Consider the following 56,293-nt stretch of genomic DNA (forward strand, 5'->3'; position numbering starts at 1 on the left):
GGATTCCGTGTTTGTCCAATCTCTCCAGTTCTTTCCGGAAATACGTCTGAGCTCGCAGGCTTCTCGAATCTCCGTCATATATATCACCTGCAATAACGACGAAGTCCACCTTCTCTTTTATTGCAAGGTTTACCGCATGGGTAAAGGAACGGAAGGTGCTGTTTTGAATACGTTCAAATATCGGTTTGGGCAGATATTTCAATCCTTTGAAAGGGCTGTCCAAATGAAGGTCAGCACAATGCAAAAACTTCAACACCCATCTCTCCTTTTTCTTACACATTCTATCCTTTATTTTACCATATATACGAAAGCACGTTCTCGTATTTGGGAAAATACCCATAATTGTCGCAGCTGTTTCGATAAGTGAAGGAAAGCATAAAAAAAAGCAGGAAATTTGGCGAATAACAAGAAATATAATTTAAGAATCTTGAAGGGAGTTTTCACACCATGAACAAGTATTTTCTTACGGTATATGATAAGTCCGGCGAAAAATTACTAGACGAAACCATACAGGCCAAAGACGATCACGAAGCGAAAGCAATTGGTGAAGAACGATTAAAGGAGAAAGAGTTCAGCGAGCGCACACATCGTCTTACTACTCCAGCTGGTGCCCTGCTTCTTTTTCACCGCTGATCACTGTTTCTGGCCGATCTGACAGTATGTAAACAGACATCTCTGTATATCCATTTCCTGATTTTCCTATCTTACAAAAAAAGAGGTGCGAAGATGAGTGAAATTTTCATTCGGAGGGGGACGATTGAGGATAGCCTGTCTCTCTCTTATTTAATGGGCGATCTCGGCTATCCTACCACTGAGGAAGAAATGCGTGACCGATTAACGTATATTCTTCAGGATCCATCCTACATTTGCTTTGTCGCTTGCTATAATGAGGCTGTCATTGGAATGATCGGTCTTGTAAAGGGCTATTATTTTGAGAAGAACGGGACGTATCTGAGGATTATTGCCCTTGTCGTAAGTGAGGAATATCAAGGGAATGGCTTTGGCAAAGCATTAGTACGCCATGCTGAAGAATGGGCTGAGGAACAAGGATGTACATCAATCGTCCTGCACAGCGGAAAACACCGTACCGATACCCACGAATTCTACCGTAACCTTGACTATGATGATACCGGACTCCGCTTTATAAAAGTCATGATTTAAAGCTAAGAGAAGCGCCTGGCTTACATCAGACAAGCATCCGAACCAGGCATTTCTTCTCTGCATAAAAAAAGCCCGGCTGCTGGATCTGGCAGCCGGGCTTTTCGTTTCCGTTCAGTTATTGACCCCTTAATCATATTGCTTTTATTTTAAGTTCACCCACACACTTTTTACTTCAGTGTAGTTATTTAATGCATAAGAGCCCATCTCACGGCCCATACCTGACTGCTTGTATCCGCCGAACGGAGAAGCTGCATCAAATGCATTGTAGCAGTTAATCCAGACTGTTCCGGCTTTCAAGTGATTGGATACATAGTGAGCTGTTTTTAGATTTTCAGTCCACAATCCTGCAGCCAGGCCATAATCAGAACGATTCGCACGCTCGATGACTTCATCGAGGTCTTCAAATGGCATTGCCGCCACAACCGGTCCGAAGATTTCTTCTTTAGCAATCGTCATCTTATCATCTACATCCGCAAAAATAGTAGGTTCTACAAAGTAACCTTGCTCAAACGGTTTTGTTCCTCCCGTTAACAGCTCAGCTCCCTCTTCCTGCCCTTTTGAAATGTAGCTCATAACACGGTTCTGCTGCTCTTCTGATACGAGCGGCCCCATCGTTGTGTCCTGATCGAGTCCAGGACCCTGCTTAATGTTTTTCGCATGGGAAACCATGTCAGCAACGACATTATCAAATGCCTTCTTCTGAATGAAAAGACGCGATCCAGCGCAGCATACTTGTCCTTGATTGAACATGATGCCGCCGAGAGCACCAGGAATCGCACGCGTCATGTCTGCATCCGGAAGAATGATATTCGGTGATTTTCCGCCAAGCTCAAGCGTTACACGCTTAAGTGAATCCGCTGCATTTCTCATGATATTCTTTCCGACTTCAGTTGAACCCGTAAAGGCAATCTTGTTTACATCCGGATGATCAACAAGAGCCGCACCTGTTTCCCCCGCACCCGTTACGACGTTCAGCACGCCCTCAGGGAAACCTGCTTCGCGCGCCAATTCTGCAAGATAAAGCGCAGAAAGCGGAGTCTGCTCAGCAGGCTTCAGCACGACTGTACAGCCTGTAGCAAGTGCCGCCCCAAGCTTCCATGCAGCCATCAAAAGCGGGAAGTTCCAAGGGATAATCTGCCCTACCACACCAACAGGTTCATGGCGGGTATAGTTAAAGAAGCTTCCTGCAACCGGAATCGTTTGTCCGACGATCTTTGTCGCCCAACCGGCATAGTAGCGGAAATGTTCAATTGCCAAAGGAACATCGGCGTTCATCGTTTCGCGGATCGGTTTTCCGTTATCCAGCGTATCGAGCTGGGCAAGCTCTTCTCTGTTCTCTTCCATCAAGTCCGCAAGCTTATAAATTAAGTAGCTGCGCTTTGCCGCGCTCATTTTAGACCAATATCCAGAATCAAAAGCTTTACGCGCCGCATCAACCGCTAAACCGATGTCTTCTTTTCCGCCTTCTGCTACAAGCGCTAAAACCTCTCCTGTTGAAGGATTAAGTGTTTCAAACGTTTTCCCTGATTTAGAGGGTACCCATTCACCGTTGATAAAAAGTTTCTTCGTGCCGTTTAGGAATTCTGCTACCTTTGGCTTCAAATTCAGGTTTACTGTTTTTTCCATTACAATCCTCCTCATATACTTGTTCCTTACGTAAAGATGTTTCGACAGCACTTTATGAAAACCCTTTCACATTTTGTCGGTTTTACAATTTGTAATCTAAATGAAATATTTTTTACGATCTCTCCACAATAAAAAAGCCCCGATTCGGAGCTTTTTCTCTTTAATACAATCCTACTCTCAGCTGCTTTCGGAATACTTCTTTTATCATATAAGGAACGCCGAGCTGATCGTTCGTCCTCGTAATCCAATTGGCAGCCTTCTTTACATCCTCTGGAGCATTGCCCATGGCCACGCCAAGGCCTGCCATTTCAATCATCTCCCTGTCGTTGTGGGAATCGCCGACAGCGACCATCTCCTCTGGTGCTACATCCAGCTTAAGCCCGAGCAGCCTTAATGCGTTGGCTTTCGTGACATTGGGAGCAGTGATTTCGAAGTTGCACTTCGTCGATGATGTGTATTCAAAATTTGCAAAACGGGCCTTCAAGTGCTGTTCCGCCGACCGCCGTTCTCTTTCCTCAAAGAACTGAATATCAATTTTTGACGGAGTCACCTCTTTTTCCAGTACGTGATTGCTGAGGCTCTCAGTAAACGTTACCGGATAAAACAACGGATCTCCCGCACCGAGTGTCACTTTAGCAACGAGCTGACTTTTTTGCTGAACCTGGTTTCCGACTGAAAAGCGTTCATGCACGAGACGAATATGGCAATTGTAATTCTCCAGGATGCTGACGATCCGGTATGTGTCTTCTCTTGAAAGATGGGATTCAAAATACGGTTCATCTACGCTTGAAGCAATAAACCCTCCGTTCTGGCTGATTAAGTATCCATCAAGTTTCAAGGCTTTTGCAATTTTTTTAGTAGAAGGAAAGTTCCTCCCTGAGGCAAGCGTGACATAGACCCCTTTCTTCTTCACATAATCTATCGCTTCCCTCGTTTCCCTATCCAAGCGAAAATTGCTTCTAAGCAGGGTCCCATCGATGTCAAGAATAAGCATCCGGTATACCATGGCAATCCCCCCTCTGTATCGAATAAAGACTCTCTCTGTCAAAATATATTCGAGGTTGGCAGGGGGTAGAACTGAAATGCTGAAGCGGCTTCAAATCTCAAGATAAGCCGGTGCGGATCTCACACAGCAATAATTACTGCGGAGAAGTATGTTGGTGATGGCTCCTTTGCATAGTGATCGGAATTATCAAAAAAATAATTAAATACGCTTCAATTCCGCTCAATTATTTTCAGTTCGGCACAATTAAGCCAAGTTAGGCGCAATAATGCCCCAATTTAGCTCAATCGGCCACTTTATCCTGCAAAATAATCCCCCACCGCAAAAAAACCGTCTCCCCGCACAATGTGCGCCGGAGACGGTTTTATACGATCCGATTTACTGCTGCTCGTTATCGGCCATCGGCCCGTAGATCTCTTCGAGCGGCTTAGTGATGATTTTATTCAAATCAGAAATGATCAGGCTCATGCGCTGTTCAGTTGCCATAAGTTTGCTGATGATCTCGTTCTGCTGAACGGCTTGGAACATGGATTGAGCTTTTTCTACTTCCTCCTGCGTTACCTGTTCGCCTGTCATTTGTTTTTGCTGAAGGCCCATTTGCAGGTTGCGGAATTCCTCAAACATTTTTTGTGCTTCTGCATCCGCGTTAACTTCTGCATAGCATTTTTTTAACGTTTGGAAGTCCTCGCTGTCACGAAGCGCTTTTTCAAGGCTGTAAGCCAAATCATAAATATTAGACATGATTGTAATCCTCCTCAAAACTCTGAATGCTCTATCACTATAACAGACCTTACACGCACATCACAATGAATCCTAATTGTTAAACACGATTTTCATCGGCCTTTCATAGTATACGGTATCGGCTTATGCCTAATCCATCGGGAATGCGGTGCAAATCGCACTTCTCACAGGGAGGGAATGAAATGCAGCAAGCAGTTCTGCCGATTTGCAAAAGCATCAGTTACGGAAACATCGTTTATGTTCCGGAGTACCTGTTTAAAGAGGCGGTGGGACCTGTATCGATGATCTTTGGTTCGAATAGTGCCGTTTGCCACGCCGTTCCTCATCACAAAAATGAGCTTCTTTTAACAAAGGACCTTTGGGAGGAACTCTCCATTCCATTTGAGGCAAAAATCCATGTACATATCTTTGGCTCTCGCTTCCTGATCGGACCGCTTGTCGCCATTTTCACATCAGGAGTGGGACTCTTTCCTTCCCGCCCTGTCGGAGAGCGATCTTCCTTTTTCAGCAAACTGCTGACAGCCGGCCGCCAAGTCGGAGCATACTATTTTGTTTTTGGACCTGGCCAAATCCACCAGGAAAATCGAATGATCAATGGGTTTTTTTACTCGGATGAGGGATGGTCCCAGCACCTTGTCCCCCTTCCCTCTGTCATCTACAACCAAATTCCAAACCGGCGGACAGAGAAAAGCTTGAAATACAAAAAAACTGTTCATCTACTTGAGGCCCAATGGAAGATTCCCTTCTTTAACCCTTCTTTTTTCAGCAAATGGGAGATCTTTCGGTTTCTGAAAAAAGAGAGTGCTGTGAGGAATTACCTTCCCTATACAGCAGTGAACCCGGGTGTTCAGCTGATCGAAAACATGTTAACCGTGTATCCTTCTGTATTCTTCAAACCGGTCGGCGGCAGCCATGGCCGTGGAATTCTGTCCGTGCGAAAAGAACCCTCAGGCGGTTACAGCTGTAGATTCCGCGAAGACAACCACCCCAGAATTGAGCAGCATTCGAGCTTGATCTCACTTCTGAAAACACGCAAGCTCTTTGGGCGTCTTCAAAATACACTCGTACAGCAAGGGATCGATTTGATCGCCTATGATGACCAGCGCCCGGTTGACTTCAGAGTGCATACCAATAAAAACATGGAAGGAAATTGGGTGGTCAGTGCCATAGCCGCTAAAATTGCCGGAAAACAAGCGATCACCACACATCTTGCGTACGGCGGTGAAGTAATGCGGCCCGAAGATGTATTGATGCACACCGGACTTCCAGCGAATGGCCTATTAAAACTGCAGCTCGCTGCATTACAGCTCAGCGAAGCCATTGACAAGAATACAGCGGGCATCATCGGAGAGATCGGCTTTGACCTCGGTCTGGACTCGGAAGGAAACGTTTGGCTCATTGAAGCCAATTCCCGGCCGGGGAGAAGTATTTTCTCTCATTCTATATTCAGGGCAGAAGACCGTGCGACAAGAATGCTTCCTTTGCAGTATGCTGTCCATCTCACCCATCAGTCTTTAGTTTCCGGCAGTGTGAATGCCCATTGATTGCTCCTCTTCTTCATTTTTGTTACATCGTGTTCTCCACTGGTATACTAACGGTAGATTAAATAAAGGGGTTTTCAGTATGCTAACCAAACTTCAAGCTTACTACGGAGAACATCTCACAATCTCAACGGACCGTCCGCAACATTATTATTGGTTTGTTGACCAGGATGGGAAAAGATTCGGGATCGCCAAATCTCGAGTGTCTTCTGATGAACTGAGTTTATTAAACTCACTTTTCACTCAGGGTTCGGCTGAATCCCCACTTTCGCCTCGGCAGCTATTTTGGAAAAACGTTCTTTCGGGTGATCACCCTGAGGCAGAGACCGAGAGCAGCTTCAGATTTATTCATTTCTTTTTAAAAAACCCCCTTTCGGACCAAGAAGCATTTATGGAAGCCGTCTCTGGCATTTTTCCTTTAGAAGTGACGGTATTGTTCATTACATCTCAATACGGGGTATTGATTGAACCGAAACCAGATGAACGCGAAGAACTGCCCTACGACCAAGTCAAACCTGTTCTGACCGGTGATTTTTATACGGACCTGGATTTGTTCCTTGGCATGTGGATTAGGGATTATAAGGAGGCACCCGATCAATATCATCTTGAAAGGGAACTGTTTTCTTCTGTCCGGCCTTTTCTTCCGGCTCAAGAGGTATACAGCCGGGAAGATCTAGTGCCTTATCTGCTGCTGACCCAATTGGGCAAGTCCGCTCTTTACTTTATTTCTCAGTTGATCCCTGAAGAACTGTATGGCGACAGAGACCTGATCCAAAGTATCAAAGTTTATTTGGAATGCAACATGAACCTGTCGATGGCGGCAAAAAAACTCTATATTCACCGCAACAGCCTTCAATACCGGGTCGATAAATTTATAGAAAAAACAGGGATTGACGTTAAACAGTTCAAACCCGCCATGGCGGTTTATCAAGCACTGATCAGCAGAGAAGGGACGAGCAGGTAGTGTTTTATGCCTAGCATAAATAATGTAGTTTTTTAGGCACAGCCTAAATTTAATGTAGTTTTTTAGGCACAGCCTAAAAAACTTTTTGTGCACTATGCACAAAAATAGCGCTTTCATTTCGGACAAGCCTCCAATGTACGAAAGCCCTTTCATTCGTTAAAATGAAGACAAACAGCAAATGCTTTTCTTTTGCGAACTAAAGGAGGCAGTAACAATGGCAGAAATCAAACTTCAAAATATTGTGAAACGGTATGACAATAAAGTAACGGCAGTACATGATTTTAACCTTGATATTAAAGATAAGGAATTTATCGTATTCGTAGGGCCATCTGGCTGCGGTAAATCAACGACTCTTCGTATGATCGCTGGACTTGAGGATATTTCTGAAGGAGAGCTTGTGATCGGCGACCGTGTTGTCAATGATGTGGCTCCTAAAGACCGTGACATCGCGATGGTTTTCCAGAACTATGCCCTTTATCCGCACATGAACGTATATGACAACATGGCGTTCGGATTAAAGCTTCGTAAATTCAGCAAAGAAGAAATTGATCGGCGTGTTAAAAATGCTGCGCGCATTCTTGGACTTGAGCAATACCTTGACCGTAAACCTAAAGCCCTTTCAGGCGGTCAGCGCCAAAGGGTTGCACTTGGACGTGCCATTGTCCGTGACGCTCAAGTATTCTTGATGGATGAGCCGTTATCCAACCTTGATGCGAAGCTTCGTGTACAGATGCGTGCTGAAATTTCGAAGCTGCATCAGCGCCTTCAAACTACGACGATCTATGTAACACATGACCAAACAGAAGCGATGACAATGGCGACTCGAATCGTCGTAATGAAAGATGGTCATATCCAGCAAGTTGGATCACCGAAAGAAGTATACGACACTCCTGAAAATGTGTTTGTCGGCGGATTTATCGGTAGCCCGGCGATGAACTTCCTGCAAGGAAAGGTGGAAGATGGATTCTTCGTGGTCAACGATATCCGCGTATCCATTCCTGGCGGCAAAATGAAAACTCTGAAAGACAGAGGTTACCTCAATAAGGAAGTAACCCTTGGGATTCGTCCGGAAGATATCCATGATGAGCCAGTGTTTCTTGAGTCTTCAACAAACACAAAGATTACTGCACGAATTGATGTAGCAGAGCTAATGGGCGCTGAAACTTTCCTTTACTCTACAATCGCTGGCCAAGATTTCATCGCACGTGTTGATTCACGTACAGATGTTCAAAACGGACAAAACATCGACCTGGCGTTTGATATGAACAAAGCACATTTCTTCGATAACGATACGGAAGAGCGCATTCGATAAGCTTCCAATTTAATACCAGAAGAACCTCTTTCTCCATTGAGAGAGGTTTTTTAGGTTTTTCTGATTTTCATGTGAAAATCCCACCGAATTAGGGAATAATGTTTAATCATTGACAACATTTAGTTTACTGATTAAAATGACTAAAGAATTCAGATGAGTTTTATCGGTTTAAACTAAAAAAACAATCCAAAATTGGATTTATAACGGAGGTACTTACATGAAAAAGCTGTGGGCATTACTCATGGTTTCTGTCATGCTTGCGGGTGCGCTGACCGCATGCGGCAACAATGGGGAAAAGAAAGAACTTACGATTGGTACGGAAGCTACATACCCTCCATTCTCTTATCGCGACAAAAAGACGAATGAAGTTACAGGCTATGATGTTGAGGTTGCGAAGGAAGTGGCAAAACGTCTCGATATGAAGGCTAAAGTCGTACCGACAGAATGGAAGAACATGTTCAGTTCTCTAGGTAAGCGTTTTGACATGGTAGCGAATCAGGTAACCATCACTCCAGAGCGCAAAGAACAATTTGCTTTCTCCACACCTTACACCGTGTCTGGCGGAAAAGTCATCGTGAATAAAAACAATAATGAGATCAAAGGCATTGAAGACCTCAAAGGAAAAGTCGTAGGAACAACCCAAGGAAGCAACTATGCAAATGAAGCTGAAAAAGCAGGTGCAAAAGTAAAATACTATAAAGGTATAGCTCAAGTTTTGACAGACCTTGATGTTAACCGTGTAGATGCGGCCTTAAATGACGAACTATTTATCTTAACCGAGCTTAAAAATACAAAGTACAATGTGAAAGCTGTAGGAGAGCCTTTCTCTGAAAATAAGATGGCGTTTGCCTTCAAGAAAAACGATAAAGATTTAGCGAAGAAGGTAGACAAAGCTCTTGCTGACATGAAGAAAGACGGCACTCTTTCCAAACTTTCCAAAAAATACTTTGGAGCAGATGTAAGTGAGTAGTTCGCTCCAGTACATGGTGGACTCCCTCCCGTTTTTACTGGAGGGAGCCAAAATCACCGTTATCCTTAGCCTTGGTTCTATTGTTGGATCGCTTATTTTCGGGCTGATTATTGCCCTTTGCCGGATGTCGAGCAACAGAGTGCTCATCCGATTTGCAAAGATCTATATCTCTTTTTTTCGAGGAACACCTCTCCTTATTCAATTATTGATTTTATATAATGGTTTTACATTTGCAATTACACCTGAAGGATGGCAGGCTGCTCTCGTAGGCTTGATCCTGCATTTCAGTGCCTACATTGCAGAATCTTACCGCGGGGCCATCCAATCCATTCCAAACGGGCAATGGGAGGCTGCTTATTCCCTCGGTATGAATTATTTCCAAACGTTCAGGGAAGTTATTTTTCCGCAAGCCTGGCGGATTGCGATCCCATCCATTTGGAATTCATTGATTGATGTTGCGAAATCATCTTCTTTGGCCTCGGTTATTACTGTTCCAGAGCTTACTTCCATTGCCGACCAGCGCAGTGCATCTAGTTTAATCGTCTTGCCTGTCCTGCTGGAAGCCGCACTTATCTATTGGGGTATATCGACTCTTCTTGAATGGGGACGCGAACGTCTGGAACGGCGATTGCGCCTGGTAAAATAAAAAATCACCGCTCTTTTTAAGAGGACGGTGATTTTTTTTGCTCACTGCGAATTTATTGCAGTTCTTCCGGGTTCCATTCAGAGATGAACATAATCATTTCATGCCGGCAGATCCTGCAATAATACATATGAGGACACTGGCCATCTTTAAAGTCTGCCGGATAGCCGTTTTCAAGCTTCAAACCGTCTGAATCGACGTAAGGGCTGTAATCATCAAAGTAATCGCTCAGCTTCCCTAAATCTTCACTCAAATTCCCGCATTCCGGACAGCGGAAGGCAACAGTATGTAATTGATTGCAAACCGGGCACATGCTCATTCAGCCTTCCCCTTTTCCTTTTCATCATCAAAAGGGTGGATCGCTCCACCCTAGTAACAGCCATGAGTATAGAGTTATCTAGCTGATCCACTCATTTGTTGTTGAGCCATTGCGACAAGACGTTTGGTGATTTCACCACCAACAGATCCGTTAGCGCGTGATGTCGTATCAGCACCTAATTGTACACCGAATTCAGAAGCGATTTCATACTTCAATTGATCAAGAGCTTGTTGAGCACCAGGTACTAATAGCTCGTTTCGTCCACTGTTGTTGTTTGCCATTGATGTCACCTCCTCTTGTAACATATTGTGCATCATTTAAAAGAGGTTATGCGCTCAATTTTTTCCCATATATGTGGCGGAAATTATTGCATTCGCTCCCTGGGGTAAACATATCTTTACACTGAGGGCTGAATATTTGAAGGCGCTCTGTTACAGTTGAGAGTAAACAACAATCATATTAAATGAAACGGGGTGGAACATTGAATGATAAATGGTTAGTTAAGGAAGGAAAGGAATGGGTCAAGGAAGGAATCATTACAGAAGAACAATACAACAAAATCCTTTCAAAATATCCAGACAGTCATTCAAAACGGGGAACCGGACTTCTGCCAGTCTTTGCAAGCATTCTCATCGGCCTTGGAATTTTGTCCTTTATTGCGTCCAACTGGGATGGCATATCTCCTCCCTTCCGTTTAGTACTCTTGATCGCGGTTCTAATCGCATTCTATACAGTGGGACACAACAGGCTGGAAAGAGGAAATCCAGCCTTGGGAAGAGGTTTAATAACCCTTGGGATCGTTTCTTTTGGTGCAGGGATTATCCTCATCGGCCAAACGTTTCATTTCGTATCCTATGATGCACGGACATTTGTTATTTGGTCCATTCCCGCATTGCTCTATCTGTATTTATTGCGGGGCAAGCTCTTGTTTTTTGTTTCATTTGCGCTCCTGACAGGCGGCCAGCTCTATGCCTTATCGGAATTCTCAAGCTACAGCTACATGATCCTTATATTGTTTGCGATTGGCCTCGGCTGCTTCGTTTACACATCAAAGGAAAAACTGCTCACTTGGTTTTTTGCTGGAGGACTCGTGCTGCACCTTTTCTTTTATGCCTTAACCCTAGAGGATCACTGGGTCTGGCTCGTTGTGATATTGGTTGGCCTCTATACAGCAGCAGAAGGCTTAAAGGAAAATCTTGCTTCGCCGCTCCGCTTCTTTACAGCTGCAGCTGCCTTTATTACCAGCTTGATCCTCTATTTCACCTTAACCAATACTTCCAGTTCATTAGACTATCCGGATCCAGTATGGTTTGGCATCATTTTTGTATTATTGTTTGCAGCTGCGTTTTTTATCAAAATGAAAAGTGGAACACTGACTTCCTTTTTAAAAATGGGTGTACTGCTGGTTCCCTGGTTCTATCTTTCTCCCTTTATCGGAGAATTCTCCGCAGGAATCATTTACTTGATCGCGTCATTCCTGTTTTCCGGGTTTGTCTTGTCTGAAGGATATCAGAAAGAAGAGCGTTCACTGATCAATTGGGGCATCATCCTGTTTCTGTTGGTTACGTTTATCGCATACATCAACCTGGCTTGGTCATTTATGCCAAAATCTCTGTTCTTCCTGATTGGCGGTATTCTTCTTTTAGCTCTTTACTTCTTTTTGCAAAAAAAGAAAAGGAATGTTTTGGAGGAAGGCGGTGATTCTCATGAAGAAAAATAAATGGAGGGTGTGGCTCATTGTATTCCAGGTGCTCGTTCTCACGGGAATCGCAGCCAGTTATTACGCGGCAGTTTATTATGGCAAAGAAATCGTATTAGAAACAAAACCAGTTGATCCGCCAGATGTATTCTACGGCGATTATATGACGTTGAATTACGATATTAATGACGTGTCATCTTCACTTTGGAGGGGCAAGCCCATTAAGGATCCAACATCAGTTTATGCTGTGCTGTCTCCAGAAGGAGGCTCTTATCAGGTAACCAAACTCACCGAAGACCGTCCGGATGTCAGCGGGGAGCAGGTCTATTTAAAAGCAAAAGCGTCACCTCCCATGGAAGGTATTCTTCACCTCGAATACGGGCTGGAGCGGTATTATGTAAAAGATAACACCGGGAGTGATCTGGAACAACCGCAGGCTGAATATAAAGTAACTGTTAAGGTTGCATCCTGGGGCAAGGGAGTTATTCAAAAAGTTGACCTTTTACATTGATTCTTGGTCAACCCGTCTCTTTACAGCTCCCTATATCACAAGGTTTATTCTTGGGGTTTAAGGGTACATTTATAAAGAGGTGACCATTTATGAGCGAATTGAAAATTATCGACGTTAAAGATCATATAAATAACTGGGCTGGACATCAGATCTCCATCCGTAAAGAAGAGAACGGGGACCTTGATCAAATCAACATTCAGCTGGAAAAAGCAACGTTTGAACAAAGGGATGCTGTCGATGACTATCTTGCCGATCATGTCATGTTCATGCATGGGAAAGCTTACAGTTCAGAGGACGGTGATTCGACAGAACTTCCATCGGTTCTTTATGAAATTCCCCTTGATGGAATCAGCGGAATCAATATCGACGGCAGTATCATTTCATTTACAACCAACCGGGGGCAATATGCCATCATAAAATCATAAAAAAGAACCCTTGAGGGTTCTTTTTTATTAGAGCGCGTACGTGCTCTCAGAAAGGTTTTCTGCTGAATGAGCAATTTGTGCGACGGCATGCTCCATCTCTTTAATGATCTTTGCGATATCCTGTATTTTTCCGCCAACACTGTTGCTCTGCTTTCTGCTTTCTTCCGAGTTGGAGAGGATATCATTGAAAAATTCGTTCATTTCTTCCACTTCTGATGTATTTTCGTTGATCCAGCCGTTGATTTGCCCTGAAGAAGCCGTTATCAAATCCATTCGTCCATTGGTGTTGGAAATGTATTCGCCACTCCACCTACAGAATCTTTGGTTTGCTCTGCAAGTTTTCTGACTTCACCTGCTACCACGGCAAAACCCTTACCCATTTCCCCTGCTCTAGCGGCTTCAATAGCCGCATTCAGTGCAAGCAGGTTCGTTTGTTCGGCGATCCCTTTTACAAATTCAACCATTTCAATAATATGCCCTGAGTCCTCTTTTAACAGGAGGATCTCTTTTGAGATTTCATTCATTTTTTGCTTGATCTGCTGAACAGAAGATAAATGAAGCTCAATTTCCCCCTTGCCTTTTTTTGATTTTTCAGATACGAGAGCGGCATACTCCACACTGCTTTGAGCATGTTCGACAACATCTCCGGATTGAACAGCCAGCTGTTCAATCGCGGCACTCGCTTCTTGTGCAATCGCTGCTAATTCATCCGATGAAGAATTGACCGTTTGTTTCACCGAAGCTTTTGCTCTTCAATTTTGATTCTTGCCTTCTCTTCTTCCACTGAAAACGCCTCAAGCACAAGCTGCTGTTCAAGGTTCAGCATCTTAGTGATCGCTGCAGTTGCACGATAAAAGTCCTTCTTTTCCTCCAAGTGCTCGTCCAGAATGGACAGCAGAGAAAGCTGAAGATCCTGAAATGCGGAGATGTACCACTTGGGCTCGAGCCCGATTCTAAAATGGATGTGAGCAATCAGCTTCCGTTGTTCAACAAATGCCCGATTTATCTTACCGTTAAACATCTCACGAATATGGCGCTCCAGGGTCGTTCTCAGCCGTTCCACTGAACTGTTCCTCTCTATGATCTCAGACAGCTGCGGGACATGGGCAATCGTGCTGTAGAACCCTGTGACTACTTCTTCGATATGGTTCGCGACAAATGGCTGTACCGAGCGCAGAACCGCAAGATCTTCCGTGGTCATTGAAATCATTTTTAACTGTTTGTCTAAACTCGATCCCGGATCTCTTTCCATCACCACATGCTTCATTTCATTTATTACATGTTCCTGGAGAGGTGGTTTTATTTCTTCTTTTCTAAAATAACCACTCACTTTTGTTTTCATGTTGTTTTCTCCCAACCCATCTTGGAATACATCATCCCAGTGTTACATACATTGAATTACATTTATCCACAAGTTTAATATCGGTTGGTCATGCGCAGGGTTTAATATGTTCAAATAAGGGGGAATTCTCCGCGAACTGGATTTTCTTAACATTAAATAGGAGGGTATTCATGCATCCTGATTGGAAAAAGAAAATCGTGATTACAGGTATGGCAGCTATTTTAAACGTCGGAGGGACCGGGGGCGCAACGGCGGAAAACAAAAGTTCTGGACACGGAAATGATGCAAGCGGAAAATTAAATTCGGGCGGCGCTGAAAAGGAACCAACGGCATGGCAATAGATCAGATCAATAAAAGGGAGCCAGCTGGCTCCCTTTTTAATGCTATACGGCTTTACTCGCTTTCTTTCCTTGCTGAATTTGATACATTTGATAATAACGGCCTCCAGCTTCCATCAATGAAGAATGATCCCCTTGTTCCACAATTCTTCCACGATCCAGAACAAGAATCTGGTCGGCATTTTTAATGGTGGACAGCCTGTGGGCAATGATAAAAGTGGTTCTTCCCCTTTTCAGCACATCCAGCGCCTCCTGAATAATAGCCTCTGTTTCTGTATCGATGCTGGCGGTTGCTTCATCGAGAATTAAGATCGCTGGATTGAACGCCAGTGCCCTGGCAAACGAAAGGAGCTGTCTTTGGCCGGAAGAAAGAGTGCTTCCTTTTTCAATAACTGGTTCATCTAAGCCATTTGGAAGGTTTTGTACAAACGGCATGGCTCCAACATCGGTGATGGCCTTTTCTACCATTTCTCTTGTAATATCCGGATCATCCAGACTAATATTGGAGGCGATGGTTCCCGTAAACAGGAAAGGATCCTGAAGGACAATGCCCATATGCTCCCTCAGCACCTGTTTTGGCATTTTCATAATGTCCTTGCCATCGATAAGGATTTTCCCCTGCTTAATATCATAGAACCGGAACAAAAGGTTCATAATAGAGCTTTTTCCAGATCCCGTATGACCGACCAGCGCCACGGTTTCGCCCTGCCTCGCTTCAAAGGTAATATCATTTAAGACATTCTCACCCTCTTTATAAGCGAATGAAACTCCATTGAATGATACATTTCCTTTATAACGCTCATTCTCTTCGACCTTCACATCCATACCTGGTTCATCCAGCAATACAAACACACGCTCTGCCGATACGAGCGCCTGCTCCAGCTGGGCAAGCTGGTTAACCATACCGGTGATGGGCTGGAACAGCCGGTTCAAGTAATCCACAAAAGCATACAGGACACCGACTGAAATCAGGGCATCCGCCTTAAGTGAGGCCCCTCCGAAGTACCAGATCAAGGCGACAAACGCTAAATTCCGAAGGACGCTCACCAGGTTATGAGAAGTGAGGCTATTTAAGCTCAATAACTTATTTTGAAAAGAGAAGTATTTTTCATTCATCTCTTCAAATTCTTTAGTCGTTTCTTTTTGCCGTTTAAATGCTTGAATAATAGGCATCCCCTGGATGGATTCGTTGACCATCCCATTGATGTCGCTCAACGTCGAACGGATAATATGGTTGTACTTAGAAGCGAGTTTTCGATAGAGTCTGATCCAAACAACCAGAATCGGTACGAGTATCATCGTCATCAGGGCGAGACGCGTATCCAGAATGAACAGCGCGGTAAAGATTCCCGCCATATAAATAATGCCTGTGAAGAAATTAGAAAGCACATTGACGAATAGTTCTTTGATTGCTTCTGTATCATTCGTCACCCGTGATACGATCTTTCCTGCTGGCTGATTATCAAAATAAGTAATCGGCACCCTTTGGATCTGTGAGAATACATCCTGACGCAGCTTCTTGATGACGAGGTTCGAGGAGCTCTGCAGCATGTACCTTTGTCCGTACTGAAATAATCCAGCTAACAATAAAAGAACAAAATAGATGCCCGTCAGCTTAAACAGCCCTCTGATCTCCGGCTGATAGAATTGATATAGTTCACTGTTCTTCAGCAGTACGGCTGGATATTCATGTGTTATCCCGTTGGAAGTAACGGTGATTTTCCTATCCTTGTAGCGTTTATTCCCTTCTAAACTGGCAGGCTGACCGATAAAATAATACTTCCTGCCAACCTGTGTGATTCTGACCTGTTTTCCTTTGGTTTCCCCCGCCCGAAAACGGTCTTGCCGTTTGTAATGGTTTCCCTTGTAAGAAACCGTATCTTTGGATTGAGCAGCTGCTTTATACCATGGTTTTTCAATGCCTAAAATGTGAACATCGATCATTCGCTTGGCGATGAACGGTCCGGTCAACTCTGCGGAAACGGCTAATGCCAGCAGCAGGAGCCCGGTAATAAAACTTTTTTTATAAATCAGTGCATAACGAAACAATCTCTTACCTGCCTTCAAAACTTACACCGCCTTTTCATCGAGGCTTTCTTCGACTTTTTGCCGTTCATACTGTTCACCATACCAGCCGCCTGATAAAATGAGCTGTGCATGGGTGCCTTCTTCAATGATTCTTCCTTCATCCATAACGATAATCCAGTCCGCGTGTTCCACTGCAGATAACCGGTGCGTCGTAATCAAGGTGGTCTTCCCTGCCCGTTCCCTTCGAATGTTCGCGATAATGGCTGCTTCCGTCTTGGCATCCACAGCGGATAGTGCGTCATCAAGCATGAGGATTTCAGGATTTATAAATAATGCTCTTGCGATGGACACACGCTGCTTCTGACCGCCCGATAATGCCACTCCTTTTTCCCCGACAAGTGTGTTCAACCCTTCGGGCAAGTACTTTACATCACGGTCAAAGGCGGCCATCCGAAGAACGTGTTTCAATTCATCCTCTGTTCCGCTGCTTTTTCCGAACATGATGTTTTCCCTTACCGTCTTGGAGAAAAGAGTAGCATCCTGCGGCACATAGCCAATCCAGCCCTGAATATGTTCAATCGCCAGATGATGGAGATCAATGCCAGAGATCTGGATTTCACCATCACCTAAAGGGTACTCCCTTAACAGCTGCTTCAGGAACGTCGTTTTTCCGCTTCCCGTCCTGCCTACGATTCCCAGCGTCTGGCCTTTTTTGACACGTACGTTTACAGAATTGAGATTATCAACCTCTGAAGATGGATAACGGAAAGTCACATCGTGAAATGCAATTTCCCCAGATTCTTTTAACTGAATTAGATCATCTTCATCCTTCACATCCGGTTCGTAAGCAAGAGTCTCGTTCACCCTGTCGAGTGAAGCATTTCCCCGCTGCATGATGTTGATCAATTCCCCGACTGCGAACATCGGCCAGATAAGCATCCCAAGATACACGTTAAAAGAAACGAGCTGCCCTAACGTGATGCTGTTATGAAATACGAGGTATGCTCCGTACCCCAGCCCGATCAAATAGCTGATCCCGACAAGAACTTTGATGGTAGGTTCAAACAGGGCATCGATTTTTGCAACGGAAATATTTTTATCGTACACGTCTTCAGTCAGGTTATTGAAGCGCTCGATGTCTTCACGTTCTTTAACGTAAGCGCGAATAACCCTGACTCCTGAAATACTTTCAAGGACCTGGTCGTTCATATCACCGAATGCATCCTGCGCTTTCATAAATCGCTCATGAACTTTTTTCCCGTAGCGGTTCATGGCAATGGCCATCAGAGGTAGCGGCAATACGGCTGCCAGCGTCAATTTCCAGCTGATAAGGAGGCCCATCGTAAGAAGGATGACCAGCATGAATACGCTGGAATCAACGAGTGTTAGTATTCCAAACCCCGCCGTCATGGAGATCGCCTTCAGGTCATTCGTAGCTCTCGCCATCAAATCTCCTGTCCGGTTCTTTTCATAAAACGTTGGTGTCATCTTCAAAAGGTGGCGCATGAATTTCGAACGAAGGATCCGCTCAACAACAAATGCACCTCCAAACAATTGATACATCATGAAATACGTCAGAATATACGTCACTGTCAGCAGTCCTGAATAAAATAAAATGGTGTGTACAAGCGATTCCTTTGTCAGTTTCCCAAGATTGATCGCATCAATCGCATTCCCTACGATCTTCGGCGGGATGACTTCCAGGATGCCAACAACAATTAATAACAGAACTGAAATGGTATATCGTTTCCAATGCTGTTTAAAAAACCAGCCTAATTTGCTCAATACCGAAAACATAAGTTCTCCCCTTTCCCCTCATTTAACAGCCGACCAATGGGCTACCCCGATTCGAGATGACCTCCACAATCCAACTTGACCATAGAAAATACATACATCGTGCATTACTCCTTTATGTGAACAAATTTGTAAAACGCAATTAAAAAAACGCTGGCGCCAGACAACAAAAAAGCATACCGCCCCTGTGGCGATATGCTTGGAAAATAGAAGACACCTCACAAAGGAAGATAGTGACCGGTGCCTGCAGATAACAAAAAAATCATGGCTAACGTTGTTTCATGTCTGGATGGCCGGCCGCGGTATGAAATTGTAAACAGCGATAAGACGTACATCATAGACTTTCACTGACTTTTTCATGACACAACCATCCTTTCTAAAAATTGGTATTTGGTTCGACTTTGCTAATATTAACACTATTCCAATTATAGTGTCAATAAGAAAAAATCCGTATAACGCAGATTTTTTGCGTGTTATACGGATTTTTTTCTTCATAACACGGATTTTTTCACGCGTTATGCGGATTTGTTTTTTCTTAAAAATCAAACTGACGGTTAAGGTTAGCCATTTCAATCGCGGCAGCAGCAGCTTCCCAGCCTTTGTTTCCGGCTTTTGTGCCTGCACGCTCAATCGCCTGCTCGATGGAATCCGTCGTTAGGACACCAAAAATAACAGGCACGCCCGATTGAAGAGAAGCAGCGGAAACTCCTTTTGCGGCTTCGTTGCAGACATAGTCAAAATGCGGTGTTGACCCCCGAATGACGGTTCCAAGCGTGATGACAGCATCATACTTGCCCGCATCTGCCATCTTCTTTGCGATCAAAGGGATTTCAAAGGCTCCCGGCACCCATGCGATGTCTACGTTTTCTTCCTCTACACCGTGGCGCTTCAATGCATCCTGCGCACCGCTCAACAGTTTTCCGGTTATAAACTCATTAAATCGCCCTACTACAATTCCGACCTTTAATCCTGATCCAACTAAATTCCCCTCGAATATTTTTGCCATTTCCCTAATTCCTCCTGTGTTTAAAACTGCAGCAAGTGCCCTAGTTTCGTTTGTTTTGTTTTTAAATACTTTTCATTGTCTTTGTTGGATGGCATCTGAATGGCTACGCGTTCAACCACTTCCAGATCATAGCCCTTCAATCCAGTAATCTTGCGCGGATTGTTCGTCAGCAAACGCATCTTCTTAATCCCAAGCTCCTTGAGGATTTGTGCTCCGATCCCATAGTTCCTAAGATCGGGTGCGAAACCAAGCTTTTCGTTGGCTTCTACCGTATCATAGCCTTCTTCCTGCAGTTTGTAGGCCTTCATTTTATTTAATAGCCCAATGCCTCTGCCCTCCTGCCTCATGTAGAGCAGAACCCCTGCATCCGCCTCTTGAATCTGATGAAGGGCAGCATGCAGCTGTGGTCCGCAGTCGCAGCGGCGGGAGCCAAAAACATCTCCGGTCAGACACTCCGAATGAACTCTGACAAGAACCGGCTGGCTGGGATCAATCACCCCTTTGACGAGCGCTACATGTTCCTTCTCATCGATCAGATTAGTAAAACCGATGGCTCTAAACTCTCCATACTCGGTCGGAAGCTTAATTTCAACTTCCTTGTTCACCAATTTTTCTTTACGGTTTCTGTATTGAATTAAATCCTTAATGGTAATAAACTTCAGATCATGCTCCTGAGCAATCGCCTGAAGCTCCGGAACTCTGGCCATGCTTCCATCTTCATTCATGATTTCGCAGATCATCCCTGCAGGTTTTGCACCTGCGAGAACGGCAAGATCCACGGCGGCTTCTGTATGGCCCGCCCGCTGAAGAACTCCGCCTTTTTTAGCAATCAGCGGAAAGATGTGGCCTGGGCGCTTAAAGTCAGCACCCTTCGCTTCATCGTCCACCAACTTCTGAATGGTGACGGCTCGTTCAAGGGCGGAGATACCGGTCGTCGTGCTTTTGTGGTCAATGCTGATTGTAAAGGCTGTTCCATGAGGGTCTGTGTTATGGCTTACCATTGGAGAGAGCTCCAGCTTAGCAGCAATCTGCTCATCAATAGGTGCACAAATCAGCCCTCTTCCATGTCTGGCCATAAAGTTTACCGTTTCAGGTGTGACGTTCTCTGCAATGGCTACAAAGTCACCTTCATTCTCTCTGTCCTCATCATCTACCACGATCACTGGTTTACCCAGTATTAAATCCTGTATGGCCTCTTCTATGCTGTGAAACATATAAAACCCTCCTTTGCCCTAGAATCCGTGCTCAGTTAAATAGTCCATCGTAATCGCTGATTTATGATTTGCCGTTTCCGTTTTCCCGGCTAAAAACTTTTCTACATATTTTCCAAGCATGTCACACTCGATGTTCACCGAATCTCCCTTTCCTTTGGCGCCAAGTACTGTATGGGAAACGGTATGCGGAATGAGGGAGATCGTAAACGTGTCTTCTGTCAGCCCAAAGATCGTGAGGCTCGTTCCATCCACAGCAACTGACCCCTTAAGCAATAGGTATTTCGCAAGATGCTCCGGCACTTTTATGTCGTAGTAAATCGCATTTTTTTCGGGCCGTTTCTGGACGATCTCTCCGGTTCCATCAATATGGCCACTGACAAAATGCCCCCCGAACCGGCCTCCGGACGCCATGGCCCGCTCCAGGTTCACCTTTGCATGCACTGATAACCCTTTGAGTCCCGTGCTTCTGTATGTTTCCGGCATGACGTCCACAGTGAAGCTCTTTTCAGAAAAGGCGGTGACCGTGAGACATACTCCATTTACAGAAATACTGTCTCCAAGCTGTACATCCTTAAGAACTGCTGATGCGGAAATCGTAAGAATGATGGTTTCATTGCCTTTTTTTATACTTTCAATGGTTCCTAATTCTTCAATAATTCCTGTAAACATTTATTCACCTCCTCTGAACTGTCCGTTGTTTGATTATGTTAATAAGGAATGAGCTGAACTTGATATTGAGCGGCATAAACAAAAAACCCCCCGGAAGTCAAAATTCTTCCGGGGGGTTCCTATTTATTGCTTTCTGAAAAAACTCATAGCATCAATAGTCAGTAATATCGAAATAAGCCTTTCAGCGGTTGTTTTTAGACAATGCCAAATAAGCGTTCTTCATTCCTTCTCCCATCCAGACTATACTGTCGGCTCTGGAATTTCACCAGATCCACCGTCTATGCTGCTGCATAGCCGGGTCACGGACTAAGAGGACACCGCCTCATCACCGCCGGTTGGGAATTTCACCCGACCCCGAAGGAAACTTATTCAATTGTTCTGCTTGATTCAAGTATAACGTTCTTTAATTCTTAATTCAAATAACTTATTTTGGGGACCAGGAATCCTTACTGTTTGTCGAGGCCTTTTGATTCAATAAAATCTTTCATATACGTCCGCTTTGGCTGTTCCATTACCCTGGACATTTGAGAAGCCCAGCCTTCATTCCGTTTCCCTCCTGTGCGCTCCCTATAATAATCTGCAGTTTTCATCTCGAATTCTTTTAAGACTGGCATTGCTTTCCCGTCATCCAGGTATTGATTTTTATGGAAGACTGCTTCTTGGGGAAGACGAGGCTTTAGGCCAGGTGACGCGTCCGGATAGCCGACAGCCATGCCGAATAGCGGCACTACATGGTCAGGACAGCGGAGCAGGTCGGAAACTTCAGGAAGATTGTTTCTGATGCCTCCGATAAAAACGATGCCCAAGCCTAGTGATTCCGCTGCTACTGCAAGGTTTTGGGAAGCGAGGGCCACATCGATCATCCCCACCATAAAGCCTTCCTTGGACTGGATGGTGGCATCAACGTTTCCGCCTGTCATCTCTGCCATGAGCTGATGGCGGTGATAATCCAGACAAAAGACGAAAAAGTAGCCATTTTGAGCTACATAACTTTGATTGCCCGCCAGTTCAGCGAGTTTATCCTTAAGACTTTGTTCTTCTACTCCAATGATGGAATACACCTGCTGATAGCTTGAAGTGGAAGCAGCTTGCGCACATTGGACGAGGGTCTCAATGACTTCTTCCGGAATCGGCTCCTCTTTAAACCGGCGAATCGACCGGTGGGACAGAATATTTTTGATCGTTTCGTTCAAATTCTCCACAATCCCTTCCTGATGAATAGTACTTATTTATGTTTCCTAATCTATCACAAGATTACTCGTAACCGTTAGCACAGCGGCTTAATCAAAAAGCCGGAGCCATACGACGCAAGAAAAAGCCGCCTCAAACTTGCGAGGCGGCTTCACTTTGTTTTTTATACAGGAAGACTTTCCAGGTAAGCGCGTACGTCTTCTGGTGTCTTTGCGTTCGCACTGTGAAGATGGGCAAGTTTTTCTCCGTTTTTAAACAAAAGCAGGCTTGGGATCCCCATCACTTCATACTTTTCCGCAAGTTCCGGGAACTTATCCCGGTCAATCTCATACCAGGCTTTATCACTGTGCTCCTCCATAATATCACCGATGAACACTTCAAGCCTGCGGCAATCAGGACACCATCCCGCCGTAAAAATCATAATAGTATCTTTATCGGATGAAATAACATTCTCAAATTCATCTAAAGTTTGAATCTCTTTCATTTTATTCCCTCCCTTTTTTAGCTTACACTATTATATATACCACGCTGAATCCTAAGCATGAAGCGTAATGCTCTATAATTTCTATTATTTGATGCTCACATTTTTTTATGTTTCTTGTTATGATACTTATAAGAAATTCAGCGGAACGAAAGGACGAAGAATCTTGAAAATCGACGTGCTAAAAACACATGGGTCCTATAATGACTTTATTTTAATCGATGAATATAGCAACGATTATGGACTGGATGATGAAAAGCGTACCATATTGACGAAAGCTCTTTGCGAACGCAGCAGTTCAATTGGGGCGGATGGAATTTTGTTTATCCAAAAAAGTGGGAAAGCGGATGCCAAGTACCGGATTTTTAATTCGGATGGCACCGAGCCGGAAATGTGCGGCAACGGGCTCCGCTGTGCTGGAAGATACATTACCGAATTGCTCGGAAGAGACCACGCGATCGTTGAGACGTTAAAAGCCAATCTAGATGTGCAGAAAACCGAAAATATTTTCGGCGATATTCAAACCTTTGAAGTACTGATCGGACCTGTCTCATTTGATGTTCAAACGCTGCCGCTCATTCATGATCAGAAGACCCTGGAAAATACGGTAATACCTGAACTTTCTACAGAACTCGCCTTCACCGCCGTAAGTATGCCGAACCCGCATATCATTACCCTTGTTGATGAGATTCAAGAAGAACAAGTAGCTGAGATCGGCAAACGGGCGAATGAACTAAAAAGTGTGTTTCCTAAAGGCGTCAATGTAAGCTTTGTCAAAGATTTGGGTGATTCAAAAATTTTTGTACAGACGTATGAACGCGGTGTCGGAATCACAAACTCCTGCGGCACGGCCATGTCCGCTGCCAGCCTGATTACGTGCCGCCTTGGCATCAATCATCCTGAAAAAGAAGTAACGGTTTTAAACAACGGAGGCATGGTGCGCTGTAAAGTGAATGAGCTGAAGGACAACGGGGGCTATTCTGTCATGCTCAAAGGAAACGCGACCTACGTGTTCTCTGGAACGGTTGAGTTCGATTTCAGTTCTCCTGAAGCATTCATCTTTGAACAGGAAGAAGAATTTACTCATGAAGAAGCAAGCTACCGCAAACTTGAAGCCTATGCAAAAAGTTCAGTATAGACGAAAGACAGCGGCCTAAAGAGGCCGCTGTCTTTTTTACTTTCTTAAAATCATGGATTGTTCTTTATTCCCCTTTGAATGAATACCTTTAAACCGTTTCGTCTAAATAAACATATTTAATTGACGAAAAATTCCATAAAAAATACAATGAAAATAAACCATCTAGTCTGTTTAATTTTAATCAATCATTGAGGAGGATTATCATGGATGCATCATTTTTCACACAAAACAGAAAAAAACTGGCAGAACAGCTCCCTGCTGAATCAACCCTTATTCTTTTTGCAGGCCAGGCCCCTTACAAATCTGCCGATGAACGCTATCCCTTCACACCTAACCGCAATTTTTATTATTTAACAGGGATCAATCGTCCGAACATTATCCTCGTTATGAAAAAAACAGAATCTTCCTTGGATGAGACACTCTTCATCGAAAAAGCAGATCCTGTGATGGAGAAATGGGTTGGTGCCTCACTGACGCAGGATGAAGCCAAGAACCGGTCTGGGATTAAAAGCATTTCCTATCTGGAAAACTTTGAATCCTCACTGTCCCGAGCATTTTTTGCCGAATCCATAAAGAGTGTATACCTGGATTTAGAGCGGAGGGAATGGTCTGAAGGCGCAGCGAAAGCCTTTTCCTTTGCAAAACATATCCAAGATCATTACCCTCATCTTACCATTGAAAATGCATACCCTTTGATTACCGAAATGCGGGTAATTAAAACTGATGAAGAGGTTCAGAAGATCAAGGAAGCGATCAACATCACGAAGGAGGGTATCTACAACGTGATGAGGCATGCCAAATCCGGTCTGCTGGAGAATGAACTGGAAGCTCATTTTGATTTTGTCCTCAAATCATCAGGCGTTAAAGACTTTGCCTTCCATACCATTTTGGCGAGTGGAAAAAATGCTACCGTTCTTCATTACGAAGAAAATGATTCCATGATTAATGAAGGGAATCTTGTATTGCTGGACCTGGGTGCCCAAAAGGATTATTACAACGCTGATATCAGCTTTACATTTCCTGCTGACGGCAAATTCAGCAGCCGTCAAAAAGAATTTTATAACATCGTGCTGAAAGCGCTGAAAGAAACGACTTCCCTCATTAAGCCCGGCCTTAAATTTGCAGAATTAAATGAACGTACGAAATCCATTCTCGCAGAAGAGTGCATTCAGCTCGGCCTAATTAGGAAAGAAGCGGAGCTCTCCAATTATTATTACCATGGCGTCAGTCACTTCCTTGGCCTAGACACACATGACGTTGGTTCTTACAAGGACCGCGTATTGGAGCCAGGCATGGTTCTTACGATCGAACCTGGGCTCTATATTGAAGAAGAGGGAATCGGCATCCGAATTGAAGATGACATTCTAGTAACGGAAAACGGTTATGAAAATCTGTCCAAAGACATCATACGCAGCGTCGAAGAAATCGAAGCGTTCATGGCTGAAAATAAATCATAAAAAAATAGAACCGCAGACCAAGAAATCTGCGGTTCTATTTTTTTATGGCCGAACAACTAAATTACCACCAAAAACGTCTAAAACGCCTGAAACCAAAGAAAGGAAATCCGAACAGACCGAAGCCCGGGAAAAATGGCCCTACAAAGAATGGATTGAAGCCAAAACCAAAACCAGGGAAAAAACGCTCAGATGCTTCATCTCTGTGCTGCATAGGCATGATGAGATACAGGTTGTCATTATCATGGCCATGAATCTTTCCTTGATAAATCCTGCCGTCTGCCATCTCGATCTCACAGTTGGCTCCTGCATACTGTTTGCAGAGGTGCATCAAGTTCTCTTTGTGGCCTGGGCTTGCGTGATGCGGTTGATTATCTTTCGACATAGGATAGTTTGGCTGAACATTGCTCATGTTTTCGTACAAGTATAGATCCTCCTTGAGTGGTATATAGCCAGTTTATTCTTCTGGACGAGGATGGTTACCAAAATGGTTGTATAACCTATATGTAAACTATCAGGTTTCAAAGACACCAACACATTTCACGGCCTGCCTAAGCCAATTGAGTCAAGCCATCATATTCTAAGCTGAGGAGGTGTAAACTATGAGTTTTTTTGGCGGCGGCGGAGCTTTTGCTTTAATTGTCGTATTGTTTATTCTTTTGATCATCGTTGGATGCGCATGTACAGGCTTTGGAGGTTATGGGGGCTTTGGCGGCGGATTTGGAGCAGGCTACGGCGGAGTCTATTAATTCATGTTTTACCGTTAAGGATAGTAGAGATCAAAAAAGATGTTTCTCATCAAGAGAAACATCTTTTTACGATAATCAGTTTATTCCTCCCGCTCTCCCTGAAAGAAAATCATAACGAACTTCAAAAGTTCCAGGAGAGAAATCAGTGCGGCCGCTACATACGTTAATGCGGCGGCGTTTAGCACCTTGTTAACGCCCCGCTCTTCTTCATTGCGGATAAATCCCTCAGCCACAAGATACTGTTTGGCCCGCGAACTAGCATTAAATTCGACCGGAAGCGTAACGAGCTGAAAGAAGACAGCGAACGAGAACAGCACGATCCCGATACCGATCAATGAAAATTGATCAAGCAGAAATCCTCCCAGCAATAGAAATGGGGCAATACCTGAAGTCAGGTTTACCAATGGGAACATATGGTGCCTCAGCTTTAATGCACCATAGGACTGTTGATGCTGAACAGCATGGCCAACCTCATGGGCAGCCACCGAAACCGATGCGATGGAGACCCCATAATAAACCGGCTCTGAGAGGCGTACCACTTTTGAAACAGGATCATAGTGGTCGGTTAATGTCCCCCTTACCGGTTCGACTGGAACATCATACAGGCCGTTGTCATCCAAAATGGACCTCGCGATCTCAGCACCGGTTCGACCGGAATGAGCCTCTACTTGTGACCATTTTTTAAAGTTCCCTTTCACTTTAAACTGCGCCCACAACGAAATAGCAAACGCAATGAGAATCAGAAAATCCATCGGGTGAAAAAACATATCGTAATAACTCCTCCTACTACAGTTTACATTTAAGAGACACTTCTAGCATTTAACCATCCTAGAAAGCTTCGACTTCTGCTCCTCCGATGCCTATCTTTGAAAAAATCGTTTTGATCGTCATCAACCTTCCTAAAGACGCTGGTGTTTATCGTTATATACGGACAGCCTTCAGTAAAGTTTCATTTCTGAACAAAAAAACAGGCAAATGGCGGGTTAGCCTTCACCTGTTCATTACCGCTTTATCCGATATGCTGCTGTGAGCATGACAAAAGAAATACTAATGCTTGCGAGAACGAGAAGCCAAGCCTCCCTCATGTTCCCTGAATCCATGGCAAGATAGATGGCCGTTGGAATCGTTTGAGTTTGTCCGGGAATATTTCCGGCAAACATTAACGTCGCCCCGAATTCACCCAATGCCCGTGCAAAGCTCAATATGGCTCCTGAAACAATGGAGGTGATGGAAAGAGGAATGGTAATCAGTAGAAAAACCTTCCATGCGCTTCCTCCATCAACCCTGGCTGCGTCCTCAATGTCATTGTCAACGGCTTCAAAACCTGTTTTTGCGGATTGATACATTAGAGGAAATGCCACCACACTTGAGGCAAGAACGGCCGCCCACCATGTAAAAATAATAGGCTGATGAAATACCGCTTCAATCAACTGCCCCACCGGGCTCCTCTTCCCAAAAATAACGATAAGCAAAAACCCAATAACCGTTGGAGGAAGTACGAGCGGAAGCATCAGCACCGTTTCAAGAATCACTTTGCCTTTAAAACGCCTGCCCGCCATAGCCTTACCCATCCCGATACCAGCCAATATTACAATGAGCCATGCCGCTGCAGCAATCGTGATCGACAAGTAGATGGGTGGCCAAATTTCTGCTGCCATAGTTCCTCCCCTTAAGAAAAAGATCAGTTGGTATTCATTATAGCGAATGAAGAGCTGGTTTTACAAAAAATAAAAAGCTGAGCGCTTCAGCCGTAACAGCCTGAAACGCTCAGCACCTGTATTTGTCAGTTGCAATGATTTTCTTTTTTACAAGGATGACCGCCTGCATCAATCTGTATCGTCGTGTGTTCAATATGATATTCATCGTGAAGCAGGCTGTTTGCTTTGACTAAGAGGGCCTGCTGATCGATTCCCGCATCCGTCACGAGATGGCAGCTAAAGGCTGGAAAGTCTGAAGTAATGGACCAGACATGCAAATCATTGACCTCTTTTACTTCCTGAATCGTTAACAGAGTTTGCTTCACTTTATCAATGCTGATATTGGCTGGAGTCCCCTCCATTAAAATGTGGATCGACTCCTTCGTAACACGCCAGCCACTGATCAAAACGAGTAAAGCTACGATCACACTTGCAGCAGGATCCGCCCATCCCCATCCGAAAAACATAATGAGGAGCGCCGCGATAATCGCTCCGACTGATCCGAGCAGATCCCCGAGCACGTGAAGAAACGCACTTCTTACATTAATGTTTTCGTCCTTATCACCGCTCATCAAAATAAATGCTGCGATGATATTGACAACAAGACCGATGACCGACACAGCCAGCATGCCTGAACTTACAATACTGACCGGCTTTAATATGCGATGGTATGCTTCCCAAAAGATATAAACAGCGATAGCAATCAAAGCAATGCCATTAATAAATGCAGCCAAAATCTCAAAACGCTTGTAACCAAACGTTTTAGAATGGGAAGATGCCTTCTGCCCGTATGTCATCGCTAAAAGGCTTAATCCCAGAGCGGCCGAATCGCTCAGCATATGCCCCGCATCTGACAATAATGCCAGACTATTGGTCATAAATCCGCCAATCACTTCAACGACCATAAAAATGGTAATAATCAGAAACGCGCGCTTTAAGGCTTTTTTATTGCCGCTCCCGTGATGGTGGTGGCTGTGATCATGAGAGTGTCCCATAGCTCTACTCCCCCTTATATGAATATATGCTCATATATATTATGACGATGAATTACGAGATGTGCAATCATTTTATGAGCAGATAAAGAAAAAGCAGCCGGTACGGCCGCTGTCGAAATTTTAATAGAAGGGGCCTTCATATAACGACGATTTAATGACAGGCTTAAACGGAAGCCTGTATTTTTCCAGGACGGATTGAACGACTTCCCTGAGCCATTCAGGACTTGTTGGCGAAACATACACTTCATCAATTAATGTGTTCAAATTACTTTGGACATATGCTCCGTCTTTATGGTCAAAAATGCGGTTATTGGGGTTATCAAATGCCAGCAGACGTATCTCGTTTTCATGACTGAAGGAACGGCGTTTGTAGAATAGTGTTTCATAGGGATTCAGACTGGCCATCTCAGAGTTGAAATTGATGTACTGAACTTGTCCGATATACGTATGAAACCTCTTATCCGATATGCTCGTGTACAATTTTTCTAAGGTGGAGCAGATAGCGATGCCCTCATCCGATTTTAAGTACAGGTTCCACATCGCCGCTGATTCTTCTTCGTTCAAGTGCCAGCAGTTCACACCGACATAGTCATGCATCTGCTTGATGTATTCATGAAGCTGTCTTCGCTTCTCCTCTTTTGATAACTTATCATTTACAGGTATAGTAAGGTAGGACAAAGGATCATTCAAAATATTATTTACGTCCAGCGCCGAATAGCTGCCTTCATGGTTATCCACGAACAGTGAAGGTTTAGGAAAGAATAAGGATTTTTGATAAAGCATGCTGACAAACTTTGCAAAGTCCATGTACTTCCATACCTTCGATTTTCCAGAAAGCCGTTTGCTGTTTTTTATGTTGTATGAGTTGTTTTGATCAAACTGAGATTCGAATTTGATCAATGCCTTCTCAGCCCAGTATTCACTCATAAAACGATCCTTTCCACGATTTTTACCTATTCATCGTCTATAGTTTTACTTCCCCGTTTTCCTTGCCATCCAATCGTTCGATAGGAAAAAGCTCCTGTCCATACAGAAGCTTTTTATGAAATATTCATATGCCTGTCCTTTTCTAATTATGATGCTCTACCATTTATTATAAGAAACTAAGTTTTCTATCTCCCTTTTTTTCTCCCATCGGGCCGTTGCCAGAATGGGTTGTTTTGGATACTCATCTGTATAGCCGATCGAGAGTAAAGCAACTGGTTCAACATGAGGGGGAATTTCTAATATCTCCCGCACATCGGCTTTTTTATAAAAGCTCACCCACCCCATGGCTAATCCTTCGGCGCAGGAAGCCAGCCACATGTTTTGAATCGCACAGGCGGTCGACATGATGTCTGTTTCAGGTAGTGAATTTCGACCCAGAACATGTGAACCGCCCCTGGAAGGATCGGTTGTTACACAAATGCTTAAAGGCGCTTCTTTGATCCCCTCTATTTTCAGGCTCAAAAACTTTGTAGACCGACCATCATCTTCATAATGAATGGCAAGGGCCCTTCGTTCTTTATCAGCGGCCCATGCTAACCGTTCCTTGATTTCCTGTGATGTGATCAATATAAAGTTCCACGGCTGCATGAAACCAACGGAAGGAGCATGATGAGCAGCTTCCAATATCCTGCTTATGGCATCCTTTGGTATCGGATCAGGCAGAAAACTCCGGACATCCCTTCTTTTAACGATTACTTTATAGATGGCTTCTTTTTCATCTTTTGTAAACAATGGAACCTACTCCTCCTTCATTCTTTTTGTTATCTGAGCGGTTTCGAATGTGGCCATATTCTTTAGCATTAGGACAGCTGATTGAAGAATAGGAAAAGCAACAGCCGCCCCGCTTCCCTCTCCCAGCCTCATACCCAGGTCAAGAAGCGGCTCTTTATCTAACAACTTTAATAGGGTCTGATGTCCAAGCTCTGCCGAACGATGAGCCATAATCATATAGTCTGAGGCGCGGCTGTTTATCATCGTTGCAATCAATGCTGCGGTCGTTGATATAAAGCCATCAACCAGAATCGGGATTCTATGTGCCGCTGCAGCTAGCATGGCACCCGCCATGCCCGCAATTTCAAGCCCTCCCAGTTTCATTAATACATCAATAGGATCCTCCGTTTTTGGCATCCTTTTTTCAATGGACTTTTTTATCAGTTCCTGTTTGTACTGAACTTTTTCATTGTTGATGCCCGTTCCTGTTCCGACCAGTTCAGTTAAGCTTTGCCCAGTGACAGCGGCGATAATGGCACTGCTCGCAGTGGTATTGCCGATCCCCATCTCTCCAAGGATTAGACAATTGACTCCCTTGTGGATAAGCTCCTTCGCCTCAACAAAGCCTGTATCAATGGCTTGAAGCACCTCTTCTCGGGACATCGCATCCTGATGATAAAAATTGGCGGTTCCATATCGGATTTTTTTCTTTACTAAACCTTCCTCTTCCTCCAAATCGGCAGCTACACCAATATCGACTATTCTTAAGACCGCCTTGATCGATTTACTGAATACGTTAATCGCTGCTCCGCCATTTAAAAAGTTTCGCACCATTTGGCTGGTTACCTCCTGGGGATAGGCTGAAATCCCTTCTGAAGCGATGCCATGATCGGCAGCGAATACAATAACGCCGGGCGGGGTAATATCCGGAAACAATTCACCTGTCATTCTCGCCAATTCAATGGCTAATGCTTCTAATCTTCCAAGGCTTCCAACAGGCTTAGTCAAAGAATCTGCATAAATTTCTGCTTTTGAGCCCATTCCTTCATTCAGCTCTGGTATATTTAGTTGCTGCCATTCATACTTCATTTGTTTACCTCTTCCTTTCAGTTTTTTCTTCATACAAAAAAACCTTAACTAGAGAAGTTAAGGTTTAAGAATACGTTTGTAAACAAATAAAACGGTCGCCGTAGACATCCTTTCTCTTCCCTCCGAAGATTACAGAAACTAGATTCTTAAGCAGGTCTCCTGGCTTGATCAGTTAATAAAAGGCAACTGATTTTACAGTAGCGGGGGCTGCTCCAGATTTTCCACTGGATTCCCTATTATCTCTCCACATTCCGTTTTGAGCACTTAAAATCTTTTATTCAGTTGTGGTTCACTCCCTATAATACCAGTTTTCCCGCTATGCTGCTAACCTGGCGATCTGCGCGACTGCAAACGTAACCAGAATAGCGATCGCTGTAGGAATGATAAATGACAGGAAGGTCCATTTTGCACTTTTTGTTTCTTTATAGATGTTAACCAGCGTTGTGCCGCATGGAAAGTGAAGCAGGGAAAAAAGCATCATGTTCAAAGCAGTCAGCCACGTCCAACCATGGCTCACGAAGATCTGTTTTAAATCTCCAAGATTATCCACTTCGGTCATGGCGCCAGTAGAGAGGTAGCCCATGATCAGGATGGGGAGCACGATTTCGTTTGCCGGCAGGCCTACCAGAAACGCCATGAGAATATACCCATCCAGCCCAAGCATCTGTCCAAACGGATCGAGGAAATGGACGATATGCAATAAAATACTCTGATCTCCTGCGTTCACGTTGGCCAGCACCCAAGTTAAAATACCAGCCGGCGCCGCTACTTTTACGGCTCTCACCAATACGGATAGAGACCGCTGAAGCGAAGAGCGGATCACAGTTTCCCAGAACTTGGGCCTGCGGTAGGGCGGAAGCTCCAGTGTATAGTGTGTAGGAACCCCTTTTAATGCCGTCTTGGAAAGGATCCAGGATACAAGAAAAGTGACAAGGATTCCAACAAGAACGATGCCGACAATGACCGCTGTTGTCACAAGTGACTTTGCACCGCCTGTATAGCCTGCCGCCATAAACAGCGAGGCAAGGACAATCAGCGTTCCCCACCTTCCATTACACGGAACAAAATTGTTCGTTAAAATTGCAAGCATCCGCTCTCTTGGGGACTCAATAATCCTCGAAGACAGCATGGCGGCCGCATTACAGCCGAATCCCATCGCCATCGTTAAAGACTGCTTACCGTGTGCCCCAACCTTTTTAAACACCCGATCCATGTTAAATGCTACTCTTGGGAGATAACCGTAGTTCTCCAGAAGTGCAAATGTCGGGAAGAAGATTGCCATTGGCGGAAGCATGACACTGATCACCCAGGTCGTTCCCCGATACAGCCCCAAAACGAGCAATCCATGCAGCCAGTCAGGCGCATTCATAAGCTGAAAAAGCGAGGTGATATGACCTTCCAGCCATCCAAAAAAGCTGGCAATCATATCTGACGGAACATTCGCTCCTGCGATCGTGAGATAAAACACGATGCCAAGCATGATGATCATGATAGGAAAACCCCAGATCGGCGATGTAAATATCGCATCGAGCTTCTCCGTATGCTTATCGCGTTCGGCCTTTCCAAATGAAACACTGTCTTCGCACAGCTGTTTGCTCTCCTGATACAGTTTCTGTACGATCTTATCGCGGAGATTGGGAGATGCTATCTGCTGTGCTCTCTCGTACAGCTGGTTTAGATCACCAGATCGGCCGGCTAGCTCTGATTGCATACTGTTTCCTCCTTTGTTTTTAGCCTTGTATTCAACTCTTTCAGCAGCGATTCATCTCCGTCCAGCAGCCGTAAGGCAATCCATCGGGATGAAATACGGTCATCCACCACTTGTTTTACGAAGGGCTCCAAGGAAGCAATCCTCGCTTCTATCTCACCATCATACTTGATCTGCACTGGTTCACACGCAATTTTTCCTGAGACGATTCGGTCTATTGTATCAAGAAGTAAAGGAATCCCTGCCCTGTTTCTGGCAGAAAGTTTTATTACAGGAACCCCTAGACGCCTTGCCAGTAACCGTTCGTTGATGGTAATCCCTCTCTTTTCTGCTTCGTCCATCAGATTTATGCAGATGACCACATTCTTTGTCATTTCCAAAATTTGAAGGGCGAGGTTCAGGTTCCGTTCAAGAGAGGTAGCATCAACGACAACGAGCGTCAGATCCGGCTTTTCAAAAACGATATAATTTCTAGCCACTTCTTCATCTGCTGAATTTGAAAAGATAGAATAAGTACCCGGAAGATCAATAAACCTGTATTGCTTACTCCTATGCTTGAAAGTTCCTTCAGCAAGCGAAACTGTCTTTCCCGCCCAGTTTCCGGTATGCTGCTTCAGGCCGGTCAGCGCATTGAACAACGTACTCTTCCCTGTGTTAGGATTGCCGGCTAAGGCTATACGAAATGTATCAGTCATGACGTATCAGCTCCCCCTGGATTCTAGTGCTCTCCTCTTTCCTCAATGCAATCGACGTCTGGCTGACCCGAAAGGCAATGGGATCTCCCAGAGGACTTTTTCTGATTACCTCAACAAGAGCTCCTTGCACAAAACCAAGATCCAGCAGCCTTCTTCTCATCACACCTTCGATCTCCATGGAGGTGATGCGAATGATGTCTCCTTTTTTTCCATCAAATAAGGATATACTTTTAGTCCCATCCATCTATTTTTCCTCCACTCTTATTTGTTTCCCTCGAGCAACTTTTGCTTATATCATATGTATATACACTCTCTTTGTCAATGTTTCTAAAAAAATAAAAAACAGCACCTTGTTTCAGGCGCTGTTTCTCCCGGTTTTCACCGTGGCTTTGTTGAAAAAAACAGCAGAATTATCTTCTGCTGTTTTCCATAACCAACTCTTTCAGTTCTCCCCAGTCGGTCAGTCGTTGTCCTTTGTAATGCCGGTTGTACGACTGGTCCTTCACAAAGATCTTCAGGGTATCAATGTCCAATGTCTCCAGGACACCAGGTTTATCATCGAAATAATAATCCAAATCCAACTTTTCAATGATTTTTACTTTTTCATGATCCTTCATTCCGCAGAAAAACTTTTCTTCTTCCACCGGAAAGCCTTGCTCAATCATCCATTCCATCGTCCGTTGGCCATGTTCCCCTGGACGGGCGGTAATATAATAGATTTCATGTCCCTGATGCCAAAGCTCCTGGAGCGTTTCTACTGCCTGTGGATATGGAGGGCAAGAGGTAAAATAGATTTCTTCAAGGAAGCTGTTCCACATCTCTTTGCCTTCCTGATCACTGAGGCCAAAGGGACGGTGGATCTCTACCGTTTTCAAATCTTCAAAAACATCCTCTGCAATCTTTTGATTTAATTTTTTATTATAAATGGAAAATGCATGGCCTCTTAAATTAATCAATGTATCATCTATATCAAAGCCGAATTTCATGTGAGTCTCCTTACTTCCCCTGATACACCGGATAACCGGTGAATTTAAAATCTTTGCCTGTTTGGACAATGCTCAAATCCCTCAGTTCCACCGCATCGCTCATCCTTTCAATGCCCTCGCCTTCAAGAAAAGTAGGCGACAGGCTTCCGCCTACCAGTTTAGGTGCCATATAAACCACCATTTTATCAATGAGCTGGTGCTTGAGGAAGGACGCAATAACGGCTCCACCACCTTCAATCATGAGTGATGAAACGAGCCGCTCACCCAGCAGGTCAACAACTTCTACAGGGTTTACCTGTTCGGCCAGGCTTTTGGTTACAAAAACAGTGACCCCTGCTCTTTCCAGCTCTTTTCTCTTCTCTTCACTGGCGCGCTCGGTCGTAATGATCCACGTTTGTGCTTTGCCGTCCTGAACAACGTTTGATTCAAGCGGGATCCTTAACGCTGAATCGAGGATCACCCTTATCGGATTTCGGCCGTTTGGAATCCGTGTTGTTAACTCGGGGTCATCCTTGATAACCGTATTGACACCCACAAGGATGGCCATGTTCTCGTTACGAATGTGATGAACGTCTGTGCGTGCTTCTTCTGACGTGATCCATTTGCTGTCTGAAGTATAGGTAGAGATTTTGCCATCGAGTGTAGCAGCTGATTTTGTTGTAACGAACGGCCGCTTCTGGACGATGAATTTGTTGAACACTTCATTCATGTTTTGTGATTCATTCTCAAGGACACCAGTGATGACTTCGATGTCAGCTTCTTTTAATATGGCGACCCCTCTGCCTGAAACAAGCGGATTCGGATCCAGACTCGCGATAACTGCCGTTTTAAGGCCCGCTTTCACGATAGCTTCCGCACAAGGCCCCGTTCTTCCGTAATGTGAGCAAGGTTCAAGGGTAACATAAATGGTTCCGCCCTTTGCTTTCTCCCCAGCCATGCGTATCGCATGGATCTCAGCGTGCGGTTCACCCGGTTTCAAGTGAGAACCGATTCCAACAATACGGTTTTCATTGACGATGACCGCTCCGACCATGGGGTTGGGATCAGTTTGGCCTTTCATCGCTCGTGCGTTTTCAAGTGCCAATTTCATATAAAATTCATGATTAGCCATTAAGACAGCCTTCTTCCTCTTGTAAGTGTCCAGAGCGGGCCACTTTTGTCTTCAGATAATTCTCATTAAACTCAGAAACGTCTCCCCATAATGGTGTCCGGCCTGACAAGTGCATACCTGAATTTTTTAAGGCCTCCAGCTTTTTAGGGTTGTTTGTAATTAGTGTGACTGGTTTTTTACGCAATGCTTTTAGCACGTGGATAGCATCTTCATAGTTCCTCGAATCATCGACGAATCCTAAATTCAGGTTGGCCTCCACTGTATCGTAGCCATTTTCCTGAAGAACATAGGCCATCGCTTTTGAGAATAAACCGATGCCTCTTCCCTCGTGATTGGCAAGGTAAAAGAGCGCGCCTGTTCCATGTTCTTTAATCATCTTCATCGATTGCTTTAATTGAAACCCGCAGTCGCAGCGTTTGCTTCCGAAAATATCTCCTGTGTGGCAGATGGAATGCATACGGATTAAAGCATCTTCATTATATTCAAAGTCGCCGTATACCAATACGCTTGATTGCTGGTATTCGGCCAGATTGTCAGAAGACAATTTTTCAATAATTTCTTCGTAGTCATCCGTAATTATATCTCTTTGCAGCCAGCAGTACCACCGAAAAACGACTGTTTCCCCGTAGAGGTTCACAGGCAGGCGAATCGGTCCGACCAAATAGATGCCGCCCTCTTCCGATGTTTTGATCAGCTGAATTTTATCTTCAAGTATGGAAAGTACTTTAGATTCAAGTTTCGCTTGTTCCATTATGTTTAATCCCCTTCTATATGAAACAGATGTTTGCTCTAAATTTTATCATTCTGTTTTCTTATTTTGCAAAGCTGACAGACTGACTATCCCTCTTAAAGGAATGTCTATATGTATTATATAATATTAACAATTAAAAAGTAAGTAAGTAGTAAAAAGTATTTAAGATAAAAAAACCGCCCTTTTTATCAAAGGCGGCTTCAGCTTTATTATAAGTATTTCCGATGTACACTTTTCCCATCATACGTAAACAAGACAGGCTTATCCTCGATCTTCGTCTCCAAATGCACCGGCCTGCCCCACAGCTGGTTCACATACGGCAGCACTTTCTCCAAGTATTTCACATCGAGCTCGATATCTTCAAACCAGTGTTTCAGGTAAAGCTCGCCGTTTTTCATATAATCTCCATCATTAACCGTTATATAAGGAAATCCTCCATTAACGCGCATACCCACAAGCTGGTCCCGTACACCTTCCCATTCTTTATCTACAATCTTATAATCCCTGCCCTGCTTTTGGAAAAGATACATATCTTCGCGCTGGCAAAGGTCTTTCGTTAAGTAGTTGCGGATGAATGACATGTCGGATTCCAGCTCGCGGACTTCAAACATCTTTTCTCTTCCTGATCCAGGTGTTACCCCTTGCCTGATCAATTCTTCAGCAGGATTATCGTACCTTTCTTCAATGTCTTTAAATATTTTCAGACCAAGATAATAAGGATTGATGGAGGTTCTTGAAGGCTGAACGACCCCTGCATTCAGTTTGGCAAACTCAATGGTCTCATGAGTGGTCAGATCCATCTCCTGCAGGATTTTAGCATGCCAGTAGCTTGCCCAGCCCTCATTCATGATTTTCGTCTCCAACTGAGGCCAGAAGTAGAGCATTTCCTCCCTCATCATGGAGAGGATGTCTCTTTGCCAGTCTTCCAGCTCTCTGCTGTACTCTTCAATAAACAGCAGGATGTCTTTTTCCGGCTGAGGCGGGAATAGCTTCTTCTTCACAGTCGCCGGCTTATCATTGCTGCCTCTTGGTTTGTCGATGTCCCACAGATCATCGTATGGTGTCTCTTTTTTTACAACCTCCTCTTCTTCTTCGTCTTCAAGGTTGTAATTCAGCCGGTTTCTCATAATCGAAGGATCGATGTGTTCCTGGATGGCAAGGACTGCGTCCAGAAATACCTCAACCTCCCGCTTTCCATGTACCAGTTCATAGTGAGAGACCCTTTCTGCAGTCGCTGTCATGCTTTCCACCATATCCCGCCTCGTATTGGAGAAACGAACATTATTTTTAAAGAAATCACAATGGGCAAGAACATGGGCGATGATCAGCTTGTTCTGGATTAAAGAGTTTGTATCCAGCAAGAAAGCGTAACATGGGTCAGAGTTGATCACGAGTTCATAGATCTTGCTTAAACCCAAATCATATTGCAGCTTCATCTTGTGAAATTGTTTCCCAAAGCTCCAATGGGAGAACCTTGTTGGCATACCATAAGCACCAAATGTATAAATAATATCCGCAGGGCAAATTTCATAGCGCATCGGATAGAAATCAAGGCCAAAACCAGAAGCAATTTCTGTGATCTCCGAAATTGCCATTCCAAGTTCTTTATTTTGCTGATCCCAGATCAAGATTGTTCCCTCCTCTATTATCTCTTTCTTCAATTTATGATGGAAAGGTTGATTTCATGAGGAAAGGACAAAAACTTCTAAGGTCAAGTATGAATCAATCGGGATTCTGTCCATAATAATGATACGTTTAAAAGAGGAGACACTTATGGAATTATTTTATAAGCCGTTAATGATCTTTCTATTTGGTTATTTGTTTTTAAGGTTTACAGGAAAAAAAGCTGTATCCCAGATGCATAGCTTTGACATGCTCTTTATCCTGATCATAGGTAACGTCATCAGCCAGCCTCTGCAAAAGGACAGTGTCTCGAAAGCACTGTTTTACACATTTATGATCGTTCTTTTCTATAAGATTTTCATGTGGATCTCCTTACATAACAAACTCCGATGGATTCTTTATGAGAGCCCGACTGTCATTATCCGGAACGGAGATATCGACCGGAAGGGCCTAAGAAAAGTCCGGCTCCCGGTTGATGAACTTCTTGCACAATTACGAGTGCTGGGCTACACGGATACCCGGAATATTTCACTGGCAGCGATGGAAGACAACGGCCAGATCAGCGTCATTCCTAAAGCCAATTACAGGCCTGTACAGCCCGGTGATTTAAAAGTAAAAGTGAAAAAGGAATTCATACCGATTCCTGTCATCATGGATGGCCAAATCATCGACCATAATCTAAAATACCTTAAACTGGACAGAGATTGGCTGTTAAAGAGAGTAAAGCAAAAAGGAGCGGAAATACAGGACATTATTTTAGCGACCATCACCGATTCAGGAACGCTTCATATCGATACGAACAATCCTCACAATGAGGATAAAGGACCCTATTCCTACAAACCCGGAGAGGATAACTAAAGAAAAACAGTCTGACACTCGGACTGTTTTTTTATGTAATCAAATCAACCTCTTGGCGCCCACAGTATGATCGAGACTCCCGCAATGCAAACCAGAGCACCGATCCAATCGTACATGTCAGGAACTTTCTTATCCACGAGCCAACCCCAGAGAACAGATAATATGATAAATACCCCGCCATAGGCCGCGTATACCCTTCCAAAACTCGGAAAGCTCTGCAGCGTAGGAATTATGCCGTAAAGCACAAGGATCAGACTTCCTGAAACCGCATATCCTATTGGCCTGTTCTCTTTGAGCGTCAGCCAGACGAGGTATCCGCCGCCAATCTCGGCCAGCCCCGCTAGTACAAACAACATCATCGCCTTCATGATTTACCCCTTTCCATACAAAAAGTCTATGCTTCTTTCGAATATAGTAATGTATTTTCATAGTTCTGGATGTTTAAAAAGCTAGTTACCGTGGCATATTACTTTATGAGCTAAGGAGGTTTCACTCAAATGGCTTTTTTGTGCAGTGTACTTGGCGTTTTAGGAATCGCTTTATGCAACGAGATTAAGCATGCTTACAGAAAAAAAGCGAAAGCAAAAGGACCGGCAAAAAGCCGGCTCCGGACAAAAAATCCGATCATTTAATGAATCGGAAAACTAGCTGCCCGCCCGAATCATTCTGGGTGGGCATGCACTTATTCTTCTCGCGTCTCCAGCATTTCCCTCATCGTTTCAAAAAGAATAACTGTCCTAATCATTCCGTTTCATTAACAGCGGACGGACAGGGTTTGATCGCCTGTATATCTCCAACTAGTACAAGATCGTATACACATTCAGAAGCAAAAAGAACCAGGCTGCCGCTCCATTTCATAAGCAGATAATGAAAACCTCAATCAATACATTTTATGAAAAGTAAGGCCTGGCCGTTTCAAAGGTTTCTCTTATTATTTCATAGACTTTTGTGAAGCCCGAATTTCTCTTCTTGATACAATGGAATAACGAACCACCCACAAAACGAAAACAGCGCCGCAAACTAAAGGAACAAGCCACTGATGCTCCTGAAAATAACGGTTTACCTGAAGGATATGCTTTCCGTAATGGGTTCCGATCGCAAAGTATACGATGACCCAAAGAAAACCAGCAGGATATGTAAGAGCAGCAAACCGGTAAAAAGAAAGGCGGTAACTGCCGACCACAAACGGCATGAGCAGCCTTAGCCCAGGCACAAAAAAGCTGAAGACAAGAATCTTATCCCCCCATCGGCCAAGCAGGGATGACCCCTTTTGGATCCCTTTGTTCATTCTGCCGTTCCGCGAGCATACTCGAAGTACCGCGGCTCCTCCGTATCTTCCCAATGCATAGCTTAGAGATAACACCGAAATAACGCCCAGATAAGTCATAAAAAAGGAGAGTACAGGATTAAGCAGGGCGCTTGCTGCGAGCATTCCAGTACTCATTACGATGATCTCATTAGGAACCGGCAAACCGAAAAAACCGATCCAGGAAAGCACAAATACACCAAGATAGCCATGTTCCTGAAAAAAGTGAATCAAGAAGCCGTAATCCATCGTTCCCGCCACCCTTTCATCCGGCCGTGGATTCCACACCTGTTCCTTTCTATTCCTGATCAAACCATCCCTTTTTTCTAAACCAAAAGTACATGCTTAGCCCTAAAAACACCATGCATCCAAGAATGATAAAGTAGCCCGCATGCCAATTCAGCTCAGGCATATATCTGAAATTCATTCCGTAGATCCCTGCAATAAACGTCAACGGCATGAAGATCGTTGTGATGACCGTCAAGGTTTTCATAATGTTATTCATTTTATAAGAATTAAGTGATATATAATTATCACGGATATCCGAAGTCATTTCCCGATTGGAATCGATCATCTCGCTTAATTTTATTAGATGATCATAAATATCATGAAAATATGCTTTTTTATGCTCGGAAATCATAAACCGTTTGGATTCCAGGACGCGGTATATGAGATCTCGCATCGGAAAGATAGACCTCCGCACTTTCAGCAAATCACTTCGCACATCAAACGTCTGTTGTATTAAAGAGTGTTTATTTCCTTTCTCATAGTTATTCTCAATATCAAGCAGATGGTCCTCAATATTTTGGACGATTGGAAAGTACGTATCTACGATCTTGTCCATAATCTTATGGCCGACTTCAATTGGGCCGATGGCTGAATAATCTCGTACATCCTGAAAATAGTTCCAGGTAGACTCCAGTTCTTTTAGTTCGTCAAAATGGAAAGACACAATAAAATTCTCTCCGATAAACAGGTCCACTTCCTGCGCGGAGAGAGAATGGGTGTTTAAAGCGTGCACGACAAAGAAACTATAGCCTTGATAGTATTCTAATTTAGGCCGCTGAAGGAATTGGAGACAGTCCTCGATCGCCAGGGGATGAAAATGAAAATTAGAACTAAGCAGTTGGATTTCCTCTTCATCCGGGTTAATGAAATCCACCCAGTACCATGCAACGTTATCGTCTGACAACGATTCAACAGGCGGTTGCAGCAATACGCTGTGATCTTTTGTAACAGCCATTATTCTAAGCATATCCGTCTTTCCCCCGGTACGTACAGATTAATTAAACGGGCTGCATTTGCAGCATCGTGTTCTCATTCAGCAAATTCAGCACCACTTCATAAGCGCTTTTTTCTTTATGATTCTCAAAATAACTCATTTTGCGCAAAATTCCTTTTACTTCGGGCTCATTTTCAAGGACAGAAGCGATCTGCTCTTCAAACGGCTTTTCCTCGTTAAGCTGAATGATTAATTTTTCACTGATCAGCTTCCTCAAATTGATCTGTTCCTGGCCAGGCAGGGCGGAGTGAACGAAAATAGGCAGCCTCTTCTTCAGGGCTTCACTGATGGTGATCCCGCCTGGTTTTGTGACAATGGCGTCCACTTGTTCGTAAAGATGGTTCATTTCTGCCCGCGTGTATATATAGCCCCGCGGCCGGATGTTGGGGTGATTCCACGAAGACAGCTCCTTATACAGCTTCTGGTTTTTTCCGCAGAGAACTGTATAACGGTAATTGGAGTCTTCCTTGATCTGTTTCAGGAACCCTTTCATTTTACCAAGCCCGATACTTCCGCCAGATATTAAAATGTGTTTTTTCAGGACTGGTCGCCCAGAGAAATAAGCACGGATGTCTTCGTTCACTGGTATCCCTGTAATGATAATCTGATCTCGGTCAATCTTGTGTCTGGCGACAAGCTCTTTCTTCATGGAAGCATCACTGACGAGATGATAATCAATCCCTTTTTTTCCCCAGATGTCGTTAATAAAGAAATCTGTATATACGTTTACGACCGGGACCTGAATCAATCCTCTTTTTTTCAGCCGGCTGATAATCGCAGAAGGGAAACAGTGAGTACATACAATCACGTTTGGCTTTTCTTCACGAAGCATACGCAGCATCTTATGTTCAAAAAGCAATAATTGATGAGGCAAAATCCCTCTTTTTTTTGCCGGAGTGTACATGACATGATGATAAATCCAATCATATGTTTTAGGCATTGTATGAATCCACTTTAAATAAGTGGTTGAAATCACTTTTTCCAATGGTTTATTCCAATAGCTTAAGAAATCGATTTTCTTGCAGATAACATGCTGTTTGCTGCTCTGCTGTATGGATGACATTAAAGCATCAGCAACCTGATGGTGACCAGAAGGCATTTGGAACAAAGGCAAAAACAAAATCTTTTTCATATAAAACCCTCCCTACAAACCTTCTAAATCCTGTTTGCAAATTTCTTCCTGAATATCGTTAACAAAAATAAAAGCAAAGCCGCTGCAGCAATCCATGGCAGGTATTTTAATTTAATCTGATCACCAAAGAAATAGCCTATGCTGACAAAGGTCGTCGTCCATAATGCGCTCCCTGCAAACGAAAGCAGCACGTACCGATAAAAAGAATAGCAGCTAATCCCTGCAATGTAAGGGGCCAACTGGCGAAGTCCAGGCAGATAGAAACCAAATAATAAAGTTGTCAGCACATGGCGGTGAAAACGCCCCTCCACCATACTCCATCGTTCTGGTGTAACTTTAATGTACTTTCCATAACGCTCTATAAAAGGGAGGCCAAGCTTCCGCCCGATCCAATACGACATGAGCATTCCTGCAAATGTTCCTAAAAAGGCATAAAGCAGGCTGGTACCAAATTCAAAATGTCCTTTTGCGACGAGTACACCAACCAGAAACATAAATGATTCTTCCGGTGCAGGTATGCCGACAATACCGCAAAATAACACGATAAGAATAATCCAATGTCCATAACTTTGCATATAAAAAATAACGCTGTCTAAACTCATAGGAACCTCGTTCATTGTTTTTTCTTAAGTTCATCAAGTGACACAAACCGATAGCCTTTTTGCTGGGCGAATTCTAAAAATTCACGAAGGGCCTCAAGCATGACTGCCGGTGCCTCTTCATCAGCTCCAGGATTATCACCGTTATCATGAAGTAAATAGATTTTCCCGCGGCCAAGGTCTCTTTTCAGCCTTTCTGCCAGCTTTTCCTTTCCTTGTGAGGCTTTCCAGTCTTGACTGATGGAAGACCACATGATGGTCTGGTACTTCCTTGCAGCAGTGAGCGAAAAAAGGTTGAAGCGTCCCCAGGGCGGCCTGTAATATAACGGATCTTTACCCGTAATCTTCTTTATGACAGAAGCACAGCTCCCAATTTCCTCCCGAAGACGATACGGGAGCAAGAACCAGCTGTTGGAATGAGTCTGGTGGTGAATTCCGATGGCATGTCCTTCTCTGCACATTCGATCTAGGAGATGGGGATGGCTTTGTGCCCGTTCTCCCACGATAAAAAAAGCAGCAGATGCCTGATAAGAACCCAGAAGATCAAGCAGCTTCTCCGTATATTCAGGATGAGGGCCATCATCGAATGTCAGTGCAATCTGGAATTGATTATTCCCGGACTTCATAATCCCTATAGAGAAAACCCTGATAAGAACAGTGGGTATAATGGCGTAACAGAAAAACACAAACAGCAATAAAAATACAAGCGATAAAATTATCATTCCCCGTGGAATACTCCCTCAAGCTGATCTACGGCGTCTGAAATTGAATACAGCTTTTCTTCACATCTTTTTAAACATTCTTTAGAATGGAAAGAAAGCTCATTCTTAAAATAGTCTCGCTTCATAATCTTTCTATGCCATCTTTTCAAGCGCAGAAGCTCCATTTCATTTTCCTCTATATCACCAAATCGGGAATCGTTTTGGCTTTCGTCGTTCATGCGTTTCAGGAAGCGGGTGCAGCTCTCCAGCAGCTCCTCATACTCGGCCGCTCTCTGGGCGGTAAATAGTTGTATCAGTTCTTGCTGTGAGTAATGAGAGAACTTTTCGACCTCTGCGATGAAAGAAGCACCGCGGTGCTCATCAATGAGTGTTCTTAGCTTAGTCAGCTTTTTTTCAATATCCGGTGTTTTAGGCACCAAGCAAACCGATTGCTGAATATACAGCACTCCAAGTGCTTTTAGATTCCTCCAGATCCTTACTCTCAGCGTAGAAGGCTCTGCAGATACTTTATATGAAAACAAATACCATGTTCTATTATCTTCCATGGGGTTCACACCTTAATTTATTTGGATAGCCTGTTGCCATAATAACATAAATAACAATTGTTGCAAATGGAAATGAAACAACTGTTTCATCCATTTGTAAATCCTTAATAAATCTTATCGATTCAATGGGAATTTTACATATAAAAAAAGAGGAGGACTCGATCGTCTTCCTCTTTTTGTTTATTGGCCAATGATGATTTTTTCTTTTGGATAATGGAAATGCTCCACAACCGTCTTTCCTCGGATAATAAATAAGAAGGATAGAACACCAATCCTTCCAATGAACATAAGGACCATGAGGATTACCTTGCCCCCGGTACTCAATTCGGAAGTAATTCCTAAACTTAACCCTGTAGTACCAAATGCGGAACAAACTTCAAATACAATTTTCTCAATCGGCAAAGGGTCCGTGACCGCTAAAAGCAAAGAGGCAGTACTGCAAAGCAGAAAGGCGACAATCAATACGATAAAAGACTTTTGCACATCCTCCGCCATCACTTCTCTGCCAAAGACTTTGATCGAATTCCTTCCTTTGGCATAAAACAGGATAGCCAGGAAGGCTACAGCAACAGTCGTTGTCCTGACTCCTCCCCCTACACTGCTTGGTGAAGCACCGATAAACATCATCGCGCTCAAAAATAGATTAGTGGGCGTTGAAAAATGGTTCATGTCCATCGTAGCGAGGCCGCCGCTTCTCGTTGTCACCGACTGAAACAAGGAATAGAATACCGTCTCATGCCAGGATTTGTCCGCGAGAAAATGACCGGCTTCAAAGACATAGATCCCCAGTGTTCCTGTTACGACCAGAATAAAAAAAGTGATTGTCGTAATTTTGGTAAAGAGTGTAAAGGTATATCGTTCCTTATATTTTCTTTCCGCTATGAAATTCTTAACTTCGACCAGTACAGGAAAACCAATAGCACCGGCGGTAATTAAAATCATGGTCAGCACCTGTATGAGGTAATCATCCTTAAACGGTATCAAGGACTGGCCCGTAAGATCGAAACCGGCATTTGTTGTAGCAGTAACCGAGGAAAAGAAACCATGGTAGAGGGCTTCTTGCCAGGATGGGTAGTACTTTAAAAAGAGAACTGTAAAAAGAACCATACCGATGAATTCTATGATCAAAATTAAGGTCAGAATTTGCCTCATAAGATTCACAAGTCCGGCCAAAGTAGATTGATTTTGATCAGTCATGATCAGCTGACGTTCTCTCATGCCGATTTTCTTTCCGAGCAGAATCCACACGGCAGTCCCCATCGTCATTACACCTACACCGCCGATTTGAACGATCATCGCTAAGGCAATCACTCCGCCCGTATTAAAGGTCTCATGAATCGTTACGACAGAAAGCCCGGTCACACTCACCGCACTGATCGCTGTAAACAGAGCGTCAACAAACGTCAGTTTTACTCCAGGATTGTGAAAGGCAGGCAAACTGAGTACCCCAGTCGCAATAATGACTGAGAAAAGATAATAAAGAACGATGATTTGAACAGAGGTTAAGAAGAATCCTCTTTTAGTTTTATTTCTTTTTACTCCAAGCACTATTTTCACAACCCTGTCTGATCAAATACTTTCAATTAAGTATACCCGGAACCGAAGTTTAAAGCTGCATCAGTGAATATTTTTCTTTTTAAATCGGCCGCCTTTTACGTCGTGAATATTTCCAACTGCCAAGAAGGCTGTCGGATCAATATCATCCACGATATTTTTTAATTTCGCTTCCTCAAGCCTGGTGATCACGGTAAAGATTACTTTTTTATCGTCTCTGGAATAGGCACCCTCCCCGTTAAGATACGTTACACCACGTCCAAGCCGGGCGAGAAGGGCTTCGCCTATCCTCATATGTTCATCACTGATGATCCAAACGGATTTCGACTGGTCAAATCCATCGATTGTTACGTCAATGACTTTAAACGCGATATAGTAAGCGATTAAGGAATACATGGCTCTGTCCCAGCCAAAAACAAATCCTGCACTGGCCAGGATAAAGATATTAAAGAACATCACAACTTCACCGACGGAAAATGGTGTTTTTGTGTTGAACAGGATCGCTAAAATTTCGGTACCATCGAGTGATCCTCCATAGCGGATGACCATTCCGACGCCCACTCCCAGTATAACACCGCCAAATACAGCAGCTAATAAAGGATCATCTGTCAAAACAGGCACCGGATGAAGAAAAGAAGTTCCAATAGACATGATTACAACACCAAATAGAGTTGAAATGGCGAAGGTTTTACCGATTTGCTTATAACCGAGGAAAAAGAATGGGATGTTTAACACGACAAGAAACAAGCCGAGGTTCAAGTTTGTTAAATGAGATAGAATAATCGAGATTCCTACAATTCCGCCATCAATGATCTGATTGGGAACGAGAAAAATCTCAAGGCCCGTAGCAACGAGCATGGCCCCCAGGGCAATAAAGAATACCCTCTTCAAAAGATTCGTTTTCGTTATTTTCTTATGAGCTGTTTGTTGTTGTTGTAATGATTCCAACAGCACTCCCCCTCCATTTATAAGTTTCTCTTATGATATATATTAATTATAGCAGGATTTTATTGATAACTTAAATGATAAGCCTTATCAAATGATAAATTCGCAAAGACTAAAAAAAGAAGCCCCTGCTTTTGCAGGAGCTTCTTTTTATGATGCTTGTTTCACTTCTTGGATATACGCTTCAGCTTTTTGATTATCAAATTGGCCTTCCCACTTGGACATGATAATCGCAGCAAGAGAGTTACCTACAACGTTAACTGCCGTTCTTGCCATATCAAGGATACGGTCGATACCAGCAATAAACGCTAATCCTTCTACCGGGATGCCCACTGTGCCCAATGTAGCAAGGAGGACGACGAACGATACTCCTGGTACACCTGCAATTCCTTTAGATGTTACCATCAGCACAAGAAGCAGTGTGATCTGCGCGGAAACCGGCATGTCAATCCCATACATTTGGGCAATAAATAATGCCGCAATTGCCTGATACAGGGTTGAACCATCTAAGTTAAAGGAATACCCTGTTGGAATAACAAAGCTTGCGATAGCTTTCGGGCATCCTAACTTTTCCATCTTTTCCATAAGCTTTGGAAGAACGGTTTCTGAGCTTGAGGTTGAATAGGCAAGAATTAGCTCATCTTTTAATATTCTGATAATATTAAAGATATTAACTCCAGCAATCCTTGCAACAATCCCCAGTACCACTACGACAAAGAACGCCATGGTCAAGTAAACAATTATAACAAGCTTACTTAATGGAATCAGTGATGAAACACCAAACTTCGATACCGTAACACCGATCAGTGCGAAAACTCCGAACGGAGCAAATTTCATGATCTGGTTTGTTACATAAAACATGGCTTCTGCTGTTCCTTGGAAAAACCTCAGAACGGGCTGGCCCTTCTCTCCAATGGCTGCTACACCTAGTCCGAACATAACGGAAAAGAAAATAATAGCAAGCATGTCACCATGCACAAGAGACTCAAACAAGTTTTGAGGAACAATATTAACGAAAGTCTCCGCAAATCCATGTTCTCCTGCTGTTTTGGCTGTGTCAACATAGCTTCCGATATCTGTCTTGCTTAATGTTTTCATATCTACGCCTACACCCGGCTTAAAGATATTAGCTACTAACAAGCCAATAGCGATGGCAATCGTTGTTATGATCTCAAAATAAAGAATAGTTTTTCCGCCGAGTTTACCCAGCTTTTTCATATCACCTACACCGGCGACACCGACGATGAGGCTGGAAACTACAATCGGAATGACAATCATCTTAATGAGCCTGATGAAGATATCTCCAATTGGCTGCAAATACTTTTCAATTCCAGGGTTGCCGTAAAACACAGCTCCGACCGCGATCCCTAAAATTAAACCGATAAGAATCTGCCATGCTAGTCCAATTCTTTTCATAATGTATATCACCTCTTGTTGTTTGTAATCGTTAACACAATACTCTCATTGTATATTCTATATAAAATGTTTGTCAAAGTTAATAATTGCTAACTTGCCTATTTGCACCAATAAACAAAGCAATAACGCAGGTTTAAGCACGACAAAAAAATAAAAAACACCCCTGGTGATGGGATGTTTTTCGCCCTGTTGAAACCCAGTTAGATCGGGAAAATCGCTACAATCTCTGCTATGCGGATAACAACCCGGAACGTACAATTGTTTCTTCTTACCCGCAGTACGATGACATCCCGGCCAACTTCAACTAATCTTCCGCGGAATGTCTGGTTTACGGTATCTACTTGTACACGTTCGTTAATTAGCGCACACGCTTCTCTTCTAAACGTATCTCCCCGGCGGCCAAACCTGCAGTCTCCGCCATCAAAACCAAAACCCATGAATTACTCTCCTTTCATCACCGATTTCTACCAACCGATGGTACTAATAGTAAATGCGGGGGACAGGGTTTTGGTGTGGACAAACATCACGGGCACCTGCTGATATTTATCGTTTAAACAGTTGTTTAATATTAGGCCGACAGGGAAAAAATGAGGACAAAAGCCTAGAAGAAGGGATGGGTTCGATGAGACAAGCCGAGACATTCGATGATATTCTTGAATTCTCCAACACACATGATTCGCAAGGCACGATGTATCTCAGTCAAAAAGAAACATCACCGGGAGGAATTTTGTTCAGTGATGAAGATTCAGGAAAACAGCCATTGGAACTTGAAATTAAACTTCTTTTAAAAACAAACGATGACTCTATTTGTTTTTCCAAACGCTATATGGAAGATGAAGAAGAGGAGTTTGAAAAAACGATGGATCAGCTGGAGCATATGAAAAAACAATTCAGCATAAAAACTGTAAATTCCAGTGAATTCGATGCGCTTTTGTCCAATAAATAATAGGTGATCCGGCTTTCTGGACATGTCAGTAATGGTTTCCTGTTCGGCTTCATAAAGTAATAAAAAGAACGGACAGGAGGAAAACGATGCTTGCAAAGATGGCAGCCGTTTTCATCGGCAGTTTCTTAATGGGAATCGGAATAAATGTTTTTATACTTCCCTTTCATTTATTGGACGGCGGCATCATTGGCATCGGTCTGCTGTTAAAATATGTGTGGGGATTTAAAGTGGGAATGACCATTATCCTTCTGAGTGTTCCTATTTATTTTTTAGCCTGGAAATTCGACCGCCGTTCGTTTGTTAACAGTATTCACGGTATGCTCGTCTCGTCTTTTATCATTGATCTTTTGCTGCCTCTTAAGGGATCCATACACCTCCCCGTGATGGAAAGTGCTGTGATCGGCGGTTTATTGATCGGAACAGGGATCGGCATCATGCTTAGATACGATACGAGTACAGGCGGCACAGATCTTCTCGCGCTTTTTATTTCCAAGCGTTCTTCATTAAACGTTGGCGTCATCATCTTCATCATTGATGCTGCCGTAATTGTTTCTGGATTATATTTTATCGGCGAGGGAATGTTTTTCTACTCTCTCATCACCATCTTGTCTGTAGCATTTGCAACGAGCACACTTACCCTTTTCCACTCCGTCTCAGTTTTTTTAACGCCCAAATCCTAAAAAAATGCCCGCTGCCTTTATAAGGCAGCGGGCATTTCAATTACTCGGGATCCGTAATTAACTCAGGGGTTTTAACCGCCCCCTCCAGCTCCTTCGTGATTTCTAATTTACTTACCTCAATGCGTTTAATCTGGTGTCCGTCATTTTCCACGACTTTAAAGATCAAGTCTTCATGCTCGATCTCATCTCCTTCAACAATATCGGAGTTTTGAGAAAGCATCCATCCTCCGATGGTATCAAGATCGGAATCATCGATTTCCAGGTCATACAAATCATTCACCTCAGAGATCAGCACTTTTCCGTCAAGCACCGTCACTCTAGGTGTCACCTTTAATATCATCGGGGTTTCATCCGTATCAAATTCGTCGCGGATTTCTCCAACGATTTCCTCAAGTATATCTTCCACTGTTAACAGGCCAGCTGTTCCTCCGTATTCGTCCATCAGGACAGCCATATGCACCTGCTGTTTCTGAAGTTTCACCAAGGTTTCCTGAATAGGCATCGTTTCAATGACGGTTAAAATAGGGCGCAAGTAGCTCTCCAGTGATTTTTCCACACCGGACATGAGATCATAAAATATTTCTTTTACGTTCACCATACCTACTACATGGTCTTTATCCTCATCGACGACAGGATAACGTGTATACTTTTCACTCGTGATGATGGCAAGGTTTTCTTCAATGGATTTGTTGATATATAAACAAACGATTTCCGTACGCGGAACCATAATCTCTTTAGCGATACGGTCATCAAACTCAAAGACTTTATTCATATAGCTATACTCTGACTGATTAATTTCTCCGCTCTTGTAACTCTCGGAAAGTATTAGACGAAGCTCTTCTTCCGAGTGGGCCATCTCATGCTCCGAAACGGCCGACAGACCGAACATTTTTGTAAAAAGGCGGGCACTTCCGTTAAGCAGCCAGATGATGGGATACAGGACTCTGTAGAACATGATCAGCGGTCCTGAAAGCATCAAGCTGATCTCCTCTGCTTTTTGAATAGCAAAGGTTTTAGGCGCAAGCTCACCGAGTACAACATGAAGAAAAGTAATGATGGCAAAAGCAAGAATTAAAGTGACCGTTTTCGTGAGCGCAGGACTTAAGCTAAACTGTTCAAAAACCGGCTGAAGCAAGTGATGAAGAGTACCCTCACCGAGCCACCCCAGTCCTAAAGCGGTAATTGTGATCCCAAGCTGACAGGCTGAAAGATAACCATCCAGGTTTAGCAGTACCTTTCGCACCGCAACTGCCCGCTTATTTCCTTCTTCCACGAGCTGGTCGATTCTCGTACGGCGGATCTTTACAATCGCAAATTCAGCGGCCACAAAAAAAGCGGTTAATACAATCAGTAATGCTACTAAGAATAACTTAAATATGTCCAAATAGACTCTTTATTCTCTCACATCTTGGAGAGATAAAGATGTCACCTCCTGATTTATTTTACTGGATACTGTCGGCGTTCCCTTAAATAAGCGGCGTTTCTCCAATAATCAATAAAAGGCTGTGAAGTAAAGTTGCGCGTTCGGCAGGCATATATTTAACAGCAAGTTTTAATTGCTCCTTGTCGAGCTGCTGAAGAAGAGGCTTTAGCTCCTCCACATCTTTTTCAAGCGTATTGAGCTGCATATCGACTTTTTGCATCGTTTCACTATACAGCCCTTCCTTTTCCTTGAATGATGCCATTTTTTCTTTGATTTTCTCTAAAGGAAGATGCTGTTTCTTATAATAATTAATCCACGTAAGCTGCTGTAGGGCTTCTTCACTGTAAAACCGATAATTTGATTGGGAACGTTCAGCCTTTAACAGGCCAAGTTTTGTATAATAATCAATGGTTCTTTTTGAAACGCCTGCTAATTCAGCTAGTTCGCTGATACGATACTTCCCAAATCAATCACCCCAATGCATAGATAATAAATAATTTTACAGAATTAGAACTGTACAGTCAAACGTTTCGGTTTCAAAGGATACTTTGTTTCATGAAATAACTGGCCATTAGAACACTCATCACAACCAGCGAAATGGAGACCACGAAAACCATCCTGATGGGAGATTTGAAACTTTGGCTGTTAATTTGTTTTTGTTTATCAAAATAATCGACGGTCGCAAAGACAATCGTGGCAATTCCGAGCAAGAATGCGATAAATCCGACAGCCGCCACCACCTGATCCTCCAGCCGCAGAACTTTGATCTGCAGGGTAAAATGAAGATTTAAGAAAACAAAGCCGATGCCCGCCATTGCGATCGCTGTCCTAATCCAGGCAAGATATGTCCGTTCATTGGCCAGATGCTGCTGAATGTATTTAGAATCAATCGTTGGTTTTCGGTCTTGTTTATCCATAGATAATCTCCCTGTCATTGTCCCTTATTTCAACAAAGAGCAGTCCGGGTTCCGGGACTGCTCTTTGTTTACGTTTACTGAGCTGCTGCAACAAGCTGTTGGACGTGATCCATGACATCATTTTTCAGTTCACGCAGCAAGGATTCACTGCTGGTCAGGGAGTCTGATTTAACGGCAAAATAAAATTTAATCTTAGGCTCTGTCCCTGAAGGCCGCAGGCAGAACCAAGAACCATCACTCAGAACATATTTTAAGACATTGGATGCCGGTAAGTGAATGCTGCTTTCCTCTTCAGAAATGAGATCCGTTTTTGTTGCTGTGCTGTAATCCTCAACATACAAAATTTCTTTCCCTGCCATTTCGAATGGAGGATTGGCCCTGAACGATTCTAAAATATGAAGAATCTGCTCGGCGCCCGCTTTGCCTTTCAGCGTTAATGATTCAAGGCCCTCCAAGTGATATCCGTAGGTTTCAAATATGTCTAATAGACCCTCGAACATCGTTTTTCCTTGCTTTTTATAATACGCTGCAACTTCTGCAGCCAGGAGGCAAGTCTGAACGGCATCCTTATCGCGGACAAAATCTCCGATTAAATAACCGTAGCTTTCTTCATAGCCAAACAGGAAAGTATGCTCTCCCGTTTTTTCATATTCTTTGATTTTCTCGCCGATAAATTTAAATCCGGTCAGTGTATCGACGGTTTTAAGGCCAAAAGAGCTCGTAATTTCTCTTCCCAGCTCGGATGTTACAATCGTCTTAAGGACGACTCCTTTCGGGCACAGAGAGCCTTGAGCTTGCTTTTGTGAAAGAAGATAATGAAGAAGGAGTGCCCCCGTCTGATTTCCGGTAAGCACCACATACTCCCCGTCCAGGTTCTTTACCGCTACACCGACACGATCGGCATCAGGATCCGTTGCAAGCAGGACGTCTGCATCCTTCTCTTTGCCATATTGAATAGCAAGCTCAAATGCAGCATGCTCCTCCGGATTTGGCGACTTAACCGTTGAAAAATCAGGGTCAGGTTTTTCCTGTTCTTTTACAACTGTAACATTTTTAAAACCGATCGCATCCAATCCGGTCCTAACCGGTAAATTAGCCGTTCCGTGAAGAGGCGTAAATACGATGCTTAAGTCTTTCATGTCATGTATGAGATCCGGATTAACGGTTATCCTCTTTAACTGCTCAAGATATGCGTCATCGATTTCTTCACCCACGATCTGGATGAGCCCGTCCGCTTTCAACTGCTCCTGGGGATCAACCGGGATCGCAAGTTCATTTTCTATCTTTTCAACCAGTTCTGTTAAAAGATCCGCTTCATTCGGCGGCAGCTGCCCTCCATCGGCACCGTACACTTTGTATCCGTTATACTCCGGAGGATTATGGCTGGCTGTAATGACAATTCCGCTGAAAGCCTTGAGATAGCGGACAGCAAAAGAAAGCACGGGCGTTGGTCTCAAGCTCTCAAACACGTAGGTTTGTATTCCTCTTGTCGCTAATGTGCTCGCCGCCTCCAACGCAAATTCAGGTGACTTATGCCGGGAGTCATAGGCGATGACTACACCGCGCGCCTTCGCCTTCTCACCATGTGCTTCAATGAAGCTTGCAAGGCCGGCTGACGCCTTTCGAATGGTATATGTATTCATTCGGTTCGTTCCAGGGCCGATTTCCCCCCTCATGCCTCCAGTGCCAAATTCGAGGTTCTTATAAAAGGAATCCTCAAGGCCGGTTTCCGTTTCTTTTAATTGTTCGAGCTGACGTCGAAGCTCGTCGCTAAGAGTCGGTTCATTCAACCATTTTTCGTAAGCAGTCATCCAGTTCATTACGGAATCTCCTCCTTTTATGCGCGGGTCTATTCCCTTTATAATTCTGTACCGCGTATGTTTTCCCTTCTTGTACGGAAAATTCTCAACTACTTATTCTATTATACCGCAGTGCAAAAGCCAGGAAAACTACATTCGACAGCAATGCGGAATTTGTCGCACGATTTGCTGGCGTGCGACATTATTTCCCGGCAAATAAAAAAATACAAGCAAAAACGACAGGAAATCTCCTGCCGTTCTCTTTTTAGCTTTTACTTTTACTCTTTTGAACCACTTCATACAAATCCAGCCTGCGGTTTCGAAGCTGGGTGACGTTCCCTGTCTTTCGCTGCCTGCGCAAGATCTCCAGGTCAACGTCTCCGACAACGACTGTTTCGATGTTCGGATGGCATTCCCCCACGATTCCGTCCCGTGGGAAAGCGAAATCAGAAGGAGTGAAAATTCCAGATTGAGCATACTGGATATCCATATTTTCAACCTGTGACAGGTTGCCTACTGTTCCGGCAATGACCGTGTAGATTTCATTCTCTACAGCTCTTGCCTGTGAACAATACCTCACCCTGACATACCCCTGTCTGTCCTCGGTACAGAATGGTGTAAAGATAATATTAGCTCCCATGTCTGTCACAATTCGAGACAGCTCTGGGAATTCTATATCATAGCAGATCAGAATGGCGATCTTGCCGCAATCAGTGTCGAACACCTGCACCTTGTCACCTGGTGTGATGCCCCACCATTTTCTTTCATTTGGTGTGATGTGAATCTTATACTGCTTTTCAATCGTTCCGTCTCTTCGGAATAAGTAAGCAACATTATAGATGTTGCCATCCTCTTCAACGAAATGCGAGCCTCCGATTATATTGACATTGTACCGGACCGCGAGATTTGTAAAGAGTTCGATATAATCCTCTGTATACTCGGTCAACCGCCTGATGGCCTGGCTAGGGCTTTTCTCTTCACAAAAAGATAAGAGCTGAGTAGTCAGCAATTCAGGAAACACAGCAAAATCGGACCCTTGATCGGCAGCAACATCTGTATAATACTCAACTTGCGTAGCGAAATCCTCAAACGATTCAATCGTCTTCATCATGTACTGAATAGCTGTTATACGTATCGGTTCACTTGTTTTGAAATGTCTCCTCGTATTATGAGGATGATAATCCACATTATTCCATTCCATCAAAGTCGCATATTCCTTGGACTGCCTATCATCAGGCAGATAATGGCGGTTGATCCGCATGACTGTGAATCCGTTCATCAGCTGAAAGGTGAGCACTGGATCGTAAATATTGTGATGGATGACTTCTTTCACATATTCCCTCGGTGTCATTTCGTTAGAATGCTTGTAATAATTAGGGATGCGGCCGCCCAGGATTATGCTTTTCAGATTCCACTCTTCAGCAAGTTCTTTTCTCGCCTCATATAGACGCTTTCCGATTTTCATCCTGCGGTAATTTGGGTGTACCATCACTTCTA

At 43.8% G+C, this 56,293-nt stretch carries 63 protein-coding genes, 2 pseudogenes and 2 riboswitches (2 of these 67 running past the window's edge); of the genes and pseudogenes, 18 read left to right on the plus strand and 47 right to left on the minus strand.

The genetic code is table 11. From position 1 onward, the window contains the following. Positions 1-253 carry the 5' portion of a metallophosphoesterase family protein gene (locus tag QYF49_RS22610; RefSeq protein WP_290401855.1) on the minus strand. The gene continues 959 nt to the left of window position 1, outside the view, so 253 of the gene's 1,212 nt are visible here — the first part of the coding sequence; its start codon is at positions 251-253; its stop codon lies beyond the left edge, outside the window. A gap of 194 nt (positions 254-447) precedes the next feature. On the opposite strand from QYF49_RS22610, the gene QYF49_RS22615 reads away from it, so the two are divergent. Then, entirely contained in the window at positions 448-633 is a 186-nt protein-coding gene (locus QYF49_RS22615; protein ID WP_290401856.1) for a YhzD family protein, read from the plus strand. A 93-nt stretch (positions 634-726) separates the two neighbouring features. Further along, positions 727-1,161, plus strand: coding sequence for a GNAT family N-acetyltransferase (locus QYF49_RS22620; RefSeq protein WP_290401857.1), 435 nt, complete (start codon positions 727-729; stop codon positions 1,159-1,161). Between the two features lie 141 nt (positions 1,162-1,302). Here the strand turns inward: QYF49_RS22620 and QYF49_RS22625 are convergent, their stop codons facing one another. From QYF49_RS22625 to QYF49_RS22635, 3 genes are all read right to left on the minus strand, one after another. Then, positions 1,303-2,787: an aldehyde dehydrogenase family protein gene (locus QYF49_RS22625; RefSeq protein ID WP_290401858.1), complete on the minus strand. Its 1,485-nt coding sequence runs from the start codon at positions 2,785-2,787 to the stop codon at positions 1,303-1,305. 160 nt (positions 2,788-2,947) lie between these two features. After that, positions 2,948-3,793: a Cof-type HAD-IIB family hydrolase gene (locus QYF49_RS22630; protein ID WP_290401859.1), complete on the minus strand. Its 846-nt coding sequence runs from the start codon at positions 3,791-3,793 to the stop codon at positions 2,948-2,950. Positions 3,794-4,168: 375 nt separating this feature from the next. Next, positions 4,169-4,531, minus strand: coding sequence for a YlbF/YmcA family competence regulator (locus QYF49_RS22635; protein WP_425589625.1), 363 nt, complete (start codon positions 4,529-4,531; stop codon positions 4,169-4,171). Between the two features lie 182 nt (positions 4,532-4,713). Here QYF49_RS22635 and QYF49_RS22640 point away from each other — a divergent pair, with 182 nt between their 5' ends. From QYF49_RS22640 to QYF49_RS22660, 5 genes are all read left to right on the plus strand, one after another. Continuing rightward, positions 4,714-6,075, plus strand: coding sequence for a YheC/YheD family endospore coat-associated protein (locus QYF49_RS22640; RefSeq protein ID WP_290401860.1), 1,362 nt, complete (start codon positions 4,714-4,716; stop codon positions 6,073-6,075). Positions 6,076-6,154: 79 nt separating this feature from the next. Further along, complete coding sequence (locus QYF49_RS22645; RefSeq protein ID WP_290401861.1) at positions 6,155-7,036, plus strand: PucR family transcriptional regulator; 882 nt, start codon at positions 6,155-6,157, stop codon at positions 7,034-7,036. A 214-nt stretch (positions 7,037-7,250) separates the two neighbouring features. Then, positions 7,251-8,348 (plus strand): ABC transporter ATP-binding protein, encoded by a 1,098-nt coding sequence (locus QYF49_RS22650; protein ID WP_290401862.1) that lies wholly within the window; start codon positions 7,251-7,253, stop codon positions 8,346-8,348. Between the two features lie 217 nt (positions 8,349-8,565). Beyond that, on the plus strand, positions 8,566-9,318 hold the full coding sequence (locus QYF49_RS22655) for a transporter substrate-binding domain-containing protein (protein WP_290401863.1): 753 nt from the start codon (positions 8,566-8,568) through the stop codon (positions 9,316-9,318). Beyond that, entirely contained in the window at positions 9,311-9,964 is a 654-nt protein-coding gene (locus tag QYF49_RS22660; protein ID WP_290401864.1) for an amino acid ABC transporter permease, read from the plus strand. Before QYF49_RS22655 ends, QYF49_RS22660 begins: the two co-directional genes overlap by 8 nt. Positions 9,965-10,016: 52 nt before the next feature. Here the strand turns inward: QYF49_RS22660 and QYF49_RS22665 are convergent, their stop codons facing one another. Both QYF49_RS22665 and QYF49_RS22670 read right to left on the minus strand, forming a co-directional pair. Continuing rightward, positions 10,017-10,280, minus strand: a complete 264-nt coding sequence (locus tag QYF49_RS22665) for a hypothetical protein (protein ID WP_290401865.1) — start codon at positions 10,278-10,280, stop codon at positions 10,017-10,019. 74 nt (positions 10,281-10,354) lie between these two features. Beyond that, positions 10,355-10,561: an alpha/beta-type small acid-soluble spore protein gene (locus tag QYF49_RS22670; RefSeq protein ID WP_290401866.1), complete on the minus strand. Its 207-nt coding sequence runs from the start codon at positions 10,559-10,561 to the stop codon at positions 10,355-10,357. 200 nt (positions 10,562-10,761) lie between these two features. Here QYF49_RS22670 and QYF49_RS22675 point away from each other — a divergent pair, with 200 nt between their 5' ends. The 3 genes from QYF49_RS22675 (at position 10,762) to ymzB (ending at position 12,915) form a co-directional block, all read left to right on the plus strand. Then, complete coding sequence (locus QYF49_RS22675; protein WP_290401867.1) at positions 10,762-12,000, plus strand: DUF2157 domain-containing protein; 1,239 nt, start codon at positions 10,762-10,764, stop codon at positions 11,998-12,000. Continuing rightward, positions 11,987-12,490: a GDYXXLXY domain-containing protein gene (locus QYF49_RS22680; protein ID WP_290401868.1), complete on the plus strand. Its 504-nt coding sequence runs from the start codon at positions 11,987-11,989 to the stop codon at positions 12,488-12,490. Before QYF49_RS22675 ends, QYF49_RS22680 begins: the two co-directional genes overlap by 14 nt. 89 nt (positions 12,491-12,579) lie before the next feature. Then, entirely contained in the window at positions 12,580-12,915 is a 336-nt protein-coding gene (ymzB, locus tag QYF49_RS22685; RefSeq protein WP_290401869.1) for a protein YmzB, read from the plus strand. 27 nt (positions 12,916-12,942) lie between these two features. On the opposite strand, the gene QYF49_RS22690 is transcribed toward ymzB, so the two are convergent. From QYF49_RS22690 to QYF49_RS22700, 3 genes and pseudogenes are all read right to left on the minus strand, one after another. Further along, positions 12,943-13,188 carry a hypothetical protein gene (locus tag QYF49_RS22690; protein WP_290401870.1) on the minus strand — a complete coding sequence of 82 codons (246 nt, stop codon included), beginning with the start codon at positions 13,186-13,188 and terminating at the stop codon, positions 12,943-12,945. A 26-nt stretch (positions 13,189-13,214) separates the two neighbouring features. After that, a pseudogene (locus QYF49_RS26050) lies at positions 13,215-13,439 on the minus strand (methyl-accepting chemotaxis protein); the annotation flags it as partial. A gap of 209 nt (positions 13,440-13,648) precedes the next feature. Then, a complete protein-coding gene (locus tag QYF49_RS22700) occupies positions 13,649-14,257 on the minus strand; it encodes a protoglobin domain-containing protein (protein ID WP_290401872.1) in 609 nt (202 codons plus the stop codon). A 170-nt stretch (positions 14,258-14,427) separates the two neighbouring features. Between QYF49_RS22700 and QYF49_RS22705 the strand changes: the two genes are divergently transcribed. Further along, positions 14,428-14,598 (plus strand): hypothetical protein, encoded by a 171-nt coding sequence (locus tag QYF49_RS22705; RefSeq protein ID WP_290401873.1) that lies wholly within the window; start codon positions 14,428-14,430, stop codon positions 14,596-14,598. Positions 14,599-14,640: 42 nt separating this feature from the next. Here the strand turns inward: QYF49_RS22705 and QYF49_RS22710 are convergent, their stop codons facing one another. From QYF49_RS22710 to QYF49_RS22740, 7 genes are all read right to left on the minus strand, one after another. Further along, positions 14,641-16,662: an ABC transporter ATP-binding protein gene (locus QYF49_RS22710; RefSeq protein WP_290401874.1), complete on the minus strand. Its 2,022-nt coding sequence runs from the start codon at positions 16,660-16,662 to the stop codon at positions 14,641-14,643. 3 nt (positions 16,663-16,665) lie between these two features. Beyond that, positions 16,666-18,420, minus strand: coding sequence for an ABC transporter ATP-binding protein (locus tag QYF49_RS22715; RefSeq protein WP_290401875.1), 1,755 nt, complete (start codon positions 18,418-18,420; stop codon positions 16,666-16,668). Between the two features lie 532 nt (positions 18,421-18,952). Continuing rightward, the gene (gene ribH / locus QYF49_RS22720; RefSeq protein WP_290401876.1) at positions 18,953-19,423 is read right to left on the minus strand and encodes a 6,7-dimethyl-8-ribityllumazine synthase; all 471 of its coding nucleotides are present in this window, start codon (positions 19,421-19,423) and stop codon (positions 18,953-18,955) included. Positions 19,424-19,443: 20 nt separating this feature from the next. Beyond that, on the minus strand, positions 19,444-20,637 hold the full coding sequence (locus QYF49_RS22725) for a bifunctional 3,4-dihydroxy-2-butanone-4-phosphate synthase/GTP cyclohydrolase II (protein WP_290401877.1): 1,194 nt from the start codon (positions 20,635-20,637) through the stop codon (positions 19,444-19,446). 18 nt (positions 20,638-20,655) lie between these two features. Beyond that, complete coding sequence (gene ribE, locus QYF49_RS22730; RefSeq protein ID WP_290401878.1) at positions 20,656-21,306, minus strand: riboflavin synthase; 651 nt, start codon at positions 21,304-21,306, stop codon at positions 20,656-20,658. A gap of 219 nt (positions 21,307-21,525) precedes the next feature. Further along, positions 21,526-21,672, minus strand: a riboswitch (FMN riboswitch). Positions 21,673-21,752: 80 nt separating this feature from the next. Continuing rightward, complete coding sequence (gene nfsA, locus QYF49_RS22735; RefSeq protein ID WP_290401941.1) at positions 21,753-22,499, minus strand: oxygen-insensitive NADPH nitroreductase; 747 nt, start codon at positions 22,497-22,499, stop codon at positions 21,753-21,755. Between the two features lie 161 nt (positions 22,500-22,660). Beyond that, on the minus strand, positions 22,661-22,981 hold the full coding sequence (locus QYF49_RS22740; protein ID WP_290401879.1) for a thioredoxin family protein: 321 nt from the start codon (positions 22,979-22,981) through the stop codon (positions 22,661-22,663). Between the two features lie 163 nt (positions 22,982-23,144). On the opposite strand from QYF49_RS22740, the gene dapF reads away from it, so the two are divergent. Together dapF and QYF49_RS22750 are read left to right on the plus strand one after the other, a co-directional pair. Then, positions 23,145-24,116: a diaminopimelate epimerase gene (dapF, locus tag QYF49_RS22745; protein WP_290401880.1), complete on the plus strand. Its 972-nt coding sequence runs from the start codon at positions 23,145-23,147 to the stop codon at positions 24,114-24,116. A gap of 203 nt (positions 24,117-24,319) precedes the next feature. Continuing rightward, complete coding sequence (locus tag QYF49_RS22750; protein ID WP_290401881.1) at positions 24,320-25,573, plus strand: aminopeptidase P family protein; 1,254 nt, start codon at positions 24,320-24,322, stop codon at positions 25,571-25,573. A gap of 61 nt (positions 25,574-25,634) precedes the next feature. Here QYF49_RS22750 and QYF49_RS22755 read toward each other — a convergent pair whose 3' ends face one another. Further along, positions 25,635-25,994, minus strand: a complete 360-nt coding sequence (locus QYF49_RS22755; RefSeq protein WP_290401882.1) for a hypothetical protein — start codon at positions 25,992-25,994, stop codon at positions 25,635-25,637. A 178-nt stretch (positions 25,995-26,172) separates the two neighbouring features. Here QYF49_RS22755 and QYF49_RS22760 point away from each other — a divergent pair, with 178 nt between their 5' ends. After that, on the plus strand, positions 26,173-26,319 hold the full coding sequence (locus QYF49_RS22760; RefSeq protein ID WP_290401883.1) for a YjcZ family sporulation protein: 147 nt from the start codon (positions 26,173-26,175) through the stop codon (positions 26,317-26,319). Positions 26,320-26,399: 80 nt separating this feature from the next. On the opposite strand, the gene QYF49_RS22765 is transcribed toward QYF49_RS22760, so the two are convergent. The 13 genes from QYF49_RS22765 to QYF49_RS22825 all read right to left on the minus strand — a co-directional run bounded on the left by QYF49_RS22765 (position 26,400) and on the right by QYF49_RS22825 (position 38,677). Further along, positions 26,400-27,071 (minus strand): zinc metallopeptidase, encoded by a 672-nt coding sequence (locus tag QYF49_RS22765; protein ID WP_425589634.1) that lies wholly within the window; start codon positions 27,069-27,071, stop codon positions 26,400-26,402. A gap of 249 nt (positions 27,072-27,320) precedes the next feature. Then, the gene (modB, locus tag QYF49_RS22770) at positions 27,321-27,977 is read right to left on the minus strand and encodes a molybdate ABC transporter permease subunit (RefSeq protein ID WP_290401885.1); all 657 of its coding nucleotides are present in this window, start codon (positions 27,975-27,977) and stop codon (positions 27,321-27,323) included. Between the two features lie 125 nt (positions 27,978-28,102). Next, the gene (locus QYF49_RS22775) at positions 28,103-29,011 is read right to left on the minus strand and encodes a cation diffusion facilitator family transporter (protein ID WP_290401886.1); all 909 of its coding nucleotides are present in this window, start codon (positions 29,009-29,011) and stop codon (positions 28,103-28,105) included. A gap of 120 nt (positions 29,012-29,131) precedes the next feature. Beyond that, on the minus strand, positions 29,132-29,938 hold the full coding sequence (locus tag QYF49_RS22780; protein ID WP_290401887.1) for a hypothetical protein: 807 nt from the start codon (positions 29,936-29,938) through the stop codon (positions 29,132-29,134). Between the two features lie 156 nt (positions 29,939-30,094). Continuing rightward, on the minus strand, positions 30,095-30,730 hold the full coding sequence (gene bluB, locus QYF49_RS22785; protein WP_290401888.1) for a 5,6-dimethylbenzimidazole synthase: 636 nt from the start codon (positions 30,728-30,730) through the stop codon (positions 30,095-30,097). Between the two features lie 6 nt (positions 30,731-30,736). After that, positions 30,737-31,798, minus strand: a complete 1,062-nt coding sequence (gene cobT / locus QYF49_RS22790) for a nicotinate-nucleotide--dimethylbenzimidazole phosphoribosyltransferase (protein ID WP_290401889.1) — start codon at positions 31,796-31,798, stop codon at positions 30,737-30,739. 132 nt (positions 31,799-31,930) lie between these two features. Further along, a riboswitch (cobalamin riboswitch) is annotated at positions 31,931-32,081 on the minus strand. 33 nt (positions 32,082-32,114) lie between these two features. Next, positions 32,115-33,509 carry a nucleoside recognition domain-containing protein gene (locus QYF49_RS22795; RefSeq protein ID WP_290401890.1) on the minus strand — a complete coding sequence of 465 codons (1,395 nt, stop codon included), beginning with the start codon at positions 33,507-33,509 and terminating at the stop codon, positions 32,115-32,117. Then, on the minus strand, positions 33,494-34,201 hold the full coding sequence (locus QYF49_RS22800) for a FeoB small GTPase domain-containing protein (RefSeq protein WP_290401891.1): 708 nt from the start codon (positions 34,199-34,201) through the stop codon (positions 33,494-33,496). The genes QYF49_RS22795 and QYF49_RS22800 overlap by 16 nt, the downstream gene beginning before the upstream one ends. Further along, the gene (locus QYF49_RS22805; protein ID WP_290401892.1) at positions 34,194-34,445 is read right to left on the minus strand and encodes a FeoA family protein; all 252 of its coding nucleotides are present in this window, start codon (positions 34,443-34,445) and stop codon (positions 34,194-34,196) included. The genes QYF49_RS22800 and QYF49_RS22805 overlap by 8 nt, the downstream gene beginning before the upstream one ends. A gap of 166 nt (positions 34,446-34,611) precedes the next feature. After that, positions 34,612-35,187: a 5' nucleotidase, NT5C type gene (locus tag QYF49_RS22810; protein ID WP_290401893.1), complete on the minus strand. Its 576-nt coding sequence runs from the start codon at positions 35,185-35,187 to the stop codon at positions 34,612-34,614. Between the two features lie 10 nt (positions 35,188-35,197). Next, positions 35,198-36,298: a bifunctional diaminohydroxyphosphoribosylaminopyrimidine deaminase/5-amino-6-(5-phosphoribosylamino)uracil reductase RibD gene (ribD, locus tag QYF49_RS22815; protein ID WP_290401894.1), complete on the minus strand. Its 1,101-nt coding sequence runs from the start codon at positions 36,296-36,298 to the stop codon at positions 35,198-35,200. Next, positions 36,291-37,049 (minus strand): GTP cyclohydrolase II, encoded by a 759-nt coding sequence (locus QYF49_RS22820; protein WP_290401895.1) that lies wholly within the window; start codon positions 37,047-37,049, stop codon positions 36,291-36,293. Before QYF49_RS22820 ends, ribD begins: the two co-directional genes overlap by 8 nt. Before the next feature lie 209 nt (positions 37,050-37,258). Beyond that, complete coding sequence (locus QYF49_RS22825) at positions 37,259-38,677, minus strand: SpoVR family protein (protein WP_425589626.1); 1,419 nt, start codon at positions 38,675-38,677, stop codon at positions 37,259-37,261. A gap of 145 nt (positions 38,678-38,822) precedes the next feature. Between QYF49_RS22825 and QYF49_RS22830 the strand changes: the two genes are divergently transcribed. Next, complete coding sequence (locus tag QYF49_RS22830; RefSeq protein WP_290401896.1) at positions 38,823-39,530, plus strand: DUF421 domain-containing protein; 708 nt, start codon at positions 38,823-38,825, stop codon at positions 39,528-39,530. Between the two features lie 44 nt (positions 39,531-39,574). Here QYF49_RS22830 and QYF49_RS22835 read toward each other — a convergent pair whose 3' ends face one another. Continuing rightward, complete coding sequence (locus QYF49_RS22835) at positions 39,575-39,898, minus strand: YnfA family protein (protein ID WP_425589627.1); 324 nt, start codon at positions 39,896-39,898, stop codon at positions 39,575-39,577. A 129-nt stretch (positions 39,899-40,027) separates the two neighbouring features. On the opposite strand from QYF49_RS22835, the gene QYF49_RS22840 reads away from it, so the two are divergent. Next, positions 40,028-40,162 carry a hypothetical protein gene (locus QYF49_RS22840; protein WP_290401897.1) on the plus strand — a complete coding sequence of 45 codons (135 nt, stop codon included), beginning with the start codon at positions 40,028-40,030 and terminating at the stop codon, positions 40,160-40,162. Between the two features lie 299 nt (positions 40,163-40,461). On the opposite strand, the gene QYF49_RS22845 is transcribed toward QYF49_RS22840, so the two are convergent. The 10 genes from QYF49_RS22845 to QYF49_RS22890 all read right to left on the minus strand — a co-directional run bounded on the left by QYF49_RS22845 (position 40,462) and on the right by QYF49_RS22890 (position 49,468). Continuing rightward, complete coding sequence (locus tag QYF49_RS22845; protein ID WP_290401898.1) at positions 40,462-41,148, minus strand: DedA family protein; 687 nt, start codon at positions 41,146-41,148, stop codon at positions 40,462-40,464. Beyond that, positions 41,135-42,091 carry a magnesium/cobalt transporter CorA gene (gene corA, locus QYF49_RS22850; RefSeq protein WP_290401899.1) on the minus strand — a complete coding sequence of 319 codons (957 nt, stop codon included), beginning with the start codon at positions 42,089-42,091 and terminating at the stop codon, positions 41,135-41,137. The genes QYF49_RS22845 and corA overlap by 14 nt, the downstream gene beginning before the upstream one ends. Before the next feature lie 31 nt (positions 42,092-42,122). Then, on the minus strand, positions 42,123-43,250 hold the full coding sequence (locus tag QYF49_RS22855; RefSeq protein WP_290401900.1) for an MGDG synthase family glycosyltransferase: 1,128 nt from the start codon (positions 43,248-43,250) through the stop codon (positions 42,123-42,125). A gap of 23 nt (positions 43,251-43,273) precedes the next feature. After that, positions 43,274-43,852 (minus strand): DedA family protein, encoded by a 579-nt coding sequence (locus QYF49_RS22860; protein WP_290401901.1) that lies wholly within the window; start codon positions 43,850-43,852, stop codon positions 43,274-43,276. An 11-nt stretch (positions 43,853-43,863) separates the two neighbouring features. Then, positions 43,864-44,571: a polysaccharide deacetylase family protein gene (locus QYF49_RS22865; RefSeq protein WP_290401902.1), complete on the minus strand. Its 708-nt coding sequence runs from the start codon at positions 44,569-44,571 to the stop codon at positions 43,864-43,866. After that, complete coding sequence (locus QYF49_RS22870) at positions 44,568-45,116, minus strand: Chromate resistance protein ChrB (RefSeq protein WP_290401903.1); 549 nt, start codon at positions 45,114-45,116, stop codon at positions 44,568-44,570. Before QYF49_RS22870 ends, QYF49_RS22865 begins: the two co-directional genes overlap by 4 nt. Positions 45,117-45,296: 180 nt before the next feature. Beyond that, the gene (locus tag QYF49_RS22875) at positions 45,297-46,664 is read right to left on the minus strand and encodes a TrkH family potassium uptake protein (RefSeq protein WP_290401904.1); all 1,368 of its coding nucleotides are present in this window, start codon (positions 46,662-46,664) and stop codon (positions 45,297-45,299) included. 69 nt (positions 46,665-46,733) lie between these two features. Beyond that, positions 46,734-47,618 (minus strand): YitT family protein, encoded by an 885-nt coding sequence (locus QYF49_RS22880; RefSeq protein WP_425589628.1) that lies wholly within the window; start codon positions 47,616-47,618, stop codon positions 46,734-46,736. A gap of 147 nt (positions 47,619-47,765) precedes the next feature. Next, complete coding sequence (locus tag QYF49_RS22885; protein WP_290401906.1) at positions 47,766-49,031, minus strand: cation:dicarboxylate symporter family transporter; 1,266 nt, start codon at positions 49,029-49,031, stop codon at positions 47,766-47,768. A gap of 200 nt (positions 49,032-49,231) precedes the next feature. Continuing rightward, positions 49,232-49,468, minus strand: coding sequence for a DUF2642 domain-containing protein (locus tag QYF49_RS22890; RefSeq protein ID WP_290401907.1), 237 nt, complete (start codon positions 49,466-49,468; stop codon positions 49,232-49,234). Positions 49,469-49,653: 185 nt separating this feature from the next. Between QYF49_RS22890 and QYF49_RS22895 the strand changes: the two genes are divergently transcribed. Next, positions 49,654-49,977: a hypothetical protein gene (locus tag QYF49_RS22895; protein ID WP_290401908.1), complete on the plus strand. Its 324-nt coding sequence runs from the start codon at positions 49,654-49,656 to the stop codon at positions 49,975-49,977. A gap of 86 nt (positions 49,978-50,063) precedes the next feature. Then, on the plus strand, positions 50,064-50,657 hold the full coding sequence (locus QYF49_RS22900) for a YitT family protein (protein ID WP_290401909.1): 594 nt from the start codon (positions 50,064-50,066) through the stop codon (positions 50,655-50,657). Between the two features lie 40 nt (positions 50,658-50,697). Here QYF49_RS22900 and QYF49_RS22905 read toward each other — a convergent pair whose 3' ends face one another. From QYF49_RS22905 to QYF49_RS22930, 6 genes and pseudogenes are all read right to left on the minus strand, one after another. Further along, a complete protein-coding gene (locus tag QYF49_RS22905) occupies positions 50,698-52,041 on the minus strand; it encodes a hemolysin family protein (RefSeq protein ID WP_290401910.1) in 1,344 nt (447 codons plus the stop codon). A gap of 82 nt (positions 52,042-52,123) precedes the next feature. Beyond that, complete coding sequence (locus tag QYF49_RS22910; RefSeq protein ID WP_290401911.1) at positions 52,124-52,342, minus strand: hypothetical protein; 219 nt, start codon at positions 52,340-52,342, stop codon at positions 52,124-52,126. Positions 52,343-52,348: 6 nt separating this feature from the next. Then, positions 52,349-52,531, minus strand: a pseudogene (locus QYF49_RS22915) (MerR family transcriptional regulator); the annotation flags it as partial. Between the two features lie 85 nt (positions 52,532-52,616). Then, entirely contained in the window at positions 52,617-52,997 is a 381-nt protein-coding gene (locus tag QYF49_RS22920) for a YidH family protein (protein WP_290401912.1), read from the minus strand. Between the two features lie 74 nt (positions 52,998-53,071). Continuing rightward, complete coding sequence (locus QYF49_RS22925) at positions 53,072-54,817, minus strand: phospho-sugar mutase (RefSeq protein ID WP_290401913.1); 1,746 nt, start codon at positions 54,815-54,817, stop codon at positions 53,072-53,074. Between the two features lie 244 nt (positions 54,818-55,061). Then, positions 55,062-56,293 carry the 3' portion of a GNAT family N-acetyltransferase gene (locus QYF49_RS22930; protein ID WP_290401914.1) on the minus strand. It continues 322 nt past the right edge of the window, so only the last 1,232 of its 1,554 coding nucleotides appear in the window; its start codon lies beyond the right edge, outside the window; its stop codon occupies positions 55,062-55,064.

This window comes from Fictibacillus terranigra (assembly GCF_030412265.1).
Classification (GTDB): Bacteria; Bacillota; Bacilli; order Bacillales; family Fictibacillaceae; genus Fictibacillus_C; species Fictibacillus_C terrinigri.

Excerpts from the sequence above, each read along its gene's own strand:
- QYF49_RS22795 (WP_290401890.1), bottom strand. The coding sequence starts at position 33,509 with ATGCAATCAGAGCTAGCCGGCCGATCTGGTGATCTAAACCAGCTGTAC.
- ribH (WP_290401876.1), bottom strand. The coding sequence starts at position 19,423 with ATGGCAAAAATATTCGAGGGGAATTTAGTTGGATCAGGATTAAAGGTC.
- QYF49_RS22620 (WP_290401857.1), top strand. The coding sequence starts at position 727 with ATGAGTGAAATTTTCATTCGGAGGGGGACGATTGAGGATAGCCTGTCT.
- QYF49_RS22625 (WP_290401858.1), bottom strand. The coding sequence starts at position 2,787 with ATGGAAAAAACAGTAAACCTGAATTTGAAGCCAAAGGTAGCAGAATTC.
- QYF49_RS22805 (WP_290401892.1), bottom strand. The coding sequence starts at position 34,445 with ATGGATGGGACTAAAAGTATATCCTTATTTGATGGAAAAAAAGGAGAC.
- QYF49_RS22765 (WP_425589634.1), bottom strand. The coding sequence starts at position 27,071 with ATGGATTTTCTGATTCTCATTGCGTTTGCTATTTCGTTGTGGGCGCAG.
- QYF49_RS22775 (WP_290401886.1), bottom strand. The coding sequence starts at position 29,011 with ATGGGACACTCTCATGATCACAGCCACCACCATCACGGGAGCGGCAAT.
- QYF49_RS22750 (WP_290401881.1), top strand. The coding sequence starts at position 24,320 with ATGGATGCATCATTTTTCACACAAAACAGAAAAAAACTGGCAGAACAG.
- QYF49_RS22640 (WP_290401860.1), top strand. The coding sequence starts at position 4,714 with ATGCAGCAAGCAGTTCTGCCGATTTGCAAAAGCATCAGTTACGGAAAC.
- QYF49_RS22855 (WP_290401900.1), bottom strand. The coding sequence starts at position 43,250 with ATGAAAAAGATTTTGTTTTTGCCTTTGTTCCAAATGCCTTCTGGTCAC.
- ymzB (WP_290401869.1), top strand. The coding sequence starts at position 12,580 with ATGAGCGAATTGAAAATTATCGACGTTAAAGATCATATAAATAACTGG.
- modB (WP_290401885.1), bottom strand. The coding sequence starts at position 27,977 with ATGGCAGCAGAAATTTGGCCACCCATCTACTTGTCGATCACGATTGCT.
- QYF49_RS22890 (WP_290401907.1), bottom strand. The coding sequence starts at position 49,468 with ATGGGTTTTGGTTTTGATGGCGGAGACTGCAGGTTTGGCCGCCGGGGA.
- ribE (WP_290401878.1), bottom strand. The coding sequence starts at position 21,306 with ATGTTTACAGGAATTATTGAAGAATTAGGAACCATTGAAAGTATAAAA.
- QYF49_RS22810 (WP_290401893.1), bottom strand. The coding sequence starts at position 35,187 with ATGAAATTCGGCTTTGATATAGATGATACATTGATTAATTTAAGAGGC.
- QYF49_RS22615 (WP_290401856.1), top strand. The coding sequence starts at position 448 with ATGAACAAGTATTTTCTTACGGTATATGATAAGTCCGGCGAAAAATTA.
- QYF49_RS22885 (WP_290401906.1), bottom strand. The coding sequence starts at position 49,031 with ATGAAAAGAATTGGACTAGCATGGCAGATTCTTATCGGTTTAATTTTA.
- QYF49_RS22705 (WP_290401873.1), top strand. The coding sequence starts at position 14,428 with ATGCATCCTGATTGGAAAAAGAAAATCGTGATTACAGGTATGGCAGCT.
- QYF49_RS22740 (WP_290401879.1), bottom strand. The coding sequence starts at position 22,981 with ATGAAAGAGATTCAAACTTTAGATGAATTTGAGAATGTTATTTCATCC.
- QYF49_RS22645 (WP_290401861.1), top strand. The coding sequence starts at position 6,155 with ATGCTAACCAAACTTCAAGCTTACTACGGAGAACATCTCACAATCTCA.
- QYF49_RS22680 (WP_290401868.1), top strand. The coding sequence starts at position 11,987 with ATGAAGAAAAATAAATGGAGGGTGTGGCTCATTGTATTCCAGGTGCTC.
- QYF49_RS22835 (WP_425589627.1), bottom strand. The coding sequence starts at position 39,898 with ATGAAGGCGATGATGTTGTTTGTACTAGCGGGGCTGGCCGAGATTGGC.
- QYF49_RS22900 (WP_290401909.1), top strand. The coding sequence starts at position 50,064 with ATGCTTGCAAAGATGGCAGCCGTTTTCATCGGCAGTTTCTTAATGGGA.
- cobT (WP_290401889.1), bottom strand. The coding sequence starts at position 31,798 with ATGAAGTATGAATGGCAGCAACTAAATATACCAGAGCTGAATGAAGGA.
- QYF49_RS22895 (WP_290401908.1), top strand. The coding sequence starts at position 49,654 with ATGAGACAAGCCGAGACATTCGATGATATTCTTGAATTCTCCAACACA.
- QYF49_RS22690 (WP_290401870.1), bottom strand. The coding sequence starts at position 13,188 with ATGGATTTGATAACGGCTTCTTCAGGGCAAATCAACGGCTGGATCAAC.
- QYF49_RS22925 (WP_290401913.1), bottom strand. The coding sequence starts at position 54,817 with ATGAACTGGATGACTGCTTACGAAAAATGGTTGAATGAACCGACTCTT.
- QYF49_RS22780 (WP_290401887.1), bottom strand. The coding sequence starts at position 29,938 with ATGAGTGAATACTGGGCTGAGAAGGCATTGATCAAATTCGAATCTCAG.
- QYF49_RS22715 (WP_290401875.1), bottom strand. The coding sequence starts at position 18,420 with ATGTTTTCGGTATTGAGCAAATTAGGCTGGTTTTTTAAACAGCATTGG.
- QYF49_RS22665 (WP_290401865.1), bottom strand. The coding sequence starts at position 10,280 with ATGAGCATGTGCCCGGTTTGCAATCAATTACATACTGTTGCCTTCCGC.
- QYF49_RS22655 (WP_290401863.1), top strand. The coding sequence starts at position 8,566 with ATGAAAAAGCTGTGGGCATTACTCATGGTTTCTGTCATGCTTGCGGGT.
- QYF49_RS22860 (WP_290401901.1), bottom strand. The coding sequence starts at position 43,852 with ATGAGTTTAGACAGCGTTATTTTTTATATGCAAAGTTATGGACATTGG.
- QYF49_RS22650 (WP_290401862.1), top strand. The coding sequence starts at position 7,251 with ATGGCAGAAATCAAACTTCAAAATATTGTGAAACGGTATGACAATAAA.
- ribD (WP_290401894.1), bottom strand. The coding sequence starts at position 36,298 with ATGGCTAATCATGAATTTTATATGAAATTGGCACTTGAAAACGCACGA.
- corA (WP_290401899.1), bottom strand. The coding sequence starts at position 42,091 with ATGCTTAGAATAATGGCTGTTACAAAAGATCACAGCGTATTGCTGCAA.
- QYF49_RS22840 (WP_290401897.1), top strand. The coding sequence starts at position 40,028 with ATGGCTTTTTTGTGCAGTGTACTTGGCGTTTTAGGAATCGCTTTATGC.
- QYF49_RS22635 (WP_425589625.1), bottom strand. The coding sequence starts at position 4,531 with ATGTCTAATATTTATGATTTGGCTTACAGCCTTGAAAAAGCGCTTCGT.
- QYF49_RS22830 (WP_290401896.1), top strand. The coding sequence starts at position 38,823 with ATGGAATTATTTTATAAGCCGTTAATGATCTTTCTATTTGGTTATTTG.
- QYF49_RS22920 (WP_290401912.1), bottom strand. The coding sequence starts at position 52,997 with ATGGATAAACAAGACCGAAAACCAACGATTGATTCTAAATACATTCAG.
- QYF49_RS22725 (WP_290401877.1), bottom strand. The coding sequence starts at position 20,637 with ATGTTTCACAGCATAGAAGAGGCCATACAGGATTTAATACTGGGTAAA.
- QYF49_RS22865 (WP_290401902.1), bottom strand. The coding sequence starts at position 44,571 with ATGATAATTTTATCGCTTGTATTTTTATTGCTGTTTGTGTTTTTCTGT.
- QYF49_RS22670 (WP_290401866.1), bottom strand. The coding sequence starts at position 10,561 with ATGGCAAACAACAACAGTGGACGAAACGAGCTATTAGTACCTGGTGCT.
- QYF49_RS22800 (WP_290401891.1), bottom strand. The coding sequence starts at position 34,201 with ATGACTGATACATTTCGTATAGCCTTAGCCGGCAATCCTAACACAGGG.
- QYF49_RS22910 (WP_290401911.1), bottom strand. The coding sequence starts at position 52,342 with ATGGCATCATTCAAGGAAAAGGAAGGGCTGTATAGTGAAACGATGCAA.
- QYF49_RS22870 (WP_290401903.1), bottom strand. The coding sequence starts at position 45,116 with ATGGAAGATAATAGAACATGGTATTTGTTTTCATATAAAGTATCTGCA.
- QYF49_RS22700 (WP_290401872.1), bottom strand. The coding sequence starts at position 14,257 with ATGAAAACAAAAGTGAGTGGTTATTTTAGAAAAGAAGAAATAAAACCA.
- QYF49_RS22760 (WP_290401883.1), top strand. The coding sequence starts at position 26,173 with ATGAGTTTTTTTGGCGGCGGCGGAGCTTTTGCTTTAATTGTCGTATTG.
- QYF49_RS22820 (WP_290401895.1), bottom strand. The coding sequence starts at position 37,049 with ATGGAACAAGCGAAACTTGAATCTAAAGTACTTTCCATACTTGAAGAT.
- QYF49_RS22630 (WP_290401859.1), bottom strand. The coding sequence starts at position 3,793 with ATGGTATACCGGATGCTTATTCTTGACATCGATGGGACCCTGCTTAGA.